This is a genomic window from Pseudomonas spirodelae, from assembly GCF_034653255.1.
Lineage (GTDB): Bacteria > Pseudomonadota > Gammaproteobacteria > Pseudomonadales > Pseudomonadaceae > Aquipseudomonas > Aquipseudomonas spirodelae.
In genome coordinates, this window is sequence record NZ_JAYEET010000035.1 from 1 (window position 1) to 57,671 (window position 57,671).

A 57,671-nucleotide genomic window follows, 5' to 3' on the forward strand; every position below is an offset into this window, starting at 1 on the left:
TCTCTCTACCGCTCGACTTGCATGTGTTAGGCCTGCCGCCAGCGTTCAATCTGAGCCATGATCAAACTCTTCAGTTCAATACTGCTTGGGTTTTGAGAAAACCCTAAACTTAGCTCAGCAATCGTTGGTTACATCTTTGATTTCTCGCGGAGTAACTTGTGATGCTGATAATCTTGCGACTAGCAGTCTTACCTCACAAGCACCCACACGAATTGCTTGATTCAGTTGTTAAAGAGCGGGTGGTTAAGTCTTTCGTCTCAACCGAGGCGCGAATTCTACAGCAGCCTCATCTTACGTCAAGTGATTTCGAAAATTTCTTTTCAATCTCAACCACTTGCGCCTTCGATCAACACCTAGCTTCTCGTCAGCGGGAGGCGAATTCTACAGCGTTTCAAACCACTGCCAACCGCCTCTTTTACCGCTTTCGATCATCTCGATCGAACCACCAACAGAATCAAACCACCACCCCGCCAGCACGGCGCATTCTACGCAGCTTTTGCTGCTTTGCAACCCCTTCTTATAAATCAACCCATTGTTTTATAAGAAGTTTAAGGAACCGCATACACCTGAGGAGCAGCGCAGCATAAAAGAGAGCACGATAAAGGCGAGGCGATTGCCAAGCCTTTGCCTCAATGCCCGCCGTAAGCTCCCGACCCAGCGACCAATGTGCGCCGCCCGCAGAAACGACAAAGCCGTTGAAGCTGACGCTTCAACGGCTTTATCGATCTTACCCCGCAGCTGCTAAGCGCTTTTAGCGCGACGCAAGCGAAGCAGGTACTGGATTGGCCCAGAAGCCGCGTAAGCCAGGAAGATGATCAGCAGAATTCGCGGTGGATCGCTGAACACAACCGCAAACAACAACACTACGGCCAAGATGGCCACAAAAGGCACTCGACCTTTCAAGTCGAGATCCTTAAAGCTGTTGTACTTGATATTGCTGACCATCAGCATGCCTGCAGCAGCTACCAGAATCGCAACGGCAAAGGCCATATTTGAGCCCTTGATGCCGAAATCACTGAACGCCCACACTGTACCCGCTACCACACCCGCAGCAGCCGGGCTGGCCAAGCCAATAAAGTAACGCTTATCGGTACTGCCAATCTGCGTATTGAAGCGCGCTAGACGCAAGGCAGCGCCAGCTACATAAATGAAGGCGACCATCCAGCCAACCTTACCCATACTGCCCAGCGCCCATTCAAAGGCGAGCAGTGCCGGAGCCACACCAAAGGCAACCATGTCGGACAGCGAATCATACTCTGCACCAAAGGCACTCTGAGTATTGGTCAGGCGCGCCACCCGCCCATCAAGCCCATCGAGCACCATAGCGACAAACACTGCAGCGGCCGCTACATAAAAGTTACCGTTCATGGCATTGATGATGGCGTAGAAACCGGCAAACAAATTAGCTGTGGTAAACAGGTTAGGCAGTAGATAAATGCCGCGGTGACGGACCTTACGCCCCTCAGCGTCATGCCCCTCCTCTATATGCTCATCGATTGGCAGCAGACTTTCTGCATCGCCGGAAGATTGGGGCTCATCTGGACGCTCATTCATGAACAACACCTTGCAACGTATTTGGAGAATTTCGACAAGCACTACCGTTTAGAATTCATCGTAGAGCCCATCAACACCCAGGCTTTATACCAGAAGCCTTACCGCACAATGAAAAAACGCGGCCTTGGCCGCGTTTTTTCTCACATCAACAGTGCTTAGTTCTTAGCTTTGTCGACGATTTTGTTGGCGCCGATCCACGGCATCATGGAGCGCAGTTGCTCACCAATGATCTCGATACCGTGGGCAGCGTTGTTACGACGTTTGGCAGTCATCGAAGGATAGTTGGTGGCACCTTCACTGATGAACATCTTCGCGTATTCGCCGTCCTGAATCCGCTTCAGCGCGTTGCGCATAGCCTGGCGGGATTCGGCGTTGATAACCTCAGGACCAGTTACGTACTCACCGTATTCGGCGTTGTTGGAGATCGAGTAGTTCATGTTGGCGATACCGCCTTCGTACATGAGATCCACGATCAGCTTCAGTTCATGCAAGCACTCGAAGTAAGCCATCTCAGGTGCATAGCCGGCTTCAACCAAGGTTTCAAAGCCCGCTTTAACCAGCTCAACGGTACCGCCACACAGTACGGCCTGCTCACCGAACAGATCGGTTTCGGTCTCGTCTTTGAAAGTAGTTTCGATGATACCGGTACGACCACCGCCAACGCCCGAGGCGTAAGACAGCGCAACGTTTTTAGCGTTGCCGGAAGCATCCTGGTAAACAGCGATCAGGTCAGGGATACCGCCGCCTTTGACAAACTCGGTACGCACGGTGTGACCTGGTGCTTTCGGCGCGATCATGATTACGTCGAGGTCGGCGCGCGGCACAACCTGGTTGTAGTGGATCGCAAAACCGTGGGAGAAGGCCAAGGTAGCGCCTTTCTTGATGTTCGGCTCAACTTCGTTCTTGTACAGCTGCGACTGAAACTCGTCCGGGGTCAGGATCATGACCAGGTCAGCTGCAGCAACAGCGCTGGCTACGTCGGTCACTTTCAGGCCGTGGGCCTCAGCCTTGGCAACGGTGGCCGAGCCTTTACGCAGACCAACAGTCACGTCAACGCCGGAATCTTTCAGGTTGCACGCTTGAGCATGGCCCTGGGAACCGTAGCCGATGATGGCAACTTTCTTGCCCTGGATGATCGAAAGGTCACAGTCTTTGTCGTAATAAACTTTCATGTTCTTAGCTCTTCTAATCGAAAGGGATGGGTGCAAGCACCGCGACAGAGCCACCTTAAGTGATCAGCCAAATTGCGTAAAATGATATATTCGCAATACAACATGCCGAAAATTGAAATATCCATGGATAGCCACGCCCTAAGACTGTTCCTCTCCCTAGCCGACAACCTGCATTTCGGCAAGACGAGCCGCGAACAGCATGTCAGCCCTTCCGCCCTCAGCCGCAGTATCAAGCAGCTTGAGGATGAGCTTGGTGCGCCGCTGTTTCTGAGAGACAACCGCTCAGTCAGCCTGACCCGCGAGGGCAACCAATTTCGTGAATACGCCAAAGAGGTCATAAGCGGTTTGCAGGCTATGCGCCAGACCTTCAAACAGGATCAACTGATCTTGCATGGTGAACTCTCGCTGTATTGCTCAGTAACGGCCAGCTACAGCTTCCTTTACGACATCCTGAGCAGCTTTCGCCAGGACTACCCACGCATTGAGATGAAGCTGCACACAGGCGACGCCGCCAAAGCGGTGCAACGCGTACAAGAAGGCCTTGAAGACCTCGCAATCGGCGCACGCCCCGACAGCCTGCCGGCCGGTATTGAGTTCCAGCCAATTGCCCGCTCTGCGCTGTGCTTTATCGGCCCACTGTCACCCCAACTATTAACTGATGAGCAATTGAAAAACCCTAACGCCGCGAACTGGCGGGAAGTGCCGATGATTCTTTCAGAGGAAGGCCTTGCCCGAACACGCACAGACCGCTGGCTGAAAAACCACAGCATCAAACCGCGAATTTATGCACAGGTCAGCGGTAACGAAGCCATTGTCAGCATGGTCAGCCTAGGCTTTGGTATTGGAGTGGTTCCGCAAATCGTGCTCGACAATAGCCCATTGACCGCTCGCATCCGCACTTATGACATTCAGCCACCGCTGACCGCCTACGACATTGGCCTGTTTGCGCTGGAGAAACGCCTCAAAGAACCACTTATCAACGCCTTCTGGAACAGACAGACTTAGCAATCAGAAACGAAAAAGCCCTGCATATGCAGGGCTTTTTTGTACAACAAGGATCAGATGCTCAGCACTTTATCGCCACGCGCAATGCCCGTTACACCACTGCGAACGGTTTCCAGGATCGACGCGGTGCCGACGGCCTGAATAAAGCTGTCCAGCTTGTCACTCGTGCCAGCCAACTGAATGGTGTACACGCTACTGGTTACATCAACGATCTGTCCGCGGAAGATATCGGTGGTGCGCTTGACCTCGGCACGCTGAGCGCCAGTGGCCTTAACCTTAACCAACATCAGCTCGCGCTCAACGTGAGCGCTCTCCGACAAGTCGACCAGCTTGACCACTTCAACCAGCTTGTTGAGGTTCTTAGTGATCTGCTCAATGACTTCATCGTGCCCCACAGTGGTCAACGTCAGACGCGACAGGGTCGGGTCTTCGGTCGGCGCCACAGTCAGGCTTTCGATGTTGTAGTTGCGCTGCGAGAAGAGACCCACAACACGTGACAGTGCGCCGGGCTCGTTTTCCAGCAGCAAAGAAATAATGTGTCGCATGATTAGGTCCGCTCCGTCTTGCTCAGCCACATGTCGCGCATTGCACCGTCTTTGATTTGCATCGGGTAGACGTGCTCACTGGTATCAACCTGAATATCGAGGAACACCAGGCGATCTTTCATCGCGAAGGCCTCTTCCATCATCGGCTTAAGATCTTTCAGATCAGTGATACGCATGCCGACATGGCCATAGGCCTCAGCCAGTTTGACGAAGTCCGGCAACGATTCCATATAGGAATGCGAGTGACGGCTGTTGTAGTTCATGTCCTGCCATTGACGCACCATACCCAGCGCGCCGTTGTTCAGGTTGACGATCTTCACCGGCAAACCGTACTGCAGGCAGGTCGAGAGCTCTTGGATATTCATCTGGATGCTGCCCTCACCCGTTACACAGGCAACGTCATCATCCGGAAAGCTCAGCTTCACACCCATGGCTGCAGGGAAACCAAAGCCCATGGTGCCCAGGCCGCCCGAGTTGATCCAGCGGTTCGGCTTGTTGAAACGGTAGTACTGCGCGGCAAACATTTGGTGCTGGCCAACGTCGGAGGTCACGAACGCGTCGCCACCGGTGACTTCGGACAGCGTCTCGATCACGGTTTGCGGCTTGATGATGCTGCCGTCACCCTTGTCGTAAGGGAACATGATGCGGCCGCCGCGCCACTCTTCAATCTGCTTCCACCAGCTCGACAACGCATCTTTGTTCAGTTGCTCGCCGATCTCTTTGAGGATGGCGACCATTTCGGTCATCACGCTATCAACCGGCCCCACAATTGGGATGTCGGCCTTGATGGTTTTGGAGATTGAGGCCGGATCGATATCGACGTGAATGATCTTGGCATGCGGGCAGAATTTGCTCGCGCCATTGATCACGCGGTCATCGAAGCGCGCGCCCACAGCGACAATCACATCAGCATGGTGCATAGCCAGGTTAGCGGTGTAGCTACCGTGCATACCGAGCATGCCAAGGAACTGGCGATCGGTTCCTGGATAGCCGCCCAAGCCCATCAGGGTGTTGGTGACTGGCAGGTTGAGCATTTGCGCGAGTTCAGTCAGCGGCGCTGCAGCACCCCCCATGATCACGCCACCACCGGAATAGATAATCGGACGTTTGGCCGTCAGCAGTAATTCGGCTGCCTTGCGAATCTGCCCAGAGTGGCCACGCAATGCGGGGCTGTAGGAGCGCAGCTTGACCTTCTTCGGATAGACGTATTCGAACTTCTCAGCTGGGTTGGTCATATCCTTCGGGATATCTACAACCACTGGACCAGGACGACCGGACTCCGCCAGATAGAAGGCTTTTTTCATGACTTCCGGGATTTCCGAGGCGTGCTTGATCATAAAGCTGTGCTTCACGATCGGCCGGGAGATACCGATCATATCGGTTTCCTGGAACGCATCAGTGCCGACCATATTGCTAGGCACTTGGCCAGACAACACCACCATCGGAATGGAGTCCATGTAGGCCGTCGCAATACCGGTAATGGCATTGGTTGCGCCAGGGCCAGAGGTTACCAGCACTACACCGGCTTTACCGGTAGCACGGGCATAACCGTCAGCCATATGGGTTGCAGCTTGCTCGTGACGAACCAGGATGTGATTCACTTCCGGCTCTTTGAACAAGGCATCGTAGATATGCAGAAGAGCACCGCCTGGGTACCCATAAATGTTCTTAACGCCTTCGTCACGCAAAAAGCGGACGACCATTTCAGCGCCGGATAAAAGCTCCACGTTGTTCACCTCTAAAACGCCAGAAAACCGCCCAACAAGGAGGACGGCCTAAGATAGGTTTACTGCCAGCAGAGCATGAGCGACGGTGGTCGCCGACTACGTCAGCTACTACTGAGCAAGCATTGGGAAAGCCCCAAGGTGTTGCGGGGTTCTCCCACCCAGCGCGAGGTAACGCGTTGCGGGTGTAACAGGTCGGCGCGGGTGTGCGCCTCATGTCTACTGAGCTAAAGCCTGCTTGCGGCAAACTCCACTACAGCGAGCGTGGAATTGTTGGGATTCGGCGCAGCCAAGTCAAGCAATCAGTTATTCAATCTGCAATCTTCTGCTGTGACGCAACGCAGGATGAAGACGCGATCATTTTGGTTATAGTACTCAGCAGGCACCGCAGCTCAACATAAGGAAACCGCATGCGCCGCATGATTATCACCAGCAGCTTGCTGCTCGCCATGAGCGCCACCGCCATGGCCAGCCAGGTTTACAAGTGGGTCGACGCCCAAGGCGTGACGCATTTCGGTGCACAGCCGCCGCAAGGCCAAGAAGCCACCAGCATCAACACAGCGACACCCCAACCAAAGCCAGTGGCAAGCGAAGAGAAGAAGGCCGCGCCGACCTTCGAGAGCATCGCCGACCCTGAGCAGGCCGCGATTGATAAGAAGGTCAAACAGGAAATAGCCGCCAAAGAAGCCGAGCGTAAGAAGTACTGCACAGATATGCGTACCAATTTGGCTCAGCTGCAGAACAATCCGCGTGTTCGCGTGGAAGTCGACGGCGAGTTGCGGCGCCTAAACGAAGAAGAACGCCAGGCACGCATCAGCGAAACGCAAAAATCGATTACGGATAACTGCAAGTAAGCGAAGTGGCGCGACTCAGGTCGCGCCAACGATCAGCTGATCAAACTCACCCAATAGTTTGATTAGCCCTCTGGCCTTATCAGGCTGCCCGTCGTACACCTGCTCCGCCATAGACTGGATGCCAGAAACACTGGGCAATTGCGCTCCAGCCTCAAGCAACTGCTTCATCCGCGGTAAAAATATCCATTGCAGCCACTGTTCGAACGCCAGCGTATCGACACTGAACGGCAGCTGGCTGGACAACGCCTGCGCATCAGGCGCTTGCGCATCCCACCAGCCCTGCAGTCGCAACTCACGCTCAATCAGCAGTAACTGTTCTGCCACCACAGGCGTACGCGCATCCATCAGAGGCTCACTCGCGCCTGCTCACGCGCCTGCGCGGCACCCGCTGCATCACCTTGACGCTCTCGGGCCTGGGCGATGAGGTTCCATAGACTGGCCTGCAGTGCAGGACGGCCACTGGCGTAACTCAAACCACGCCGGGCGAACTGCTCGGCCTGTGACGCATCCCCCTGAGCCAGCCGCACTTCCGCCAGGCGATAGAGCACCTGAGGCTCACGCGGCGCAATCCGCTGAGCACGCTCCAGGCTAGAAGCGGCGCCATTCAGATCACCACCACCCTGTTGCTGCTGAGCTGTCGTCAACAAGGCCAGTACCGGTCCATCCAGCTGCTCATCCATTGCCAACCCACCGCTTGGAATACCACTCGGTGTCGGTTCCACATAGCCGCTTTGCGGGGCCGCAGGTGGGGTGGCACTCCATGGCTGGGTGCTAATAGTCGTCTCCAACGGAGCGTTGCCGGCAGGGAACGACTGAATCGGCATAGAGCTGCCACCACCGCCCGGCACCATCACCACCACACCGGAATCTTCAGGCAGCGCCTGTGGCTGAGAGCTCTGATTGCCATAACCACCGGGCGTGCCTGACTGCGCGCTACCGATCGACGAACCGCCATCGACAACTGGAATCGAGCCACGTGGCACAGTGCTGCAACCTGCCAGCATCAGCGAAGCCGTTACAGCTGGAATCAACCACTTATTCACGTCAAACCCTCTCACTTAATCCAACCAGCCGCGCACCCAATCCATCACTTCGTTGACCGGTGCCTGAATACCGCAGGCCGGACCCGCGACGGGCTGGCTGCCGCGAATATACGGCATCTGTACTGCATTCGGGCAACTCGGATCAGTGCCCTGCCCGCTACTGGCATCGACCCAAGCAAGCACCACGTTATCCGGTACTGGCATGTCCAGCGGTAGCGGGTCAGCCTTGCGCATAAAGTCTGCCCACACCTGCAGCGCACCCGTAGCACCGGTCAGCGGAGTTGGGCCATTGTCATCACGCCCCAACCAGACTACAGCCAAGACATCCTGACTAAATCCGGCAAACCAGCTATCACGCGAGTCGTTACTGGTCCCGGTCTTGCCTGCTAATGCCAGAGAGCGCGGCAGCTGGTTATACACCGAGCGCCCTGTACCCTCAGACATCGTGCGCTGCATGGCGTTCTGCAGCAGATAAATCGCGCCGCTGTCAAAACGTTGCTGTATCTGGAACGGGTAGCGCTTGAGCGGCTCACCCTCGGCCGTTAATACGTTACGAATACCGCGCAATGGCGTATTGAAGCCACCATTGGCCAACGTCTGGTACATGTTCGCCACGCTCAACGGGCTCAGGCCACCGGCCCCCAGCAGCATCGACGGATAGGCGGGCCACTTCTGTTCAACGCCCAAACGGTCCAGCGTCTTCAAGACCTCCGGCACACCGAGTTCCAGGCCAAGTTTGGCGGTCGATAGGTTGTAGGAATTAACCAAGCCCTGATACAGGTAAATCGTGCCATGGGCCTTACGGTCATAGTTCTGCGGCTTCCAGACCTGACCATCCTGCCCCTTGATAGAGAACGGCTGATCTTCGATCAAGCTGGTCAAGGTGTATTGGCTGGGCCGCTCCAATGCCGTCAGGTAAATCGCCGGCTTGATCAACGAACCAATCGGCCGCACCGCATCCAGCGCCCGGTTGAACCCGGCGAAACGCGGCTGGCGACTGCCAATAATGGCCTGCACCTCACCACTTTCCGGGCTGGTCACGACCACTCCGGCCTCGACTTGGTCCACACCCTTACGCCCGGACAGCCGTTTTAAGGTGTCAGCCAAGGCGCTTTCTGCCTTGAGCTGCATAATCGGGTCGAAGCTGGTGAAGATACGCAGGCCTTCTTCAGTCAGATCCTGCTCCTGATAATCCTCACGTAGCTGGCGCTTGACCAGATCAAGGAAGGCCGGGAACGAGCTGTCCGCCAGAGTGCCGCGCTGGGTTATACCCAATGGCTTCTGTTTCGCTGCAGCCACCTCGGCCGCGCTCGCCACGCCCTGCTCGGCCAGCACATCGAGCACCAGATTACGCCGCTCCAATGCGCGCTCAGGGTTGCGCCGCGGGTTGTAATACGTCGGCCCTTTGACCATACCCACCAGCAGCGCTACCTGATCAAGCTTTAACTCAGACAGCGGCTGACTGAAGAAGTACTGGCTGGCCAGGCCAAAGCCGTGCACGGCACGCTGGCCGTCTTGCCCCAAGAAAACCTCATTGAGGTACGCCTCGAGAATGTCCTTCTTGTCGTAATGCAGCTCCAGCAACACCGCCATCATGGCTTCAGTCGCCTTGCGCGACAGGCTGCGTTCGTTGGTCAGGTAGAAGTTTTTAACCAACTGCTGGGTCAGGGTACTGCCGCCCTGACGCAGTTGTCCGGCGGTCGCGTTGATCCACACGGCGCGAGCAATGCCCTTGGGCGACACGCCAAAGTGGTTGAAGAACTCACGGTCTTCAATCGCAACAAGAGTTTCAACCAGATAAGGCGGTACCTGATCGATCTTGATCAGCACACGGTCTTCCTGGTGCGCAGGATAAAGACCACCAATTAAAAGCGGTTCGAGGCGCGCCACCGCCAGGTTGCCGCCGCCTGCTTGAGTCAGGCCGGCGACGTAGTCACCCGAAAAACGCACACGGACACGCTGCGAGGGTTCGTTGCTTTCATAAAACTGGAAGCCACGCGAAAACAGCTCAATGTTGTTGCCCGCCACAGAAACGCCACCAGGGCCACTTACCGCGCCTTCACGGCGATACCCGAGAGCATCCAGCTCCTTAAGAAAGTCAGTCTTGGCCAACTTCTGCCCAACGAACAACTCCAGTGGCCTGGCATAGACTTTGGCGGGCACAGTCCAGCGCTTACCGGAGAATTTCTCCTGCACCACAGCATCGAGATAAACCGCAAACACGGCGAGCACCACCAGGCCAACCAGACTGAGCTTGATAGCCCAGCCCAACCAAGGGCGCATACCGCTAGAACGGCGTTTAGAACGGGGACGGGAAGATCGGGTACGAGTCATGGCGCGGCATTATACGCACTTTGCCTACTTGCCAGCAGGCCAGCGCAGCGGTTTGCAGACGGACGTTGAGCGTCCATAATGGCCGCCTCTTATTCAGTACAACGCCAAGGATCGCCCGTGAGCCAAGCTCTGATCGCCGCACTGCAGAACCCGGCCCTCTACCCTCACCCTGTAGAGCAGTTCCAGGTCATCGAAACCCATATTTCCTGGGTGGTGCTTACCGGCCCCTTTGCCTACAAAATCAAAAAACCGATGAATTTCGGCTTTCTCGACTTCACCGACCTCAGCTCCCGTGAGCATTTCTGCAAGGAAGAGCTGCGCCTCAACCAACGCCTAACCCAAGGCCTTTATCTGGAGGTGTTACCGATCAGCGGCAGCGCCGAAGCACCGCAACTCGGCGGCAGCGGCCCGGCCATCGAGTACGCCCTGAAAATGCGTCAATTCCCGCAGAGCCAGTTGCTCAGCGATGTTCAGGCGCGTGGCGAACTGAGCGAAGCACATATCGACGCGCTGGCCAAACAGATTGCCGAGTTCCATGCGGCAACGCCTGCGGTAGCAGCCGATCATGCGCTCTGTGCGCCTGAGGCGATCGTCGCGCCGATGCGGCAGAACTTTGAACAAATCCGCCCCATGCTCAAGGACGCAGCCGACCTGCAGCAACTCGAAGCCTTGGAGGCCTGGACCGAAGCTAACTACGAGCGCCTTGAGCCGCTGCTGGCCACACGTGCGGCAAACGGTTCGATCCGCGAATGCCATGGCGATATCCACCTGGGCAACGCCACCCTGCTGGACGATCAGGTGGTGCTGTTCGACTGCATCGAATTCAATGAGCCGTTCCGCCTGATTGATATTGCCCTGGACGCCGCCTTCCTGGCGATGGACCTTGAAGACCGCGGCCTCAAGGCGCATGCCTGGCGCTTTATCAATGCCTGGCTGGAGCACACCGGTGACTACCAAGCGTTGGAACTGCTGAATTTCTACAAAGCTTACCGTGCGCTGGTGCGCGCCAAGGTTGCACTGTTCAGCCTGGCCCATCAGAGCGACGCCGTACAAAGGGCCGTCACCCTGCGCCAATACCGCAACTATGCCAACCTGGCGGAAAGCTACAGCGCCATCCCGTCCAGCTTCCTGGCCATCACCCACGGGGTTTCAGCGGTTGGCAAAAGCCATGTGGCCATGCGCCTGGTCGAAGCGCTCGGGGCTATTCGCCTGCGCTCGGATGTGGAACGTAAACGCCTGTTCGGCGAACAACAGGATGCCGACCTCGGCAAGCTCAGTGCCGGCATCTACACCCAGGACGCCAGTGCCGCCACCTATCAACGCCTGCACCAACTGGCCGAAGCGGCGCTGCATGCTGGCTTCCCCGTTGTGATTGACGCCACCTACCTCAAACAAGCTCAACGTGAGGCTGCCAGCCAGGTTGCCGAAGCGTGCGGTGCGCCTTTCGTGATTCTGGAATGCTGCGCACCCGACGAAACAATCGCCAGCTGGCTGGAGCAACGCAAGGCCGCGGGCACTGACCAGTCCGACGCCAGCATGGAGGTCGTACGGGCCCAGCAAGCCAGTCGCGAACCGCTCAGCGCAGAAGAGCTACTGCAGAGCAAGCGTGTCGACACCCACCAAAGCGCAAGCTTGGACACCCTGATTGCGCGTATCCGCCAGCGCCTGCCCAACCTGTAAAGATCTGCCGGGGCGATTTAGTTGCGGCGCGAGCAGAGCGCGCCGTGGCTTCTATACTGGGGATACCCGACATGGAGACACCCCATGAGTCAGCCCAGGCAATTGGACAACCAGCTGTATGCCCTGATCCACAATGAAAATATCTCTGCCTTTAATGCCCAGAAGCCCAAAGACACGGTCGTTGATCTGAGCGACGGTGATTTTCGCGGGCTCGACCTACGTGCGCTGGATGCACACGGTATCAACTTTACCAACGCCTACTTCCGCGGCACCGACTTACGCGGCCTAGACTTGCGTGAGGCGCAACTTGAGGGAGCCAGCCTGGCTCATGCGCAGATATCCGGCGCCTACTTCCCCGCCACGCTGACGGCTGACGAGATTCTTATGTCGGTCAATTTTGGCACTCGCCTGCGCTACAACACCCGCTGAGTCACGCGGGCAATCCGGAATAGCCTCAGCTAATGCCAAACGGCCACACTTTTAATGCCAAACGGCCACACTTTACCGGCTGACCGCTACACTTTCCGGCAGGCATTCCACTCTGACGCCATCCGCACAACTGCCTAGCAGCGCAAGGAGGCTTGATGAACGATGAACTGCAACATTTGAAAAATCTAGGCAAAACGTCTGCCCAGTGGCTGCACGCAGTTGGCATTCACAACGCCAACGACCTGCGCCGGCTGGGCGCAGTCAGCGCCTATCGAGCCGTACGCGCACGGGGGTTCAGGGCCTCTAAAGTGCTGCTCTACGCAATAGAGGGCGCACTGTTGGATGTACACTGGAACGAGCTGCCGCCTGGCCATAAGGCCGAACTAAATGACCAGCTCGATGAAACTGCACATAACAACAAGAGCTAGCTCACAACCTCTCAGGCTTTTGATTTACCTGAGGCGCGCTGGGCACTATTGTTTTAGGGACGTTCGTGCGGTTTAGTATGCCCAGCCAGTTCAAGGAAATTCGCTCATGTACTTACTCGGGGAGCAACCGGCCTACGCCGATCAGCTGATCAACCGACTACAAAGCATCCCCACTCAATTGCTCGATGGGCTTGCACCTGCTGGGCCGCCTTTGCGACTGGAACAAGCGGAAGACCTCGCCAAGGCCCTGCCTGGCAATCAACTTTTTATCATCGAAAATGGCCTGTTACATGCGGTCGTCGATGAGCGCCCATTGTTTTACCTGCAAGAAGGTGACTTGGTTGGTCTGCGCCAGGGGCTAGATATGCCCAGCTGTCGTTACAGCAGCGAAGAACAACTGAGCCTGATTCCTTACTCGCGCAGTGAGGTGTTCAAACACATTTATGCAGACGAACAACGCCAGGAACTGTTTCTTCAATACCTGATCGGCCATACCGCACTGCTGTCTGATGCGTTGGCGCGCCTGAAGCAACCTGAAATCCGCCCCTCCACTGGCTTCCAGCACTTTGCCGCAGGTGAAGAGCTGATCCATCAGGGCGATATCGCTGATAACGTATTCATCATTATCGAGGGCCATGCCGAAGCCTATGTCGACGGGCATAGAGTCGGTGATGTGCAGAAAGATGAAATCTTCGGCGCCATGGCGGTGTTCACACGCGAAAGGCGCAGCGCCACCGTCTTGGCCAGCGAGCCCTGCACGGTCATGGTGATCCCCAAAGAGCAGTTCCTCAGCCTCATGCAGAGCAACCCGAGGATTGCCCACAGCCTGATCGAGAGCATGGCCAAGCGTATCGACCTGCTCAACAAGGAAGTCACCCAACTGCGCTTACCAGCCGATACGCCTTAATACTTGCCAGCCACACAAACAACCCGACCTCGTGTCGGGTTGTTTTTTATGGGGCGAACGCGCAGGCCGAAGCCGAAGAGAAAGTTTGCATGAAGATGTTGACTTGAAAATGAGAATTGTTATTATTATTACAACTGGTCGCGAGATCAGCCGATAAGCTTAAGAGACCTTCAGTCGGCCTCTTCAGATTATCTCCTCATCAGGCTAATCACGGTTATTGACCCGGCTCTTGCCGGGTCTTTTTTTGCCGACAGAAAAGTATCACGCAACACGTGACGACCTAGAACCTCGCTCTAGGCCAGTCACACAGCAGTATCAGGTCGAGGGGACGCAGGCGTCGCACCACGCATGCTATTAACACGCCGAGCTAACGACGCAGTTGGGCACAGTGGTCCTGCTCAAGTTGCGCCGGGGTGTACCAGACAAAATCAGCCGATTCAGCGCTAAGCTGGCTACCGACTTCCGCCAGAATCAACACCTGCACACCCTTGCCAGCGCCTAAATCCTGCAGATGCAGTGGCACGCCAAGGTCGCGGCGTGCATGGAATGCGCCGGTAAACAGCAGGCTCGGCGCAGGTGCCGCGATCAACACTTCAGCCATGCGTCGGTCACGTTGCTGCTGCACAGCCAGCATGGCAGGTAGCTGGCTTTCCGGCAGCAGGTTGCAGTGCGACTGACGAATCTGCTTGAGCAACGCCTCGCGCACCGGTTGAGCGGTAGAAGCCTGACCTTGCAGCTGCGGCACCTGGGTATAAATCTGCATGATCTCGCGTCGTTCGAGGTTGGCCGCCAGCAGCGGATGAGGCTGACGCAGCGCATGCTGCACCAGCGGCCCGTACAACGACCAGGGCCAGCCCGACTGCCAGTTCAAAGCACCCAAGATGTCCTGCGGCGCTAGCCCAGCAGCGATGGCAGCGCGCGTCTGATCGACCTTGGCCTGCTGATACGGCGTCAGCATCTCCAGTAGCAGACTGCCCTGCGGCCGTTGCGCGGCCAAGGCGCGCAACAACCAGAGCTGCAGCGCGTGGTGATCAGGGTTGTCATGCCGCTCGCCGACCAACACCTTCGGTGCCGCAGCCAAGCGTTCCAGAAGTTGCTCAGGCGTCAGCTGCGCGCCAGTGCGCAACTCGACAATCCGCCCCAGCTCAGCATGCTGCAAACCTTCCGGGCTTCGCCAGGCGGGTAACGCCGGTAACGAAGCCTGGCAAGCACTCAATAGCGCGGCAACCAGCAATAAAATAATGCGCATAACGATGACCTTAGCGGGCAATGATTAACGGATGACCACGCTCTGGATGCTGCTGTATCAGCACCTCTAGCCCGAACACAGCCTGCAACGGCTCGGGGCGAAGCACTTCCTCAGGGCTACCGAGCGCATGAGGGCGACCGCGCTCCAGCAGCAACAGGCGGTCGCAATAACGCGCAGCTAGATTCAGATCATGCAGGATTACCAGCACTGCCGCCCCTTGTTCAACAAAAGCGCGCATGGCCTGCAGCGTGGTGTGCTGATGCAGCGGGTCAAGCATTGAGGTCGGCTCATCGAGCAGCAGCATCTGCCCCTCACCACCGGGCCAGAGCTGCGCCAGCACCCGCGCCAGGTGCACGCGCTGACGCTCACCGCCGGATAATGCCAGGTAACTGCGCCCGGCCAGGTGCAACGCATCAGCCGCCTCCAGCGCCTGCTTGATGATTTGCGCATCTTTTAGCTGGCCGCTGGCATGGGGCAAACGGCCCATGGCCACCACTTCCTCTACACGAAAGGCAAAGTTCAACGTCGAGGTTTGCGGTAACACTGCCAGGCGTTGCGCGCGCTCGCTGCCCGGCCAGTCCTGCAAGCGCCGCTGATCCAGCCAGACATCGCCGTGACTCGACTGCAGCTCACCACACAACGCACCGAGCAAGGTGCTCTTGCCGGCGCCATTGGGGCCCAGCACGCCGAGCACCTCGCCAGGGCGCAGCTCCAGGTTGATATCCGCCAACACCGTGCACGGGCCGCGCTGTACAGCCAGATTTTCCGCGCGCAGCATCAGGTACGCCCTCGCAATAACAGATAGAGGAAGAACGGCGCGCCAATCAGCGCCGTGACAATACCAATCGGCAATTCGGCCGGAGCCAGCACCAGTCGCGCCGCCAGATCGGCCAGCAGTAACAGGCTGGCACCCGCCAGAGCCGAGGCCGGCAACAGCACGCGATGATCCGGCCCGACCAGCAGACGCACCAGATGCGGCACCACCAAACCGATAAAGCCGATCATCCCCGCCGCCGCCACCGCCGCACCAACGCCAAGTGCGGTGCAAAACACCAGCTCGGCCTTGACCCGCTCGACGGCAAACCCCAGGTGGCGGGCCTCGGACTCGCCCAGCAGTAAGGCATTCAGCGCCTTGGCCCGTCGTGGTAACCACAGCGCCACCGCGGCCGTGACCAGCAGCAACGGCCACAAGCGCGCGTAACTGGCGCCATTGAGACTGCCCAGGTTCCAGAACGTCAGGGTACGCAAGGTGGCGTCATCGGCCAGGTAGGTAAACAGACCGATGGCCGCGCCGGCCAGTGCCGTCAGCGCAATACCGGCCAAGAGCATGGTCGCCACATTGGTTTCGCCATCACGCCGGCCCAGGCGATAGACCAGCGCCGTCACGCCCAATCCACCGAGAAAGGCGAACAAGGACAATAGATAAGGTGCAAAGGCGTCCGGTAAACCACCGAGCGCAGCGCCACCCACAATGGCAATCGCCGCCCCCAGGGCCGCGCCGCTGGATACGCCGATCAAGCCGGGGTCAGCCAGCGGGTTGCGAAACAGCCCCTGCATTGCTACCCCGCACAGCGCCAGCACCGCGCCGACCAACAACCCCAGCAGCGTGCGCGGCAGGCGGATCTGCCCGAGGATCAGCTCGGCCTGGGCCAAATCATCACCCGGTTGCGCCAGGCCGAGCAGCCCCAGCGCCGCCTTGAGGGTATCCAGCAGCGGCAGACTGACCGGCCCCAAGGCCAGCGATAACCAGAGCGCGAGCGCCAAGAGTAGGCTCAGTGCGATAAACAGTGAGCGCGGTCGAATAACAGGATTCATGGCGTGGGCTTAGCTTCGGCGATCAGAGGTTGGCTGGCAGGATAAAAGGCTGCGGACAAGGCCGCCAGCCCATCCGGCAAACGCGGGCCGAGGCCACCGACTAGGAGCGTCGGGTCGAGCATCAGCAAACTTTGATTACGCGCCGCCCGGGTCGCCGCCAGCGCCGGGTTCTGCTGCAACAGCGCTTCACGCGCGGCAGCACCGGACAGGCTGCGATCGGCAATGATCACCACTTCAGGGTCAAGCGCCAGCAGGGCTTCGGTGGACAGCGCCTTGAAGCCACTATGACTGGCCAGATTGCGCCCACCGGCATGCTCGATCAACCAGTCGGCCGAGGTGTCCTTACCGCCCACCATCGGGCTAGCGCCGGCATGGCCGAGCAACAGCAGCACGCCAGGCGCCGCCTGCTGACGCTGTGCAATCACCAGCCAGTCGGCCTGCTGCTGCAAACGCTGCTGATAGGCCGCAAAGGCCTGATCGGCACGCTGCGGCTCACCCAGCAGGATGCCTATGCGCTGAAGGCTCGCCTGTAAACTGCTCAGATCGGCCTTGGACGAGAGCATTTCCACCCGCACACCGGCGCCACGCAACTGCGCCAGCACGGGTGGCGGGCCCATCTCCTCACTGCCGATCAACATATCCGGGCGCAGCGTCAACATGCCCTCGGCGGCCAGCTGGCGCTGATAACCGATGCTCGGCAAGGCGCGCAGCGATTGCGGGTGCTGACTGGTGCTGTCCACCCCGACCAGACGGCTTTCACCGCCCAGCGCCACCACCCACTCACTGAGCGAGCCGCCGGAACTGATCCAACGTTGCGGCAACGGTTCGGCGGCTAGCGCCGAATAACAGAACAAGGCACTCGCGCAGAGGGCGAACAAAGAATTAAGGCGTTTCATGAATGGCCTCTAGAAGAATGCGACTGTCCTGAATGCCCTGCTGTTGCAGCAGCGCCATCAGGTCGAGAAATGCCGACAGCGGTGCCTGACGATCCAGCGCCAGATCTAGACCTGCCGTGTTGTCGGCGGCAAAGGCTGCGGTCAGTTCGGTGCGCAGTGCGCTGAAATCCGCCTGCTGCATGCCGTTAAAGCGCCAATTACCTTCGGCGGAGAGCTGTATTTGCAGGCGCTCGCCACTGCCGGCACTCGCCGTGGGCAACGCCTCGCGGCTCTGCGGCAACTGCAAGGGCAGCTCCAGCAGTGGCGTTTGCGCAGTAAGCAGAAAGAACACCAGCACGATAAAAATCACATCGAGCAGCGGCGTCAGATCGGGCAACAGATTGCTCTGGGAGCTGCTGGCGGCGGGCAGACGAATCACGGCAACACCCACTGGTTAGCCAGTGGGCTACTGGTCAGTTCCAGCTCCAGTCCGTCTAACGCCAGTTGGCAGCGATTAAGCAGCGCCTGCACGCCTTCCAGGTAGCGCTCAGCCCACAAGGCAAAGCCCTGCCCCGCCGCCAGCGCCGGGATTGCAATCAGCAAGCCCCAGACCGTGGTATACAGCGCCTGCCACAAGCCATCAGCGAGCAACGCGGGGGTTACCGGGCTGTTCTGCACGGCGATATTGGCAAACATTTCCAGCATGCCCAGCACCGTACCGAGCAAACCCAGCATCGGTGCCAACATGCCGATCAGCTGCAGCAAGCGCAGCTGGCGATTGAGGCGCTGACGCTCCTCCAGCAGCCAGCAACCCAATAGCTCTTCACGCTGCACGGCCGGCAGAGCGCTGTGTTTAAGCAACAACGCCAGGCCATAGCGCCAGCCCTGGGCGCGGCCTTTACAGTGCTGACGATCGCAGGGGCGACAGGCACTGACAGCGGCCCGAGCGGCGGCTTGGCTCAGCGGCTGCAAGCTGATAAATAGCCAGAGCCGCTCCATAATCAGCGCCAAGGCCAGCAGCGAACACAGCGCCAGCGGCCAGCCCAAAGGCCCCATCGCACTCCACCACTGGCTCATCTCAGCACTCCAGCGCTTGCGCGCTTTCGGCCAGGGCGCGCCAGTCTTCACGTTCGGCAATGCCTGGCTTACGGGCGCCAAACAGCTGCACTACCAGCTCGCCATGGACATCGAAGGCTTCCCAGCTGGTGATCACGCCATCGCTGCTCGGCTTGCGCACCCGCCACAGCTCGGTCACGCCCTTGGTCTGCAGATGCAGATTGAACGCGGGGTCGAGCACGTTGAACCAGGCATCCATCCAGCGCAGGTTGCGCACCGGGCCGGAGTGAATCTGGATGCAGTGGCGATTGCCGACAAACACCATGATCGGCACTTCGCGCGCACCGGCCTGCTCCAGCAGTTTCGGCAACTCGCACACGTCCAGCGGCTCGGCCCATTCACGACCGGCCAGGCGTAGCGCCTGGGTGCGTGTGGTGCCGTGCTTTTTCAGCAGGGCGAAGAAATGGTGAGTGTCCTTAAGAGTCGACCAACCAACGCGCAGGGCGTTTACATCCACCAAGGTATCGACTTGCGCGGGCTGCACCTGGGATAAGGGTAATAGATCCAGCTCGACACGCTGCTGTTCCATGCGAAAACGCTGTAGCAACGGTGCCCAGGCACTTAGCTGGCTGTCATCGGTTAGAAAGACCTTGTGCACCGCGGTGCCTTGGCGATCGAACACCTGAATGCTGCGCTGGGTGCCTTTACTGGCCTGTTCCTCGATGGCAAACACGCTGGACCAGCCGCCAAGGAACAGGCGCAGGTCGATATCGGCCGAGACCACCAGGCCCATCTGTCCGTTACCGGTCACCGTCACTTCACGGTAATAACCTTTGCGCTCATGCACGCAATGCTCGTTACGGGTCAGCGCCATCACATAGCCCAGCTCGCCGAGCGCTGGCAGCAGCTGTGCCCAGTCAGGCTGCAAGCGCACAGCGTCGACATCGAGACGGCTGGCCACCAGTTCGGCTTCACTGACCGCCAGACGCTCGGCGGCATCGCGGGCACGCAGGCGCGGCTGCTCGCTGCGCAGCACCTGCCAGGCCAGATACAGGTCATTGCTGGGTGCGACGGATTGGGCGTGTGTGCTCATGGAAAACTCCTTGGTGATTAATCAACGGCTCGCCGTCAAAGCGAACTGAATAGGGATCTGTACGCGACTCGGCACGGCCTGGCCGCCTGTTCTTTCAGGGTTAAAACGCCACTTGGCAACCGCCTCCAGGGCAGCGCGATCGAGGCTGTCCACCCCCGAGGAACGCAGCACATTCAGGCTGCGCTGCTGACCGTGCTCATCCAGGCGCACCTCGACCAGCACCACGCCCTGCTGGTTACGCCGCCGCGCCTGGGACGGGTAATTCGGCTGGCGTGGCGGCTCACGAAAACTCGGTTTAGTGCTGAGCACTTCAGCGGTCGGTTGCGCGGCAACCGGCTTGGCAATCGGCTTGGCGGGCGCAGCCGGAGCAGCACCCACATGCGCAGGAGTCTCGTTGGGTAACTTGCTTGCCAACACCGGCGCGGGTTGGCGCTTGGCCGGCGCAGCCGCTTTCACCGCTGCTGGCTTGGCGACTGGCACCTGCGCTACGGGCTTGGCTGGCGGGACCTTGCTCGGCACCACGACCTGGCGTTGCTGTTGCGGTTGCGGTTGCGGTTGCGGCGGCTTGGTCGCTGCCGGCGGAGCCTGTTGCAACACGGCTGCCAGGCGTAACACCTGAGGCGCATCAAGGGTTTGCGCCGTACTCAAGGCTGGCGGCTGCATATCGCCATGCAGCCGCCAGCCGGCGACATGCAGCGCCAATGACAGCAACAAAAACAACGACAAACGCAGCATGCGGACACTCGGTTAGTTCGAATCAAATCTATTTGATAATTATTTGCATTCGCATGTCAATGTCGTTTAGGTTTGCCGCCGATGCCAACCCGGTGGTCAGAGAAACCACCCGTACGATCCTGGAGCCCCCATGCACAGAAGTCCTCCATTCGCGCACCGCCCATGGCTTGCCCTGCTGTTACTCAGCCCATCGTTGGCCCTTGCCGCCGAGAAAGCGCCCAACCAGTTCGATACGGTGACCGTTACGGCCACCCGCACCGAGCAGACCCTCGATCAGGTGCCGAGTACCGTATCGGTACAAACCGAACGCGATATCGATCAGAAGAACGTGAAGAACATCCAGGATCTGGTGCGCTATGAGCCTGGCGTGTCCGTGAGCGGTGCTGGCAGCCGCTTCGGCCTGGCGGGCTTCACCATCCGTGGTATTGGCGGTAACCGCGTGCTGACCCAAGTGGATGGTGTGCCGACCCCAGATGCCTTCACCTTCGGTCCCTTCCTCGATGCGCGGCGCAATTACGTCGACCCGGACACCGTGAAGCAAGTGGAAATCATCCGCGGCCCGGCCAGTTCGCTGTATGGCAGCGACGCGATTGGCGGCGCGGTGAGCTTCCTGACCAAGGATGCAGGCGACTATCTGGATGAGGGTGACGACGTCTACGCGCGCCTCAAGACCGGTTACAACGGCGCCGACGACAGCTGGATGCGCAGCACTACCCTGGCCGCACGCAAAGGTCAGCTCGATGGCCTGCTGCACCTCGGCCGTCGCGACGGCCAGGCTCAGGACACCTTTGGTGGCCGTGGCGGCATCGGCGCGGCGCGTGAACAAGCCAACCCGCAGGACTATCGTGCGGACAATCTGCTGGCCAAGCTCGGTTGGAGCTACAACGACAACGACCGTCTGCAGCTGACCTATGAGACGTTGGAAGACAGCGCCAACACCAACGTGCTCAACGAGTACAGCACGACTGCTACCGTGCGTACCTCCGACGCCACGGATGACACTGACCGCCAGCGCGTCAGCCTGCAACACCAGTTCGACCTGGGCAGCGTGATCGCCGATCGCGCCGAATGGCAGCTGAGTTATCAGGACAGCCAGATCCGCCAGCGCACCGAGCAGACCCGTTTCAGCGGCGGTACCCTGCGTGAACGTAGCCGCGATTCCACTTATGAGGAGAAGCTGTGGGCATTCAATGCCAAGTTCGACAAGTTGTTCGAAATCGGCATCGCCAAGCACCAGCTGATCTACGGCTTCGACGTCAAACGCCTGGACAGCAGCGACCTGCGTCGCGGCCGCGAAGTCTTCGCCAGCAATGGTTTGCCGGTGCCTGCCATCCCAGGCGATGAAACCTTTCCACTGAGCGACTTCCCCGACCCGACGTCCACCGAGTACGCGCTGTTTGCCCAGGACAATATCGAGATTGGTCGCTGGACCCTGTTGCCGGGCTTGCGCTACGACCACTACGAGATGAAGCCGGACGTGACTCCGGAATACCTCAACAGTAAGCCAGTCAACAACAACCCTGCCGATTACAACGACGACGCGATCTCGCCCAAGTTTGGCGTGACCTACCAGCTCGATGACGCCCACAGCGTTTACGGCCAGTACGCCGCTGGCTTCCGCGCGCCCAATGCGGTGGATATCTTCGGTGAGTTCATCAACTTTGCCCGCGGCTACCAGACCATCGCCAACCCCGACCTCAAGGCCGAAACCAGCGACAGCTACGAGCTCGGCCTGCGTGGTAAATACAGCGCGGGCAGCTTCGGCCTGGCGCTGTTCTACAACCGCTACGACGACTTTATTGAGCAGGTCACCCTGGCCAATGATCCGACTGGCAACGGCCGTATGACCTTCCAGTACCAGAACCTGGATCGCGTCACCATCCGCGGCGCCGAAGCCAAGGGCGAGTTGTTCCTTAACAGCGTTGGCCTGCCGGACGGCACCCGCCTGCGCGGCTCGATTGCGTATGCACGTGGCAAAGATGAAGCCAGCGGCCAGCCGATCAATAGTGTCGATCCACTGAAAGCAGTATTCGGTCTCGGCTATAACGCGCCAAGCGGGCGGTTCGGCGGCGAGCTAGCCTGGACCCTGGTGGCAGCCAAGGAGCGTGTCGACGAAACCCAGATCGCCAACCAGTACGAACCATCGGGCTACGGCCTGCTCGACCTGACAGGCTACTGGCAGGCGACTGAGCAGTTCTCGGTCAACGCCGGCCTGTACAACCTGGGCGACAAGCAATACTGGCAGTGGGGTGATGTGCGCAGCCTCACCGAAAACAGCGCCAGCCTGGGCCGCTTCAGCCAGCCGGGCCGCCACGCCGCCGTCAATCTGGTCTGGGAGATCTGAGCCGCAACACCTCTAGTGCGCGATTAACCCGCCGCGATAAAGCGTTCCATTTGGCGCACGGATGCGCCCTGCTCTTTCACTTCCGCGCCAGGGCGGCATAATGCCGGCCTGTCGGGGAGGTTCCTATGTTGCGTTTATGTGCACCGGATGAGTTGGCTGAAGGCCAGAGCCGGGGCTTCGAGTTAGCTGAAGAGAAGCTGCTTGCCGTGCGCAAGGACGGTCAACTGTATGCCTATCGCAATCGCTGCCCGCACCGTGGCATCTCCCTGGAATGGCTGCCCGACCAGTTTCTCGACGCCAGCGCCAGCCTGATCCAGTGCGCCACCCACGGCGCACTGTTTCTGATCGAATCCGGCGAATGCGTCGCTGGCCCCTGCGCCGGGCAAGCACTGCAAGCACTGGCCATCCGCGAGGATGATCAGGGCATCTGGGTCGACCTGCCTGCATAAGCCTTTGTTGGGAGCGGAAGGCCGCGCAGGTTGAGCGCAGCGCTGCCCATCAATCAGCCGCTGTATCAAACCGACTGCATGGGTAGCGCAAGCTCAACCCATCCTAAGGGCGGGCGTTTAATCCTACTGGAGTACAGAGACGTTAGAGCCCGGCAGCGTGCAAGCGCTGTGCATGCTCAACAAACAGCTTTACCGGCTCAGCGCCTTTGCCGACCAGGCCGAAGGTTTGATTGATAATGTCGAAGTGATCCAGCGGGTACTGATCACCGATCACCGTGCCCAGGTGCGAGCTGTAGCGCCCGACCATGCCATCGCACTGCCCCACCTCACGCTTAAAGGTGCGCGCAAAAAGCCGGCAGGCAACATTCGGCCCATCGAAACGGTTGCCACCTTTGTTGGTGATGCCTAGCTGCAACGTGCCGGACCAGGAGTAGTAGCGCACGCCATTGACCTCGGCTGCGCCCTCACCGCCCCAGGTGTCAGGCAGGCCTTGCGGGTACTGCACGTTGAAAGCGGCCACACCTTCCTGAGTTAACGACTGCTGCGCCGCGCTGACATCCATCGGCAGCGGCTCGCCCTTATAGCCGCGCTCCAGCCAGGCCATGCAACGCGCTACACCACGTAACACGGCACTCAACACACGCTCACGCAGGCTGCCATGTGGCGCTTTGCGCGTAAGAAAATCCGCCAGTTCCGAGCCATGGTTGGGGCCAGCTACCGATGTGACAGAAGCCACCCACTCAGGCTTCACCGCGGCGGCATAACGCGCCGTCAGCGCGCCCTGGCTGTGGCCGATCAGATGGACCTTTTCGGCGCCGGTCTGCTGCAAGACATCGGCAATGCGCAGCAGCAATTGCTCACCGCGCACCTCGGTGGAATGCACCGAAGACACCAGCACCGGGAACACCTGCGCGCCAAGCCGGCGCAACGCCGAGACGATGCCGTACCAGTAGGGGTAGCCGAGCAGGCTGACAAAACCAAGCAAGCCGGGCACCAACACCAGCGGGTAACGGGGAGCGGATGATGACGTCATGGCTAACCTTCCTGGTAATTGAAGCCTTGAGCATCCACTAACCAGGCTACAAATAGCCAGCGCATGGAAATTGAGCGGTAACAACCGCTCAATTTCACAGCACTGTGGTCACGGTTTAAACCTGTGCAGACAGGGCCTTAGCTGGCGGACAGCGGTACACCCAGATCCGCTTGAGCACCGTGGCGAACTGCCGCCACAAGCTGCCGTTGTTGTAGACCTGGCCATAACGCTCGGCAATCTCGCGGACCTCCACGGCCAACGCCGCATAGCGCCGCGCCGGCAAGTCGGGGAATAGGTGGTGCTCGATCTGGTGGCTGAGATTGCCGGTGAGGATATGAAACAGCGGCCCGCCGTTGAGGTTGCTGGAGCCGCGTAATTGGCGCAGGTACCAGTGGCCACGGCTCTCGCCGACTACCGACTCCTTGCTGAATACCGCCGCCTGCTCGGTAAAGTGACCGCAGAAGATCACCGTAAAGGTCCACAAATTACGAATCAGGTTGGCCACAACGTTACCGGCCAATACCGCCAGGGCATTGGCCCCGAGCAGCAGCGCCAGCAGCGGGAAGAACAGGTAATCCTTGCCCCACTGCCGCAATACCTTGGCGTTGAATTGCTTGATCAGCGGGCGCACCTCCTCCTTGCTCATCTTGCCTTTATAGACCTTGTCCAAGCGCAAATGCTGGATCGCCACCGAGTACTGAAACAGCACGGCCTGAATCGTCACCCACAGCGGCTGCCAGCGGTAGAACGGCTTCCAGCGTTGCTCGGGAAACAGCCGCACCACGCCATAGCCCACGTCATCATCCATGCCCAACACATTGGTCCAGGTGTGGTGCACATGGTTGTGGGTGTGCCGCCAGAAATCACTGGGCCCGGCGATATCCCACTCATAGCTGCGCCCTGAGAGATCGGGGTCATTCATCCAGTCGTACTGACCGTGCATGACGTTATGGCCCAGTTCCATGTTCTCCAGAATCTTGCCCAGTCCCAGCAAGGCCGTACCCAGCAGCCAGGTTGGCGGAAACCAGCCCAGCATCAGCAGGCCGCGCCCACTCCAGCAACAGAAGCGCACCGCAGCACGAATCCGCCGGATATAACGCGCATCCACCTCGCCCAGATCAGCCAGGGTGCGTTGACGCAAGGCGTCCAGCTCCTGGCCGAACGCATTCATTTCATCCACAGAAAGCTCGCGATCACCACGCATGGGCCTCTCCTTTAAAGATCAATTTCAACATCGCTATGCGCTGCGCTGACACACAGGCGAATGGGTTGTCCCGGCTCACTGAATAACGCGTCACTGCGCAAATCGCGCACCGTGCCACTGACCAAGGTGCAGGTGCAGCTGGCGCAGATGCCCTGACGACAGCCATACGCCGGCTTCAACCCCTGCGCCTCCGCGTGTTCCAGCAAACTGCGCTGGTTATTGGCAAGCGCCTGCTGGTGGCTGCGGGCAAAACCCAGGCGCACCTGGCGCTCACTGATGTCGCGGCTAAGCGCGGGCGGCGTGAAGGCTTCGACCTGCAGCGCACCGGGTAACCCGGCGGCCTGCCACCACTGCTGCACCTGGGCAACAAACCCCGCCGGGCCACAGGCCAGTACACGGCGTTGCTCCAGCTCCGTTACGGCGGCCAGATGCGCTGAGGTGAATCGTCCTGCCAAGTCGCCCGCTTCAGCTCTGGCAGCCGTTAGCGACCAGCGCACCTGCAGATTGCTGTGTTGCGCCTGCAAGGCCTGCAACTCGGCAACAAAACCGCGCTGACCCTGCTCACGCACGTAATGCAGCAAGGTGATTGGCGCACTGAAGCCTTGCGCCAGAGCGGTGCGCAACAGACCCAGCAGCGGCGTGATGCCACTGCCGGCGGCCAGCAGCAACACACCTTGTTGCGCAGCGGGCCAGCTCAGTTCGCCATAAGCCTGCCCCAGCTCCAGCACATCGCCCACCGCCAAACGCTCAAGTAGAAAGGGCGATACCCGACCACCGGCCTGATGCTTGATGGCGACCTGCACGCTGCAGTCCGCTTGCACTGCCGTCAGGCTGTAACTGCGGCTCAGGCGTACACCGTCACGTTCAAGATAAAGCTGCAAATGCTGCCCCGGCTGCGCGCCGCGCCAGTTGCCATTGGCGCGCAGGGTCAGTTCGAGCATGTCGTCGGCCACCCATTGGCGTTGCGTAACGCGTGCAAATACGCGATTCAGACGCAGCGCCGGGTGCAGCAGCGCCAGCCCAGCGTCAACATCGCTCTCACGTAACCAGCCACGGGCAACCAACAAGCGCAGCGGATACAACAGGCTGGCGAGCCCACGCACCCAGGCAAAAGGAAAAAGGGCCATGCCAATACTCCAGTGAACAATTGTGCACTAGGCTGGCAGAGCCACTTTATTCAGTCAACACTTGTGCACTCAACACACAGAACCCAACGCCGACTCGACGCAACCAATGACTATTCATCAGCACCGGTTAGCGTTTGATCGCAGCTACACCCCGCCTGCCCCCATTTTGTGCAGCAACACGGCTTGCACTGAAACGGCAACAGCCCCTAGAGTGCTGCGCTGATTTCGCCATGCAGAGCCAGGCAGCTTGAAACCACTCCAACCGCGCGCCGAACAAAAACTGCAAACCCGCCACGCCCTGATGGACGCAGCGCGGAGCCTGATGGACAGCGGCCGCGGCTTTGGCAGCCTGAGCCTGCGCGAGGTGGCGCGCTGCGCCGGCATCGTGCCGACCGGCTTCTACCGGCACTTCGAGGACATGGACGCTCTGGGCTTGGCGCTCGTGGCCGAAGTGGGCGAAACCTTTCGCGAAACCATCCGCCAGGTTCGCCACCACGAATTTGAAGTGGGCGGCGTGATCGACGCCTCGGTGCGCATCTTCCTCGACGCGGTGGCGGCCAACCGTTCGCAGTTCCTGTTTCTCGCCCGCGAGCAGTACGGTGGCTCGCTACTAGTCCGCCAGGCCGTTGGCGCACTGCGCGAACGCATTACAGCCGACTTGGTGGCAGATCTAGCCGCCATGCCGAAACTGCAGCACTTCGATGCCCCCGCGCAGAATGTAATCGCCGACCTGGTGGTGAAAACCGTGTTCGCCACCCTGCCCGAGCTGATCGACCCACCCGCAGCGCCCCTGCCGACGCACGCCTCGCCCGAGGTCAAGATGATCGAGCAGCTGCGCTTTATCTTTATCGGCGCCAAACACTGGCAAGGGCTGGGCCAGTCGACCCGCTAACACGCACCAAAACGACTCACCCGCACCCGCAGCGCACCAAAGCAGCCCCAAGCAGTGCACGGTAAACTGGCACGCAGTGCCCGCAAAGCCTCGTTGCGCCTGGGCTCAACACGGATTGGCAAGCCCCTTGCTCTGTAACCGGCATTGACCTGCCGGAAGCTGCCCCATGTTGGTGATCCACCGCCGTATTGCCGCCCAGCCGCGCTGGGACGCCGAACTCGAACTGAGCTTCGAGGCCCGCAGCAAAAGCCGCCTGCGCTGCTTCAGCCGCACCGGTGAAGACGTCGGTCTGTTCCTCGAACGCGGCCAACCCGCCCTGCATGACGGCGAATGCCTACAGGCCGAAGATGGCCGCATCGTGCGCGTCATTGCCCGGGCCGAGCCGTTGCTGCACGTGACCTGCGCCAACCCTTTCGAACTGATGCGCGCCGCCTATCACCTGGGCAACCGCCACGTCGCCCTGCAACTCGGTGATGGCTGGCTGCGCCTGCCGGATGACTACGTGCTCAAGGCCATGCTCGAACAGCTTGGCGCCACAGTGGAAAACGTCGAGGCGCCCTACCAACCCGAACAAGGTGCCTATGGCGGCGGTCACCACCACTCGCATGCCGGCGATGCCGAATTCAGCTACGCACCGCGCTTGCATCAGTTCGGTGCGCGCAAGTGAATAAAGCCTGGCAGCTGCTCCGGCTCGCCAGCCCGCAGTTGCCGATTGGCGGGTACAGCTATTCCCAAGGCCTGGAAATGGCGGTCGAACAAGGCTTGGTCAGCGACTCGGAAAGCGCCCAGCGCTGGATTGCCGATCAACTGCTACTGAATCTCGCGCGCTTTGAGGCGCCCTTGCTGCTCGCCCATTGCCAAGCCGCCGCCAGCGAAGACTGGGCGCAACTGCGCAACCTGGCCGAACAACAACGCGCCAGCCGCGAAACCCGCGAACTGCGCCTGGAAAGCCGGCAGATGGGTTACTCCCTACAACAACTGCTGAGCGGCCTGCCGGAACTCGACGAGCCGGCGCAGCAGCTATTCAGTGATTTGGACGAACCGGGCCTGGCCGTGGGCTGGGCCCTGGCCGCCCGCGCCTGGCAGATCAGTCCTGAGGATGCCCTCGCCGCCTGGCTGTGGGGCTGGCTGGAAAACCAGCTGGCGGTGCTGATGAAAACCCTGCCGCTGGGCCAGCAAGCCGCCCAGCGTCTGACCTCGCAACTGCTGCCGCTGCTCGATCAGGCGCAGCGCCAAGCCAGTGAGCTGCAACCGCAACACTGGGGCAGCGCCGCCTTCGGCCTGGCCCTGGCGAGCATGGCGCACGAGCGCCAGTACAGCCGTTTATTCCGTTCTTGATGATAAGGAAGCCTTAAAGATGAACAGCCAACCCCTGCGTATCGGCATCGGTGGCCCGGTCGGTTCCGGCAAGACGGCCCTGACCCTGGCCCTGTGCCTGGCCCTGCGCGAGCGTTACAACCTGGCGGTGGTGACCAATGACATCTACACACAGGAGGACGCGCAGTTTCTAGTGCGCAACGAGGCCCTGGCCCCAGAACGGATTATCGGCGTGGAAACCGGCGGCTGCCCGCATACGGCGATTCGCGAGGACGCCTCGATCAACCTGGAAGCGGTCGATCAACTCAATCGGCGTTTCCCAGGCCTTGACCTGATCATCGTCGAATCCGGCGGTGACAACCTCTCGGCCACCTTCAGCCCGGAACTGTCGGACCTGACCATCTATGTGATCGACGTATCTGCCGGCGACAAGCTGCCGCGCAAGGGCGGCCCGGGCATCTGCAAGTCCGACCTGCTGGTGATCAACAAGGTCGACCTGGCCCCGCTGGTCGGCGCCTCGCTTGAAGTGATGGAGCGCGACACCCTGAAGATGCGCGGCGACAAGCCGTTTGTGTTCAGCAACCAGAAAATCGGCCAGGGACTCGATCAGATCATCGCCTTTATAGAACGACACGGCATGCTCACCGCAGCCTGATTACGCCCAACACTCAGTCAAGGAGACACCCCATGAACCTGCGCAAAACCATGTTCGCCATTGCCCTGTTTCTCAGCCCAGCAGTGGCGTTCGCCCATGCCGGCCACGACCACTCAGGGCTCACGGCCGGTCTAGCCCACCCGGTATTCGGCCTCGACCACCTGCTGGCGATGCTCGCCGTAGGCCTGTGGGCCGCGCAGCAATCCGGCGCGGCGCGCTGGGCGTTACCGCTGACTTTTGTTGGCAGCATGCTGATCGGCGGTCTGCTCGGTTTTAACGGCCTGCAGATTCCGCTGATGGAAACCGGTATCGCTGCCTCCGTATTGGCTTTCGGCCTGCTGGTGGCCGTGGCCATCCGCCTACCGATGCTGATTGCCGTCGCCCTGACCGCCGTATTTGCCCTGACCCACGGTGTCGCCCACGGCCTTGAGCTGCCCGCACTGGCCAGCCCATGGGGCTATGCCGCAGGTTTTGTCGTCGCCACCGCTGCCCTGCATGCCAGCGGCTACGCCCTGGTGCGCCTGTTACCACACGCGGCTGCGCCTATAGTGCGAGTGCTTGGCGCGGCATCGGCACTGACCGGCGCATGGTTGTTGGCCGGCTAATCAGATTGACTGGGTGGGTGCTGCTGGCGCCCACCCACTCCTCGCCAGCCGGCCCTGACCGCAAAGGTCGCTAGGCTGGCGTATTTCGCCTCTCGCTCAGGCGCCGTGTCTTTGTCATAGTCGAGGCGTATCCACAATCCCTTATTCGATTGCTACGGACTCTCCTCATGCTGCGCGTCGCTCGCTTTCTAGTTGCCCCGCTCCTGCTGCTGGCCGTCGCCCTCGGTGTACTGGCCCTGACCAGCAAGCCGGCCCAATCGATGGCAGTACTCAGTCGCTTTGCCGAGCAACCGCTGGTCATCGCTCACCGTGGCGGCAAAGGTCTGTGGCCGGAGAACAGCCTGTTTGCCTTCCAGCGTGCCAGCGCCCTGGGCGTGGACATGCTGGAGATGGACCTGCACCTGTCCAGTGACGGCGAGCTGGTGGTGATTCATGACCACACCCTAGAGCGCACCACCGACGGCGAAGGCCCGGTTGCCGCGCTCAGCCTGGAGCAGTTACAAGCGCTGGACGCTGGCTACAACTGGAGCGCCGATGGTGGCCAGAGCTACCCCTATCGCGGCCAAGGCATCCGCATCCCAAGCTTTACCGAAGTGCTCGACAGCCTTCCGGGTACGCCCAAAGTGATTGAGATCAAGGTGCCGGACGTCGGTATGGAAGCGCAGCTGTGTGAGGCCCTTGAGGCGCACAAGCAACGTGATCAGGTCATCGTCGGCAGTTTTTATGACCGCAGCCTGCAGTTGTTCCGCGAACACTGCCCCGGCGTTGCCACCTCCGCCGGCCCTGGTTCAGTGCGCTTACTGGTGGCGCTCAACTGGCTGGGCCAGGGCCGCTTGCTGTCACCCTCCTACCAGGCACTGCAAATTCCTGAGGCCCATGGCGACCTTGTTGTGGCCAGCACCAGCCTGTTACGGACCGCCGCACAGCGCGGGCTGAACGTGCAGCTGTGGACCATCAACGAACAGCCGGATATGCGCCGCCTGCTCGACCAAGGCGCACGCGCCCTAATCACTGATTACCCGGACCGCGCCCTGCAGGTACTGGGGCGCTCGACCCGGATCAGCGCCCTGGAAAACTAAGCGCCGCCTGATAAGCGGCGACGCATCAGCCCTGCGCGGCTAATACCACCACACCCAAGCTGTACAAAAAACAACCTACAGCGTCCAGCGCCCGCCCGCTGTGGCCTGGACGCAAGCGTGCGCAGCTTATCCACAGATCGCTCCACAGTAACTTGGGATAAGTTATCCACCGCACCCCTTAAGCGTGTGGAAAAGCCTGCAAATAACGCGATTATTGCTTGACGCAGCAGGCTTAAAATGACGCTTTTCAACACCACAACAGACTGATCAAAAAACAAACAACCTTCGTAAAGCCTCGCCTTACATGGCCTACAGACAGACATACCAGAGTTATCAACAGCTCTACCCACAGTAGCCGTGGACAACTTCAGCGCTACCCCATCACAACCTGAATAACCAGACTAATTTGTGCTTTAGACGATAATCCGCACGCTGATCAAAAAACATACAACTCGCGCAAAGCCACGCACAACAAGGCTTACAAGCAGGCATACCAGAGTTATAAACAACTCTACCCACAGTAGTCGTGGACAACTTTAGCGCCGCGCCCTGAAATTCGCCTGTACAACCCAGCCAAGCTGTTGTTTATGCAGCAAATTATCGACTGATCAAAAAACATACAGCAGCCGCTAACAGCCACACCACTAGGCCTTCACGCGTATACGCCCACCTTATCCACAACTCGACCCACAGTCTTTGTGCACAACTACCCGCACGTGGCAGCAGTGCTGTGTATAAAAGCGCATCGGCTTTTACCTATGGACCTTATCGAGACAATCAACAGCCCCACGCCGGGGCTCAGGCGTAAGGTAAATGCTCCCCATCAAGGAGCTTTCCCATGCGATTTAATGACCTGTTACGCAGCCTGCTCGCCACCTACGCCAGCGGGGCCAGTGGCAGCAGCGGCGAGTAAACCACTCAGCCATCTCACTGCGCAGCGGCAAACCTCGGCTGGCCAGCGCTGGCTGATGCGGGCTGACTCACGTATAAATCTGCGGATTGTCGTCGACCGCGCTGTCAGGCGATTGGCCTCTCAGAAACCGTAGAAAGGAATCCGCCCTATGGCCGGCGCCAGCCTGTTAACCCTGCTCGATGACATCGCCAGCGTGCTCGACGACGTCGCCCTGATGACCAAAGTCGCGGCGAAGAAAACCGCAGGCGTACTGGGTGACGATTTGGCACTAAATGCCCAACAAGTCACCGGCGTGCGCGCCGAGCGTGAACTGCCGGTGGTGTGGGCAGTGGCCAAAGGCTCCTTTCGCAACAAACTGATCCTGGTACCGGCCGCCTTATTGATCAGCGCCTTTGCACCGTGGGCGGTCACACCGCTGTTGATGCTCGGTGGCGCATTCCTCTGCTACGAGGGCTTTGAGAAGCTCGCGCACAAGGTTCTGCACAGCCAGGCTGAGAGCCAGAGCAAGCATGACGAACGGCGCACGGCCGTGGCTGACCCAGCAGTGGATTTGGTGGCGTTCGAGCAAGACAAGATCAAAGGTGCAATCCGCACCGATTTTATTCTCTCGGCGGAAATTATCGCCATCACCCTTGGCACCGTGGCCATGGCCAGCTTCGGCAAGCAAGTTGTGGTGCTGTCCGGTATCGCCATTTTGATGACGGCTGGGGTGTATGGCCTGGTGGCAGGCATCGTCAAACTCGATGATGCCGGGCTGTTTCTCAGCCAGCGCAGCGGCGAAGGCTTGGGCGCGCGCCTGCAACGCAGCCTGGGCAGAGGCCTGCTACTGACAGCGCCGTACTTGATGAAAGGGCTGTCAGTCGTGGGTACAGCGGCAATGTTTATGGTCGGCGGCGGCATCCTTACCCACGGCGTACATGCCGCGCAGGTGTGGATCGAGCAGTTGGCGCAGAGCGTGGCCGCTAGCAGCGGCCTACTGGCAGCGCTGCTGCCCACCCTGCTGAATGCTGGGATAGGGGTCATTGCCGGGGCCGTCGCGCTGCTGCTGGTAAGCCTGGCAACGCGCCTGTGGCACAAGCTGAAACCGGCTAAACCCTCGGCATAAACCGCAACCGCTGTTCAGGCTTAAGCACAACGCTAGCCAACAACAGAGGCCGTGCTGCGGATGTACGGCGCTGAATGCCGGCGGCAGGGCTTTAGCGGCGACAGCCTCCCCCCACCCAATAGCCAGCCTACGCAGAGCGCCACGCATCCGTTACCATCGCCAGCAATTAAGTGAAGAGATGCAGCATGTATATCTATCGACTGGTGCTGATCCTGGTAGTGGGGATCTATCTGTTTTCCCCCGCCATCATGGACTGGTGGATCGACCCCAACGGGGCCTGGTACCGCCCCTACCTGCTGTGGCTGATTCTGATCGTGGTGACCTTTATTCTGCAGAGCCAGCAAGATGCCGATGAACTCTGACCCTCTACGCCGCGCCGCCCTCCCTCTATTCGCCGAGCCAACCTGATGCTGACAAGCTTTAGCCTGAGCCAGCTGATCCTGATCAGTGCGGCCTACCTTCTTATTTTGTTCGGCGTGGCCTGGATCAGTGAACACGGCCTGATTCCGCGCTGGGTGATCCGTCACCCGCTGACCTACATCCTGTCGCTTGGCGTGTATGCCAGCGCCTGGGCGTTTTATGGCACGGTGGGCCTGGCCTACCAATACGGTTATGGCTTTTTGGCCAGTTACCTCGGCGTATCCGGGGCATTTCTACTGGCACCGGTGCTGCTTTACCCGATCCTGAAGATAACCCGCACCTACCAACTGTCATCCCTGGCTGACCTCTTCGCCTTCCGTTTCCGCAGCACCTGGGCCGGCGCCCTTACCACGGTATTTATGCTGGTCGGCGTACTGCCGTTGCTGGCCCTGCAGATTCAGGCGGTGGCGGACTCCATCGGCATCCTCACCCGCGAGCCGGTGCAGGAGCGCGTCGCCCTGGCCTATTGCGGGCTGATCATTCTGTTCACCATCCTGTTCGGCGCACGGCATATCGCCACCCGCGAGAAACATGAAGGCCTGGTGTTCGCCATCGCTTTTGAGTCAGTGGTCAAGCTGGTAGCGATCAGCATCATCGGCCTGTATGCCTTGTATGGCGTGTTCGACGGCCCGCAGGACCTGCAATCCTGGCTGGTACAGAATCAAGCGTCGCTGTCGAACCTGCACACCCCTCTGCAAGAAGGCCCCTGGCGCACGCTGTTGCTGGTGTTCTTTGCCTCGGCCATCGTCATGCCGCACATGTATCACATGACCTTTACCGAGAACCTCAACCCGCGCGCTATGGTCAGCGCCAGCTGGGGCCTGCCGCTGTTCCTGCTGCTGATGAGCCTAGCCGTACCACTGATTCTCTGGGCCGGGCTGAAACTGGGCGCAACTACCAACCCGGAATACTTCACCCTCGGCGTCGGCATTGCGGTCAACAGCCAGACCCTGGCATTGATTGCCTATGTCGGCGGGCTGTCGGCCTCCAGCGGGCTGATCATCGTCACCACCCTGGCGCTGTCGGGCATGGTACTTAACCATGTGGTGCTGCCGCTGTACCAGCCACCGTCGGAAGGCAATATCTACCGTTGGCTGAAGTGGACACGCCGCGCGCTGATCCTGCTGGTGATCATGGCCGGCTACGGCTTCTATCTATTACTGGGGGCTGAGCAAGACCTGGCCAACCTCGGCATCGTCGCCTTCGTCGCCACCCTGCAGTTCCTCCCCGGCGTACTCTCGGTGCTGTACTGGCCGGCGGCTAACCGCAAAGGTTTTATCGCTGGGCTGCTAGCAGGTATCGGCGTGTGGGTGGTGAGCATGCTGTTACCAATGCTCGGCAACCTGCAGGGTTTATACCTGCCCTGGTTCAACGTCATCTATGTGCTGGATGACAGCAGTTGGCACATGGCGGCGATCGCTTCGCTGGCCGCTAACGTGCTGGTGTTCACCCTGGTGTCGCTGTTCACCGAAGCCAGCGCGGAGGAGAAAAGTGCCGCAGAAGCCTGCGCCGTGGATAACGTCCGCCGCCCACAACGGCGTGAGCTGCTGGCCAATTCACCGCAGGAGTTCGCCGCGCAACTGGCCAAACCCCTGGGCGCAAAAACGGCTCAGCACGAGGTCGAACAAGCGCTGCGCGACCTCCATCTGCCGTTCGATGAAGGCCGCCCCTACGCCCTGCGCCGCCTGCGTGATCGCATCGAGGCCAACCTCTCCGGATTGATGGGCCCCAGCGTGGCCCAGGATATCGTCGAGACGTTCCTGCCGTATAAAGCCGGCAGCGAAACCTACGTCAGCGAAGACATTCACTTTATCGAGAACCGCCTCGAGGACTACCACTCACGCCTCACCGGGCTGGCGGCGGAACTCGACACCCTGCGCCGCTACCACCGCCAGACTCTGCAGGAACTGCCCATGGGCGTCTGCTCGCTGGCCAAGGATCAAGAAATCCTGATGTGGAACAAGGCCATGGAAGAACTCACTGAAATACCGGCGCAGCGCGTTGTCGGTTCGCGCCTGAGCACCCTGGGTGAGCCGTGGCGTAGCCTGCTGCAGAACTTTATCGAGCTGCCCGACGAACACCTGCACAAACAAAGCCTGGCCCTCGACGGCCAGACCCGCTGGCTCAACCTGCACAAAGCGGCCATCGACGAACCGCTGGCACCCGGTAACAGCGGCCTGGTGCTGCTGGTTGAAGACCTTACCGAAACCCAGATGCTCGAAGACAAGCTGGTGCACTCCGAACGCCTAGCCAGCATCGGCCGCCTGGCCGCCGGAGTGGCCCACGAAATCGGCAACCCGATCACCGGCATCGCTTGCCTGGCGCAGAACCTGCGTGAAGAGCGCGAAGGTGATAGCGAGCTGACTGAGATCAGTGAGCAGATCATCGAGCAGACCAAACGCGTGTCGCGCATCGTCCAATCGCTGATGAGCTTTGCCCATTCCGGCAGCCACCAGAACAGTGAAGAGCCGGTGTGCCTGGCCCAGGTCGCGCAAGACGCAATTGCCCTGCTGGCGCTCAATCGACAGAGTGTCGACGTGCAGTTCTTCAACCTCTGCGAAGCTGACCAGCGGGTGGTGGGCGACCCGCAGCGTTTGGCCCAGGTGCTGATCAACCTGCTGTCCAACGCCCGTGACGCCTCACCGCCAGGCAGCGCGATTCGGGTCAAGAGTGAAACCTTCGAACACACCATCGACCTGATCGTCGAAGACGAAGGCACAGGTATTCCCAAGGCCATCATCGACCGTTTGTTCGAGCCCTTTTTCACCACCAAGGAGGTGGGCAAAGGCACCGGACTGGGCCTCGCTCTGGTCTATTCGATCGTGGAAGAGCATTATGGACAAATAACAATCGACAGCCCGGCCGATCTAGAACTGCAGCGTGGCACCCGCATTCGGGTCAGCTTGCCGAGGCATGTCGAGGCGACGTCCCTAGCGACTCAAACCAGCTAATTGAGAGCATGCCTGCAAGGCTTTTCGCCCCGCGGCATGCCCCGAGACCGTCGAGAGACCAAATTAATGCCTCATATTTTGATCGTCGAAGACGAAACCATTATCCGCTCTGCCCTGCGCCGCCTGCTGGAGCGCAACCAATATGAAGTCAGCGAAGCCGGCTCGGTACAGGAAGCTCAAGAGCGTTTCAGCATCCCCAGCTTCGACCTGATCGTCAGCGACCTGCGCCTGCCGGGCGCACCCGGTACCGAAATGATCAAGCTCGGCCAGGGCACCCCGGTGCTGATCATGACCAGCTACGCCAGCCTGCGCTCGGCCGTCGACTCGATGAAAATGGGGGCGGTGGACTACATCGCCAAACCCTTCGACCACGACGAAATGCTCCAAGCGGTAGCGCGCATCCTGCGTGATTTCCAACAGACTAAAAGCGCGCCTGCAGCCGCTGCGGCCAACGCAAAAGCCGGCACCGACAAGGTGGTGGATAACAGCAACGGCGAAATCGGCATCATTGGCTCCTGCGCCGCGATGCAGGAGATGTACAGCAAGATCCGCAAAGTGGCGCCCACCGACTCCAATGTGCTGATCCAGGGCGAATCAGGCACCGGTAAAGAACTGGTGGCTCGCGCCCTGCACAACCTTTCACGCCGTGCCAAAGCGCCGCTGATTTCAGTCAACTGCGCGGCCATCCCGGAATCACTGATCGAGTCCGAACTGTTCGGCCACGAGAAAGGCGCCTTTACCGGCGCCAGCGCTGGCCGTGCCGGCCTGGTCGAAGCCGCCGATGGTGGCACCCTGTTTCTCGATGAAATTGGCGAGCTGCCTTTAGAGGCCCAGGCACGCCTGCTGCGAGTGCTGCAGGAAGGCGAAATCCGCCGAGTGGGCTCGGTGCAGTCGCAGAAGGTCGACGTGCGCTTGATCGCCGCGACCCACCGCGACCTGAAAACCCTGTCGAAAATCGGCCAGTTCCGCGAAGACCTGTATTACCGCCTGCACGTAATCGCCCTCAAGCTTCCCCCGCTACGCGAGCGCGGGGCTGACGTGAGCGAGATCGCCCGCGCCTTCCTGTTACGTCAGTGCACTCGCCAGGGTCGCCTCGACCTGAGTTTTGCGGCGGACGCCGAACAGGCCATCAGTCATTACCCCTGGCCGGGTAACGTGCGCGAGCTGGAGAACGCCATCGAGCGTGCGGTGATTCTCTGCGAGGGCAACAGCATCTCCGCCGAGCTGCTGGGTATTGATATCGAACTGGATGACCTTGAGGACGACTTCACCCTGCCCAGCCAAAATGGCGGCCCGGGACATGAACCCAGCGAGCCAACCGAAGATCTGTCACTGGAAGACTACTTCCAGCACTTCGTCTTAGAGCATCAAGACCACATGACCGAGACCGAACTGGCACGCAAACTCGGCATCAGCCGCAAATGCCTGTGGGAACGCCGCCAGCGTCTGGGCATCCCACGCCGCAAATCATCGGGTGCTACCGCAGACTAAGGCACCCGCGGTGACAGATGCGTGGGCCAGAGGTTCCACCATCTGTTACCCATTCAACACTTAGTAACAAAGGCCGGGTCTTATGGTAACGAAGGCCCGGCTTTTTTATGCCATCCGGCCACCCTCAACAGCACTCAAAGCCTTGAATATAAAGGGATTGTAAAAGATGGCACGGGTCCTGCTTTATTACTGGCACAAGAACAATAACAAGCATGCTCCAAACCTTATAAAAATAAGACGTACCGACTCCAGCACAATAAAAATAACGACGCGGAGGCGCAGCTAACTGATTCTTTTGGAAAGGATTTGCCTTTGGGGTTCGCCCCAAAACCAGGCCGAGAACAATAAAACTGCTCCAAGGCAGTGCCTGAACTGGTTGGATCACTGTGTGATCATGGCAGCGTCAGTATCCAAAGCAATACGTTTGCTCTTGATTCCCAACTTGGGAAATTTTCCAAAAGTCCCTGACTGGATGGAACGGGTAAATAAACAAAAACAACAAGCCCGCCATAATAATAAAAATAGAGCACGCACCAATTTGGGGGGGAGCTTCGGCTCCCCCAGTAGCTTCAAACTCCCCGCCTGCTGCAGTCTCCCTTCGTTTCCTGCACCAAACCCCAACTCAATGCTAAAATCCGCGCCATTCCTGCGGCCGACATATACTCTGGCCAGTCATTTCGTCAAACAGTGCCTCCCATGCTGAAAAAGCTGTTCAAGTCCTTTCGCACCCCCGCCCTCCGTGGCAAACATTCGCACAGCACGCCTGAAGTGCTGGGCAGCAGCCAACACCCGATCGAGCGCGGCGAAATCAGCCGCTATGCCATCAGCGTGGTTGAGCGCCTGCAGCAAGCCGGCTACCAGGCGTACCTGGTCGGTGGCTGTGTACGCGACCTGTTGCTGGACATCGAGCCCAAAGATTTCGACGTAGCCACCAGCGCCACCCCGGAGCAGGTGCGAGCCGAATTCCGTAATGCCCGGGTAATCGGTCGGCGCTTCAAGTTGGTTCACGTGCATTTCGGCCGTGAAATCATCGAAGTCGCGACCTTCCGCGCCAACCACCCCGAAGGCGATGAGGAAGAGAACAGCAACCTGTCTTCACGCAATGAGAGTGGCCGGATTCTGCGTGATAACGTGTACGGCAGCCTGGAAGACGATGCCCAGCGCCGCGACTTCACTATCAATGCGCTGTATTACGACCCGAGCACCGAGCGCATCCTCGATTACGCCAACGGCGTGCACGACATCCGCAATCATCTGATCCGCCTGATCGGCGATCCGACCCAGCGCTACCAGGAAGACCCGGTACGCATGCTGCGTGCGGTGCGTTTCGCTGCCAAGCTGGATTTCGACATCGAGAAGCACAGCGCCGCACCGATCTACAAACTGGCGCCACTGCTTGGTGGAATCCCCGCCGCGCGCCTGTTCGATGAAGTGCTCAAGCTGTTTCTGGCCGGTTATGCGGTCTACACCTATGAGCTACTGGTCGATTACGGCTTGTTCGGCCAACTGTTCCCGGCCAGTGCTGAAGCACTGAAACTCAACCCGGACTACACCGACCAGCTGATCCGCAATGCACTGGACAGCACTGACCAGCGCATTCAACAAGGCAAATCGGTCACCCCCGCCTTCCTCCTTGCGGCGCTGCTCTGGCCAGCTCTGCCGGCACGTGTCATTAAGCTGCAGAATCGCGGCATGCCGCCGATTCCGGCGATGCAGGAAGCGGCCCATGAACTGATCAGCGAGCAGTGCCAGCGGATTGCTGTGCCCAAGCGCTTCACCATGCCGATCCGCGAAATCTGGGACATGCAGGAACGCCTGCCACGTCGCAGCGGCAAACGCGCCGATACGTTGCTGGAAAACCCACGCTTCCGCGCCGGTTACGATTTCCTCCTGCTACGCGAGAGCGCAGGCGAAGAAACTGGCGGGCTTGGCGACTGGTGGACGCGCTATCAGGAAGTCAGCGATAGCGAGCGGCGCAACATGATCCGCGACCTCAGCAACAAAGATGACACTGCCGGCGCACCGCGCAAACGCAAACGCAGCAACAACAAGCGCAAGCGCGGCCCCGCAACTGATAGCAGCAATGCCCCAGCGGGTGAATGATGGAGCGCGTGTATATCGGCTTGGGTAGCAACCTGGCGACCCCACACGCGCAATTACGCAGCGCCCTGGCCGCCCTGGCCGCGCTGCCGCAGACCCATCTAGCTGCACAATCATCGCTCTACGCCAGCGACCCTCTAGGCCCGCCGGACCAGCCGCGCTACGTCAATGCCGTAGCTGCACTGGACACCGACCTCAGCCCACTGGCGCTGCTCGATGCGCTGCAAACCATCGAACTGGAGCAGGGCCGCACACGTAAGGCAGAGCGCTGGGGGCCGCGCACCCTCGATCTGGACATCCTGCTGTTCGGCGAACGCCAACTGGATGAGCCCCGCCTAACCGTGCCGCACTACCACATGCATGCCCGCGCGTTTGTCCTCTACCCACTGGCCGAGATCGCCCCAGCGCTGCATCTGCCAGATGGTCGCGCACTGTCTGAACTGCTCGATGCCTGCCCTTTTGTAGGGCTGGAGCGACTGGGCGAAGCCGCGTCGACCTAAGAAGCAGATATCCCGCGACAGCAGCCCCCGTGCCTATGCCCGGAGCAAAGCTACGAAGATTGGTGGTAACGCCAGTAACAAACCGGTAACACCTGCAATTGACTTCGAGTCTTCCCATCAGGACTATAGGCGTCCCGTTGCCCCGCACCGGTGCAATTTGCGGCCAATGCAGGCCAACTTGAAGCAGCACAACTGCTGACTGAACGCCTGAGCGAGGACAGTTTTCATGCCTGATGTAACCCTGACTACCCTGCAAAGCCTCAAGCAGAGCGGCGAGAAAATCGCCATGCTGACCTGCTATGACGCCACGTTCGCCCAAACGGCCTGCCAGGCCGGTGTCGATGTGCTGCTGGTAGGTGATTCCCTCGGCATGGTCTTACAAGGCCATGACAGCACACTGCCCGTCACCGTGGCCGATATGGCGTACCACACCGCCTGCGTCAAACGCGGCAACCAGGGCGCGCTGATCCTCGCCGACCTGCCGTTTATGGCCTATGCCACGCTGGAGCAGGCGTTGAACAACAGCGCGGCACTGATGCAAGCCGGTGCGCACATGGTCAAGCTGGAAGGTGCAGCCTGGCTGGCTGAGCCGATTCGCCAACTGGCCGAGCGCGGTGTGCCGGTGTGCGCGCACCTAGGGTTGACCCCACAAGCGGTGAACATCCTCGGTGGCTACAAGGTCCAAGGCCGCCAAGAGGCCTCTGCACGGCAGATGCGCGCTGACGCCATGGCCTTGGAACAGGCCGGTGCAGCGATGCTGCTGCTTGAGTGCGTGCCCAGCGGACTGGCTGCGGAAATTAGCCAGGCGGTGAAGATTCCGGTGATTGGTATCGGTGCAGGTTCGGCCACTGACGGCCAGGTATTGGTCATGCACGACATGCTTGGGCTGTCCCTGAGCGGCCGTGTGCCAAAGTTTGTGAAGAACTTTATGGCCGGCCAGAGCAGCATCCAGAATGCCATCAGCGCCTATGTCAAAGCGGTCAAAGACCAAAGCTTCCCAGCAGCCGAGCACGGATTTTCTGCATGAACACAGTTAAGAGCGTGCGCGAGTTACGCGCCGCTGTCGCCCAAGCCCGCTCCGAAGGTAAACAAATCGCCCTGGTGCCGACCATGGGCAACTTGCATGCCGGCCACGCCGCGCTGGTGGAAAAAGCCGCGCAGCGGGCGGACTTCGTGGTTGCCAGCATTTTCGTCAACCCGTTGCAGTTCGGCCCCAACGAAGACCTCGCGAGCTACCCACGGACCCTGCTTGCCGATCAGGAAAAACTGGTCGCAGCCGGCTGCCACCTGCTGTTCGCCCCGGATGTTACCGAGATGTACCCGCAAGGGACTGACGGCCAGACCCGCGTCAGCGTGACGGGCGTCTCCGAAGGCCTGTGCGGCGCCAGCCGGCCGGGGCACTTCGACGGCGTTGCGACTGTAGTCAGCAAGCTGTTCAACATGGTGCAGCCTGACTTGGCCATTTTCGGCCAGAAGGACTTCCAGCAACTGGCGGTAATCCGCACCCTGGTGCGTGACCTGAATATGCCGATCCAGATCATCGGCGAGCCCACCGTGCGCGCCGAAGATGGCCTGGCGCTGTCTTCGCGTAACGGTTACCTGAATGCCGAGCAACGCGAAGTGGCGCCAGTACTGTACCGCAGCCTGCAGGAAATGGCCGCGGCGATAAAGGCCGGTGAGCGTGATTACGCCAAACTGATCAACGCAGCGCAGGCACAACATAGCGCCGCGGGTTTCCGCCCGGACTACCTCGAAGTGCGCGAATCCAGCAGCCTACGCCCGGCATCACAGGATGATCGTCAGCTGGTAATTCTGTTGGCCGCCTCCATTGGTAACACCCGACTCATCGACAACCTGGCGCTCGACCTCGATGCGCCTGCTTGATTAGCCGGTTACCGGCTCGCGCACCTGCCAGTTACACTCAAGGCCCGGATCACTCCGGGCTTTTTTGCATAATTCGTCGCACCCAGCACAAGGAACACGCACCTATGGCCTATTACCAACAGCCGCATGACGTCACCTCTCTGCCTGCCTGGCAGGCGCTGCGCGAACACCGCGAGCAGATGAATGACTTCAGCATGCGCGAGGCCTTTGCCAGTGACCCGGAGCGCTTCAAGCGTTTCTCCCTGAGCAGTAGCGGCTTGATGCTGGACTATTCGAAGAACCTGATCGACGAAAAAACCCTAGCACTGCTGGTACAACTGGCCGAGCAAAGCCAGCTTGGTGAATCCATCCAGGCACTGTTCTGCGGTGATCAGGTCAATGCCTCAGAAGGCCGCGCTGCCCTGCACACCGCACTGCGCAGTCCGATTGGGCGCAGCGTCAAGCTGGATGGCGTCGACCTGATCCCCCAGGTGCACCGCGTACTGCATCAAATGACCGAACTGGTCAGCCGCGTACACAGCGGCCTGTGGCGCGGCTACAGCGACAAGCCGATCACCGAGGTCGTCAATATCGGCATCGGCGGTTCGTTCCTCGGCCCGCAGCTGGTTTCCGAAGCACTGCGGCCGTTTACCCAGCGTGGCGTGCGCTGCCATTACCTGGCCAACATCGACGGCAGCGAGTTCCGTGAACTCACCGCGCGCCTGAACCCTGAAACCACCCTGTTTATCGTCTCTTCCAAATCCTTCAGCACCCTGGAAACCCTTAAAAACGCCCTGGCAGCACGCGACTGGTACCTGGCCCTGGGTGGCCCGGAAGCCGAACTGCACAAGCACTTCATTGCGGTCACCAGTAACACCAAGGCCGCGATCGAGTTCGGCATCAAGGCGGAAAACATCTTCCCGATGTGGGATTGGGTCGGCGGCCGTTATTCGCTGTGGTCGGCCATCGGCTTACCCATCGCGCTGGCCATCGGTATCTCCAACTTCAAGGAGCTGCTAGCCGGCGCTTACGCCATGGACCAGCACTTCACCCAGGCGCCGCTGGCGGAAAATATGCCGGTACTGATGGCCTTGCTGGGCATCTGGTATGGCAATTTTTGGGGGGCGAAAAGCCAGGCGATCCTGCCCTACGACCACTACCTACGTAACTTCACCAAGCACTTGCAGCAGCTGGACATGGAGTCCAACGGCAAATCCGTACGCCAAGACGGCAGCCCGGTGGACTTCAGCACCGGCCCGGTGATCTGGGGCGGTGTCGGCTGCAACGGCCAGCATGCCTACCACCAGTTACTGCACCAGGGCACTGAGCTGATCCCGGCGGACTTTATCGTCCCGGTCAACAGCTTCAGCCCACTGGCCGACCATCACCAGTGGCTGTTTGCCAACTGCCTGTCGCAAAGCCAGGCGCTGATGCACGGTAAGACTCAAGCCGAAGCCGAAGCCGAATTGCGCGGCAAAGGCCTCAACGAAGCTGACGTGCAACGCCTTGCGCCGCACAAGATGGTGCCCGGTAACCGCCCAAGCAATATTCTCGCGCTCAACCGGATCGACCCGTTCGGTCTCGGTGCGCTGGTCGCGTTGTATGAGCACAAAGTCTTTGTACAAAGCGCGATCTGGGGCATCAACGCCTTCGACCAATGGGGCGTTGAACTGGGCAAAGAGCTCGGCCTGGGCGTGTATCAGCGCCTGACCGGCCAGCTCGATACGCCAGCCAGTGATGCCTCGACCCAAGGCCTAATTCAGCACTTCCGCGAGCGCCATCGCGGCTGATCGGCCCACCACGCAAGGCCCGGCCCAGCTGCACCGGGCCAGCACTTGAACCCAGCCTTCACTGGGTGCACCCTTGTTGTGATCGCGGACACACAACAACAAGGACCCGCCATGTTCGAAATTACCCGTCACCCGGTTGCCGACTCGGTGCGCCAGCGCGCGCACATCGACAACGACGACTACCTGCGCCTCTACCAACAATCGGTCGAGCAACCTGATACGTTCTGGGCCGAGCAGGCCAAACAGTTTCTCGACTGGTCCAAACCCTGGGACAGCGTGCAGCAGGGCGACCTACTCAGCGGCCAGGGTTCGTGGTTCAAGGGCGGCCAGCTAAACGTCAGCTACAACTGCATCGACCGCCACCTGGCCACACGCGGCGAGCAAATCGCACTGATCTGGGAAGGTGACAACCCCAGCGAATCGGCACATATCACTTACAAAAAACTGCACCACAATGTCAGTCGTCTGGCCAATGTGCTGAAAAGCCGTGGCGTAAAGAAGGGTGACCGGGTGTGCATCTACATGCCGATGATCCCCGAGGCGACCTACGCCATGCTCGCCTGCACGCGTATCGGTGCGGTGCATTCTGTGGTGTTCGGCGGCTTCTCCCCGGATGCGCTGCGTGACCGCATTATTGACTCCGATTGCCGCGCGGTGATCACGGCCGATGAAGGCGTGCGCGCTGGCAAATACGTAGCGCTCAAGGCCAACGTCGACAAAGCCCTGCAGAGCTGCCCGGCGGTCTCCACGGTGGTAGTGGTCGAACGTACCCAAGGTGAAATCGACTGGGTTGAAGGGCGCGACATTTGGTACCACAAGGCCCTGAGCGAAGCAGACGGCGATTGCCCACCCGAGCCGATGGACGCCGAAGACCCGCTGTTTATCCTCTACACCTCCGGCTCCACCGGTAAGCCCAAGGGGGTGTTGCACAGCACCGGCGGCTACCTGCTGATGGCCGCGATGACCCACAAGTACGTATTCGACTACCACGAAGGTGACGTTTACTGGTGCACCGCCGACGTTGGCTGGGTCACCGGGCACAGCTATATCGTTTACGGGCCGCTGGCCAATGGCGCCACCAGCCTGATCTTCGAAGGCGTGCCGAACTACCCGGATGCCTCGCGTTTTTGGCAAGTTATCGACAAACATCAGGTGAACATCTTCTACACCGCGCCTACCGCCCTGCGCGCACTGATGCGTGAAGGCGAAGGCCCGGTAAGGAAAACTGACCGTTCCAGCCTGCGCCTACTCGGCTCGGTCGGCGAACCGATCAACCCGGAAGCCTGGGAGTGGTATTACAACGTGGTCGGCGAACGCCGCTGCCCGATCGTCGACACCTGGTGGCAGACCGAAACCGGCGCCATTTTGATCACCCCGCTGCCTGGCGCCACCGACCTCAAACCCGGCTCCGCCACCCGCCCCTTCTTCGGCGTACAACCGGTGCTGCTGGATGAACAGGGCAAGGAAATCGACGGCCCGGGTTCAGGTGTACTGGCGATCAAAGAAAGCTGGCCGAGCCAGATCCGCAGCGTTTACGGCGACCATCAGCGCATGATCGACACCTATCTGAAGCCCTACCCCGGTTACTACTTCAGCGGTGACGGCGCGCGCCGCGATGAAGACGGCTACTACTGGATCACCGGGCGGGTGGATGACGTGATCAACGTCTCCGGCCACCGCATCGGCACCGCCGAGGTGGAAAGCGCCCTGGTGCTGCACGACGCCGTCGCCGAAGCGGCCGTGGTCGGCTACCCACATGACCTCAAGGGCCAGGGCATTTATGCCTTCGTCACGCCCATGAACGGCATCGACCTCAGCGACGCACTGAAGACCGAACTGCTGGCCCTGGTCGGCAAAGAGATAGGTGGTTTCGCCAAACCCGAACTGATCCAGTGGGCGCCGGGCCTGCCGAAGACCCGCTCAGGCAAGATCATGCGGCGCATCCTGCGCAAGATCGCCTGTAACGAGCTGGACAACATGGGCGACACCTCTACCCTAGCCGACCCCAGTGTGGTGGACGGGCTGATCGAGCAACGCCTAAACCGCTAACCCGATGTAGGACGGCCATGCCACACCTCGGCATGGCTGTCTTGTAGAGACCCTATGGAATTCCTGCGCCGCCGTATCGAAAGCCAAGTCCTCAGCCTCAGCGGTATCGCCCTCGGCCAGATCGACTTCGAGAACCCCAAGGGCGACCCCGGCCTGTTCGGCCCGGACTCGGTGAGTTGGCAGGTACATGGCGACTTCACCAGCATGTTGATCGGCGGCATCAGCGCCCTGCTTCTGCAGGCCTTGCACCCACTGGCGCTGGCCGGCGTGTGGGATCACTCAAATTTTCGTCAGGACCTGCTTGGTCGGCTGCGCCGCACCGGGCAGTTCATCTCCGGCACCACCTACGGTTCGCGCGCCGACGCCGACTGGCTGATCGACAAGGTCAAAACCATTCACCTCAAGGTTACGGGCACCGCCCCGGATGGCCGCACCTACGCCGCCAGTGACCCCGCGCTGCTGACCTGGGTGCATGTCGGCGAAGTGCACAGCTTCCTTCAGGCGCACCTGCGCTACCGCAACCCAGAGCTGAGTGAGGCCGATCAAGACCGCTACTACGCGGAAATCGCCCTGATCGCCGAACGCCTGGGCGCTACCCAGGTGCCGTGTTCGCGCGCCGAAGTGGCGGCCTATTTGGCCGCCGTTCGCCCCGAGCTGTGTTGCGATGCGCGCTCGCTGGAGATTCTGCGCATCCTGCTGGACGCTCCCGCCCCCAGCGCCCTCGCCGCACCGGCGGCCAAACTGCTGATGCAGGCCGGTATCGATCTACTGCCCACCTGGGCGCAAGAGATGCTTGGCCAGCAGATCAGTCCAGCACGCAGCCGCGTGATCCAGACCGGCGTCCACAGCCTGGCACCGGTACTGCGCTGGGCGGTGCGCGGCGGCGCCATTCACTGCGCGCGCAAGCGCTTACAGCTACCGCCGCGCGGCTGACTGGTCAGTTCGCAGGCTGGCCGCGAGCAAAGCCGCTGTGCCACCATAGCGACCTTTCGCGGCCTGCCGCGCCTGTCACTTGTGAGGATCGCGTTATGCAAGATGTCGTCATCGTTGCCGCCACCCGCACTGCCATCGGCAGCTTCCAGGGTTCACTGGCGAATATCCCGGCCCCCGAGTTGGGCGCTGCCGTGATCCGCCAGTTGCTTGCGCAAACCGGTTTGGACGGCGCGCAGGTCGACGAAGTGATCCTCGGCCAGGTACTCACGGCAGGCAGCGGGCAGAACCCGGCCCGCCAGGCGGCGATTCTCGCGGGCCTGCCCCACGCCGTACCGGCAATGACCTTAAACAAGGTCTGCGGCTCGGGCCTGAAAGCCCTGCACCTGGCTGCCCAGGCTATTCGCTGCGGCGATGCCGAAGTAATGATTGCCGGTGGCATGGAGAACATGAGCCTGTCTCCTTACGTCATGCCCGGCGCCCGCACCGGCCTGCGCATGGGCCACGCCAAACTGGTCGACACGATGATCACCGACGGCCTGTGGGACGCCTTCAACGACTATCACATGGGCATCACCGCCGAGAACCTGGTGGACAAGTACGGCATCAGCCGTGAAGCGCAGGATGCCTTCGCCGCGGCCTCGCAGCAGAAGGCCGTGGCCGCCATCGAAGCCGGTCGTTTTGTCGACGAAATTACCCCGATCCTGATTCCTCAGCGCAAAGGCGAGCCCGTAGCCTTCGCCACGGATGAACAACCGCGCGCCGGCACCACCGCCGAATCCCTGGACAAACTCAAGCCGGCGTTCAAGAAAGACGGCAGCGTCACCGCCGGCAACGCCTCCAGCCTCAACGACGGCGCCGCGGCGGTGCTACTGATGAGTGCTGAAAAAGCCAAAGCCCTGGGCCTGCCAGTACTGGCGAAGATCACCAGCTACGCCAATGCCGGTGTCGACCCGGCGATCATGGGCATTGGCCCGGTCAGCGCCACCCAGCGCTGCTTGGCTAAAGCCGGCTGGACGCTGGGGGACCTGGACCTGATCGAAGCCAACGAAGCCTTTGCCGCGCAAGCGCTGGCGGTCGGTCAAGAACTCGACTGGGACGCCAGTAAGGTCAACGTCAACGGCGGCGCCATCGCCCTCGGCCACCCAATTGGAGGCTCCGGTTGCCGGATTCTCGTCACTTTGCTGCACGAGATGATCAAACGTGACGCCAAGAAAGGCCTGGCCACCCTGTGCATCGGTGGCGGTCAAGGTGTAGCGCTGGCGATTGAGCGCGCCTGATAACAGCGCGGCCAACCGCACAACTGAACGCCGGCACCCGGATTAGCGGGCGCCGGCGTTTTTCTTGGTAAACTGCGCGCCCTCCTTTTTTAGAGTCGCCGCGCATGCCCGCTCTCGATCAGGCGCTGCGCGCCGCCCTGAATAATCGCCACGACCTGCTGGCTGAGCTGCATCAGCAAGGCACCGACTGCTATCGCCTGTTTCATGGCAGCCAGGAAGGCGCCGGCGGTCTGACCATCGACCGTTACGGCCCACAGTTACTGGTACAGAGCTTTCATCAGCGCCTTAGCCGCGACGAACTGCTGCAACTGGCCGAGCAATGCCAGAGCAGAATCGGCGAAGACCTGCTGCTGGTGTACAACGACCGCTCCCAAGGCAATTCGCGCATCGACCGCAGCGACCCGGTCTACCAGGCCGAGCCCGCCGCACTGGAAGACTTGGTCGGCCATGAGTGGGGCCTCAACTACCGCGTACGCGGCCGTCATGCCGGGCAAGACCCGCTGCTATTTCTTGACCTGCGCAACGCCCGCGGCTGGGTCAAACAGTACAGCGCCGGCAAATCGGTGCTCAATCTGTTTGCCTACACCTGCGGGGTTGGCTTGAGCGCTGCGGCAGGCGGCGCACGCGAAGTGCTCAACCTCGACTTTGCCGAAGGCAACCTGGCAGTTGGCCGCGAGAATGGCGCGCTCAACCCAGTGCTGGCGCCCATGCAGTTTATGCAGTCGGATTACTTCCCGGCGATTCGCCAACTGGCGGGCCTGCCGATTAGCGCGCGCCGTGGCCACAAACTGCCGGACTATCCGCGTTTAGCGCAACGCCAGTTCGACCTAGTGCTGCTCGACCCGCCAGCATGGGCCAAGAGCGCCTTCGGTACCGTCGACTTGCTGCGTGACTACCAAAGCCTGCTCAAACCGGCAATTCTCGCCACGGCTGATGATGGCGTACTGATCTGCTGCAATAACCTAGCAAAAGTCAGCCTGGCGGACTGGCGCGAGCAGGTACTGCGCTGTGCGGAAAAACTCGGCCGCCCGGTACGTGAGTGGCAGGTATTGCCTCCAGCGAGTGACTTCCCCTCACTGGATGGCCAGCCACCACTGAAAACCCTGATCTTGCAGTTCTGATTTACCCCCAAGCGTTCAGAGAATCACCCGCAGCGGCTCTGCGGAACTGTGTACGCGTGCCATACTCCAAGGCACTTCTTCGTCGGGATAGATGACGTTTTTATGCTTAAAGGAATAAAGCGCGCCGCCAGCGCCATTGCTATCGCTGTTGCCCTCTACAGCCTGCTGGGCTTTTTGATTCTGCCCGGCATCGGCCTGCGCATCGCCAATCAACAACTGGCCCAATACGCCACCGTGCCCGCCTCCTTGCAACGTCTGCAGCTCAACCCCTTCAGCCTGGAGCTCAGCCTCTGGGGGCTGCAAATTGGTGAAGCTGAACAGCAGCAGATCGCCTTCGAACGCCTGTATGCCAACCTGCAACTCGACAGCCTATGGGGCGGTGTGTTGCACCTGGCCGACATCGAGTTGGACAAACCGCACAGTGAAGTGCTGTTCGGCAAGGATGGCAGGCTTAACCTGACGCAACTGTTTAACGTCCCGCCTAGCACCGAGCCAGCGGTCGAGGAGCCCGCTGGCGAGCCGTTTCCGCTGCGCATTTCGCGGATCAAGCTGAGCGGCGGCAACGTACATTTTCAGGACCTGCGCCCCAGCGAGCAGATCGAGTTTATTTACGACGATCTCAATTTCGAATTGCACAACCTCAGTACCCTGCCTGACGACAATGCCGACATGAGCCTGGTCGCCACGGGCCCTACCGGCGGACGGATCGACTGGACCGGGCGTATCAGCCTGGTACCGATCAGCTCCAGCGGCAGCCTTAAAGTGACTGACGGCAAGCTGAAAGCCATCTGGCCCTACGTGCGCGATGCGGTGCCACTGGTCTTAGAGGACGGCACCGTCAACCTGAGCAGCGACTACAGCCTGAACCTGGCTGAAGGCACCGAACTGCTGTTGAGCAACACCCAGCTCAGCGTCAACAGCTTTGCTATCAAAAGCCCGGCAGACAAAGCGTTGCTGCGCCTGCAAAGCCTGGATATCAGCGAAACCAGCGTAGACCTGGCCAAGCAACAGGTCATCGTCGGCAAGATTCGTAGCCAACAGCTGGAAACCTGGGCCGCACGCGAGGCCGATGGCCAACTCGACTGGCAGAAGCTGCTGGCCAGCCAACCCGCCAAACAGGCTCCAGCTCCAGCTCCAGCTCCAGCTCCAAATAAAGGTGGCGCCGGCTCTGCGGCAACAGTAGCCGAGCCGCTAAAAGAGCCAACCGAACCGACCACCGCAGAGCAATCCGCCGACCTGGAAACCGCCACTGCAGGCCAACCGGAAGAGCCCAGCAAACCCTGGCAAGTGATCCTGCGTGACGTGCAATTGCGCGACTATCAGGTGCATCTGGCGGACCGCGCCGGCGGTGCTGAAGTCAAAATCGACCTCGCCCCGCTTAATCTCGACCTGAACGACTTCGACAACCTGGGCACTTCCCCCTTCACTCTCAAGCTCGACACCGGGGTGAACAAAACCGGGCTGATCAAGGCCAACGGTCAGGTGCAACTGAGCCCGACCACTGCCAATCTAAACGTGCTTACCCAGGACATTGATCTGCGCCTGGCGCAAACCTACCTGAGCCCTTTTGTGCACCTGGAGCTGCGTAGCGGCAAACTAGGCAGCGAACTGGCCGTTGACCTGCAGAGTGTCGAGCCACTGGCCTTCAGCATTACTGGGCATGCCGAGATCAAACAACTGCACACCCTCGACACCCTGAAAAATCGCGACTTCCTCAAATGGCAGCAGGTACAGGTCGAAGGGCTCGATTACCAGCATGGCCAAGGTTTGGCGATCAGCCAGATCAAACTGCAGCAGCCCTATGTACGCTTTATCATTAACGAAGACCTGACCACCAATATTAATGACCTCATGGTGCCCCAACCCGCCAGCGCCGAACCGCGCAAAGCCCCGACGGAAAAGCCGCTGCCTATCCGCATTGGCGGCATCAGCATCAAGGAGGGTTCGGCCAACTTTGCCGACTTTAGCCTGCGCCCGAACTTCGCCACGGCGATTGGCCAACTTAACGGCCAGATCGGCACGCTGGATAACCAAAGCGCGAAATCCGCCAGCGTCGACATCAAGGGCAAGGTCGATAAGTACGCCCCTGTCAGCATCAAAGGCAAGCTGACCCCGTTCGACCCGCTGAACAGCCTGGATATTGCCACCAGCTTCAAAAACGTCGAGCTCACTACCTTGACGCCCTACTCCGGTAAATTCGCCGGCTACCGCATCCGCAAGGGCCGTCTTAACCTTGACCTGCACTACCAGATCGAAAAGGGTCAGCTCAACGCCGAGAACAAGCTGCTGCTGGAAGACCTGCAACTGGGCGAGAAAGTCGACAGCAAGGACGCCACGGACCTACCGATTCGCCTGGCTGTGGCTCTGCTCAAGGACACCCAGGGCAATATCGAGATCCAGCTGCCCGTTCAAGGCAACCTCAACAGTCCCGAATTCAGCGTGATGCCAATCGTCTGGCAAACACTGCGTAATCTGGTGCTGCGTGCAGCGCAGGCTCCGTTCAAGTTTATTGGCGGGCTGGTCAGCGGCGGCAGCGAGGTCGACCTCAGCACCGTGCGCTTCAATGCAGGGGAAAGCCAACTCGACAGCACGGCACAGAACGCACTAGACACCCTGGCCAGCGCCCTGAAAGAGCGCCCCACCCTGCGCCTGGAGGTCGAAGGCATGAGCGCCCAGAGCAGCGATGGCCCACCGCTTGCGGTTGCACGCCTGGAGCGCGAATACCAGAGCACTTGGTACAAGATACTGCAGCGCCGTGGCGATAATGTACCCGCCGATGCCAGCGAGCTGGTAGTCGATGAAGACGACAAGGCGGTGCTGCTCGAAGGCATCTACCGTGCGCGCCTCAAGCAGCAGCCACCGGCAGAATGGGCCAAGCTGAGTGACGAAGAACGCACCGCGCAGATGCGCGCCGGCGTACTGCAATCTTGGGCACAGAGCTCGCTGCTACTGCGCCAGTTGGCCCAAGCCCGCGCGGCAGAAATAAAAAACTATCTGGTTGAGCGTGGCGGCCTGAGCGCTGAACGCATTTACCTGCTGGATGTCAGTATTACCCAGGCCAATGCCGATGGCAGTGTGGCCAGCGCTCTGCACCTCGGCAGCGAATAGGCCTGTTGTCTATGCGCACACTGACGTCAACGCTGTTACTTGCCCTGCTGGGCGCTGCGTTTATGGCCCAGGCCGAAACCCTGCGCTGCGGTAGCCAGTTGGTGAGCCTGGGTGATCGCCGCTTTGAAGTGCTGCAGAAATGCGGCGAGCCGGCGTTCCGTGACCTAGTGGGCTATTCCCTCGGCCCAAACGAGCGCCGCGAGTACCCGATCGAGGAATGGGTCTACGGCCCGAGTAACGGCATGCTTAGCATTCTTACTTTCGAGGGCACGCGCCTGCGCGCCATCGAACGCCGTCGAAGCCGCTAATAGATGAAACCCCTGATCAGCGCCCTGCTATTACTTGTGTCCATCTGTGCACAGGCCTCATCGACCCTGCGTTGCGATAACGGGCTGGTCAGCCTCGATGACACCACCAGCGAAGTCAGCAGTAAATGCGGCGAACCACTGAGCCGTGACTTTCTCGGCTACCGTGAAGTGCTGGATGAATACGGTTTCTACAATGAAGTCGCGGTCGAAGAGTGGTCATACGGGCCACGCAACGGCATGTACCAATTTCTGCGTTTTCAAGGGAATCGATTGATCAAGATCGACAGCAAACGCCGTAACTAGCAACACCCTACCCTCCCACACCCACGATAAGGACATTGCGCCATGCAACGGATAGCACTCAGCCTCACCCTGCTCGCTCTAGCAACCGGCGCCCAGGCCAGCACCCTGCGCTGTGAGAAGGGCATCGCCAGTACCGGCGACCGCACCACAGAGGTCGCTAGCAAATGTGGCGAGCCGATTGCCCGCGACATGCTGGGTTACACCCTGGATGCCCACGGCAATAACGAGTTTCTCGTCGAGGAGTGGGTCTATGGCCCACGTAACGGCATGAACTACTACCTGCGATTCGAAGGCGGACGACTGAAGAGCGTGGAGAGCAAACGCGGCAGCTAAGCCCTGCCACGCAGCCACTAAAAAGCCCCGCTGGTTGCGCCAGCGGGGCTTTTTTACGCCTTATTACAGCTTACTGCTGAAGTCGCGCAGCTCATCCTGAGCCTTTTCCTTGCTCCAGCCGTAGCGCTCTTGCAGCTTGCCGGCCAGGTACTCGCTATGACCTTCGGCTACATCCAGATCATCATCGGTCAGGTTGCCCCAACGCTCCTTCATGCGGCCATTGAGTTGCTTCCACTTACCTTTAATCACGTCAGAATTCATTGCTCAATCCTCGATGGTTTTAACGGGGTTATTGCACCAGCCCACGCGAAGCTTGGGGTTTAATCGGCCGTTTTTAAGGCTTCGGCTGCCACAGCGGTTACACCCTTGATTTCTTTAGCCTTGGCCACGGCAAGGTCGCGCTCAGCATCACTGGCAACAACACCCGACAGGGTGACCACACCTTTGTTGGTTTCAACGCTGATATCGATGCCACTCAGCTCATTGTCCGCCAGAAAGGTCGACTTCACTTTGCTGGTGATCCAGGTATCGGTAACGGCATCTTCAGTGGCGTTCATGGCCTCGCTCGCGGCCAGCATGGTCGGCTGCACCGCCGTGCGGGTGTCAGCAAGAACCGGCCCGGCCAATAACAGGCTCAGGGCAGTGGCGGTCATAGTGGCGCTGGCGACGTGCTTGATTGGCTGCTTCATGGATAGTGCTCCTGCATAAGTAAAAAGACCTGCAACCTTCATTGGTTGCGGTTACATAAGTACTGTTGCAGGCGGCATGCCAGCTTTTAAAATATTATTTTAACTATATATATCAATAGCTTAGATATAGTTAAAGCCATCCCTTGTCGTGCATTTTGCATGCCCAGGCGTATGACCCCATGCACTGTGCATGACCTGCCCTGAAGTTTTTCATAGGCGAAAAAAAGGACCCCGAAGGGTCCTTTTTAAACAGCGCGGGAGCGATTAAGCCTCCGACACCTTGGCAGCAGCAACGTCCTTGATGGACAGCTTGATGCGGCCGCGGTTGTCGACGTCCAGTACCAGCACTTCGACTTCCTGACCTTCTTTAAGAATGTCGGTCACTTTCTCTACACGCGCATCGCTGAGCATGGAGATATGCACCAGACCGTCTTTACCCGGCAGGATGTTAACAAAGGCACCGAAGTCGACGATGCGCTCAACCTTACCGATGTAGATCTTGCCGATTTCAGCCTCAGCGGTGATACCCAGAACGCGCTGACGTGCAGCTTCTGCAGCTTCCTTGGTTTCGCCGAAGATTTTGATCGAGCCGTCGTCTTCGATATCGATCGAGGCCTTGGTCTCTTCGCAGATGGCACGGATGGTCGCGCCACCTTTGCCGATCACGTCGCGAATCTTGTCTTGGTCAATCTTCATCGCGATCATGGTCGGTGCATTAGCCGACAGCTCAGTACGCGACTGGGCAATGACCTGGTTCATCTGGCCGAGGATATTCAGGCGCGCTTCCAGGGCTTGGCCCAGAGCGATTTCCATGATTTCTTCGGTGATGCCCTGGATCTTGATGTCCATCTGCAGTGCAGTAACGCCATTGGCGGTACCGGCAACCTTGAAGTCCATGTCGCCCAGGTGATCTTCGTCACCGAGGATGTCGGTCAGAACGGCGAACTTCTCGCCTTCCTTAACCAGACCCATGGCGATACCAGCAACCGGCGCTTTCATCGGTACACCAGCGTCCATCAGGGCCAGGGAAGCGCCGCAGACGGAAGCCATCGAGGAAGAACCGTTCGACTCGGTGATTTCCGAGACCACGCGAATGGTGTACGGGAATACGTCAGCAGCCGGCAGCATAGCCGCGATAGAGCGACGAGCCAGACGACCGTGACCGATTTCGCGGCGGCCAGTGGCGCCCATGCGACCACACTCACCGACCGAGTACGGCGGGAAGTTGTAGTGCAGCATGAAGGGGTCTTTACGCTCGCCTTCGAGGGTATCGAGCAGCTGTGCGTCACGAGCGGTACCGAGGGTGGCAACCACCAGAGCCTGGGTTTCGCCACGGGTGAACAGTGCCGAACCGTGGGTTTTGTCCAGAACACCCACTTCGATGTTCAGACCACGCACAGTGCGGGTGTCACGACCGTCGATACGCGGCTTACCGTTAACGATGTTCTCGCGCACGGTGCGGTATTCGATTTCGCCAAAGATTTCTTTAACTTCACCGGCAGTCGGCTGACCTTCAACACCTGCGAACTTGGCAACGATTTCATTGCGCAGTTCACCCAGACGGGCATAACGCTCGTGCTTGACGGTGATGGTGTAAGCCTGGGAGATCGCCTCGCCAAACTCGCCGCGAATCGCGTTGAGCAGTGCGGTATTCTCAGCCTTTGGCTGCCAGTCCCAAGTCGGCTTGGCGGCTTCGGCGGCCAGCTCGGCAACGGCGTCGATGACGACCTGGAATTCGTCGTGGGCGAACAGTACAGCGCCCAGCATCTGGTCTTCGGTCAGCTCTTTAGCTTCCGATTCAACCATCAGTACGGCGTCTTTGGTACCGGCTACGACCATGTCCAAGCTCGAGGCCTTAAGCTGCTCGTAGTTCGGGTTAAGCAGGTAGCCGGTTTCCGGGTGGAAAGCTACGCGCGCAGCACCGATTGGGCCGTTGAACGGGATGCCGGAGATGGCCAACGCAGCCGAAGTACCGATCATCGCAGCGATGTCCGGATCGGTCTTTTTGCTGGTGGAGATCACGGTGCAGATAACCTGCACTTCATTCTGGAAACCTTCTGGGAACAGCGGACGGATCGGACGGTCGATCAGACGCGAGGTCAGGGTCTCTTTCTCGGAAGGACGGGCTTCACGCTTGAAGAAACCGCCTGGAATTTTGCCGGCTGCGTAGGTTTTTTCCTGGTAGTGCACGGACAGCGGGAAAAAGCCTTTGCTCGGGTCAGCGGTCTTGGCGCCAGTTACGGCAACCAGTACGGCAACGTCGTCGTCAACGGTGACCAGCACAGCGCCGGAGGCTTGACGGGCGATACGACCAGTCTCGAGGGTAACGGTCGATTGACCGAACTGGAATTTCTTGATTACCGGGTTCACGGTGTTTTCCTTCTCTTTATTGCCCTTGGGGAAAGCGGTTCTTGCCACCGAGTGTGCGTCTTAATGAAGCACACACGGGTATTGCAGAATGAGTGGGCGGTGACGGGAATCGGACCCGTTGGCGTCCAAAAACAACTAATGCACAAACGCAAAAGCTGGAAGCAGGGGTAAACCCCACTTCCAGCTTCGGCAGTCAGCTACGCATAAGCATTGCTTAGCGACGCAGACCCAGGCGACCGATCAAAGCGGTGTAACGAGAAACTTCCTTACCTTTGAGGTAATCCAGCAGCTTACGACGCTGGTTTACCATGCGGATCAGGCCACGACGCGAGTGGTGGTCTTTACCGTTGGCTTTGAAGTGACCCTGCAGCTTGTTGATGTTGACGGTCAGCAGTGCAACTTGCACTTCTGGGCTACCAGTATCGCCTTCAGCTTGCTTGTAGTCGGCAACGATTTGAGCTTTTTCTTCAACGCTGAGTGCCATGTGGGCAATCCTCTCAGTTAGGCAACTGCCGAAACAGTCGCAATAGGCCAGGAATTACTTCCTGTGTTTTAAAGTGAGGTATGACCGCGCCTATTAACAGCCACCCTCAAAGCACGCAGACCCGAGCCGAAACCCTTGCTTGCGCTACGGCCATGCTGACCGAATCCTACGCCACAGGCCTGAGGCCCGGGCCTGCAACCAAGGCTAGGCCTTGTTTGCAATCAATCGACGCGGCGCAATACGCCCGTCTTCGCTCACTTCACCGATACCGATAAAGCGACCATTGTGATCTTGCACCCGCACCATGCCGAACTTCGGCGCTTCCGGGGCGCGTACCGGCTGCCCTTGCAGCCAGTAGAA

General features: G+C 59.8%; 54 protein-coding genes and 1 rRNA gene (1 of these 55 running past the window's edge). 31 read left to right on the forward strand and 24 right to left on the reverse strand.

All coding sequences use genetic code 11. The features are described from left to right. The 3 genes from SOP97_RS10135 to ilvC form a co-directional block, all read right to left on the reverse strand. Positions 1-77, reverse strand: a 16S ribosomal RNA gene (locus tag SOP97_RS10135); the annotation flags it as partial. A gap of 664 nt (positions 78-741) precedes the next feature. After that, positions 742-1,554, reverse strand: coding sequence for a CDP-diacylglycerol--serine O-phosphatidyltransferase (gene pssA, locus SOP97_RS10140; RefSeq protein WP_322949146.1), 813 nt, complete (start codon positions 1,552-1,554; stop codon positions 742-744). Positions 1,555-1,709: 155 nt separating this feature from the next. Beyond that, positions 1,710-2,744: a ketol-acid reductoisomerase gene (gene ilvC / locus SOP97_RS10145; RefSeq protein ID WP_322949205.1), complete on the reverse strand. Its 1,035-nt coding sequence runs from the start codon at positions 2,742-2,744 to the stop codon at positions 1,710-1,712. 105 nt (positions 2,745-2,849) lie between these two features. On the opposite strand from ilvC, the gene ilvY reads away from it, so the two are divergent. Continuing rightward, positions 2,850-3,731 carry an HTH-type transcriptional activator IlvY gene (gene ilvY, locus SOP97_RS10150; protein WP_322949147.1) on the forward strand — a complete coding sequence of 294 codons (882 nt, stop codon included), beginning with the start codon at positions 2,850-2,852 and terminating at the stop codon, positions 3,729-3,731. Positions 3,732-3,784: 53 nt separating this feature from the next. On the opposite strand, the gene ilvN is transcribed toward ilvY, so the two are convergent. Both ilvN and SOP97_RS10160 read right to left on the reverse strand, forming a co-directional pair. Continuing rightward, a complete protein-coding gene (gene ilvN, locus SOP97_RS10155; RefSeq protein ID WP_274086156.1) occupies positions 3,785-4,276 on the reverse strand; it encodes an acetolactate synthase small subunit in 492 nt (163 codons plus the stop codon). Between the two features lie 2 nt (positions 4,277-4,278). Continuing rightward, a complete protein-coding gene (locus SOP97_RS10160) occupies positions 4,279-6,003 on the reverse strand; it encodes an acetolactate synthase 3 large subunit (RefSeq protein WP_322949148.1) in 1,725 nt (574 codons plus the stop codon). A gap of 407 nt (positions 6,004-6,410) precedes the next feature. On the opposite strand from SOP97_RS10160, the gene SOP97_RS10165 reads away from it, so the two are divergent. Beyond that, a complete protein-coding gene (locus SOP97_RS10165) occupies positions 6,411-6,854 on the forward strand; it encodes a DUF4124 domain-containing protein (RefSeq protein ID WP_322949149.1) in 444 nt (147 codons plus the stop codon). Between the two features lie 15 nt (positions 6,855-6,869). Here the strand turns inward: SOP97_RS10165 and SOP97_RS10170 are convergent, their stop codons facing one another. The 3 genes from SOP97_RS10170 to mrcB are packed head-to-tail and all read right to left on the reverse strand — an operon-like array spanning position 6,870 to position 10,231. After that, on the reverse strand, positions 6,870-7,199 hold the full coding sequence (locus tag SOP97_RS10170; RefSeq protein WP_322949150.1) for a YqcC family protein: 330 nt from the start codon (positions 7,197-7,199) through the stop codon (positions 6,870-6,872). Further along, positions 7,199-7,897, reverse strand: coding sequence for a tetratricopeptide repeat protein (locus SOP97_RS10175; protein ID WP_322949151.1), 699 nt, complete (start codon positions 7,895-7,897; stop codon positions 7,199-7,201). The genes SOP97_RS10170 and SOP97_RS10175 overlap by 1 nt, the downstream gene beginning before the upstream one ends. Positions 7,898-7,912: 15 nt before the next feature. After that, positions 7,913-10,231: a penicillin-binding protein 1B gene (gene mrcB / locus SOP97_RS10180; protein WP_322949152.1), complete on the reverse strand. Its 2,319-nt coding sequence runs from the start codon at positions 10,229-10,231 to the stop codon at positions 7,913-7,915. A gap of 117 nt (positions 10,232-10,348) precedes the next feature. Here mrcB and SOP97_RS10185 point away from each other — a divergent pair, with 117 nt between their 5' ends. The 4 genes from SOP97_RS10185 (at position 10,349) to SOP97_RS10200 (ending at position 13,675) form a co-directional block, all read left to right on the forward strand. Then, a complete protein-coding gene (locus SOP97_RS10185) occupies positions 10,349-11,911 on the forward strand; it encodes a bifunctional aminoglycoside phosphotransferase/ATP-binding protein (RefSeq protein ID WP_322949153.1) in 1,563 nt (520 codons plus the stop codon). Between the two features lie 84 nt (positions 11,912-11,995). Further along, complete coding sequence (locus SOP97_RS10190; RefSeq protein ID WP_322949154.1) at positions 11,996-12,340, forward strand: pentapeptide repeat-containing protein; 345 nt, start codon at positions 11,996-11,998, stop codon at positions 12,338-12,340. A 155-nt stretch (positions 12,341-12,495) separates the two neighbouring features. Continuing rightward, the gene (locus SOP97_RS10195) at positions 12,496-12,768 is read left to right on the forward strand and encodes a TfoX/Sxy family protein (RefSeq protein ID WP_322949155.1); all 273 of its coding nucleotides are present in this window, start codon (positions 12,496-12,498) and stop codon (positions 12,766-12,768) included. Between the two features lie 106 nt (positions 12,769-12,874). Continuing rightward, positions 12,875-13,675, forward strand: a complete 801-nt coding sequence (locus tag SOP97_RS10200) for a Crp/Fnr family transcriptional regulator (RefSeq protein ID WP_274086165.1) — start codon at positions 12,875-12,877, stop codon at positions 13,673-13,675. A 367-nt stretch (positions 13,676-14,042) separates the two neighbouring features. Here SOP97_RS10200 and SOP97_RS10205 read toward each other — a convergent pair whose 3' ends face one another. From SOP97_RS10205 to SOP97_RS10240, 8 genes are read right to left on the reverse strand one after another with little or no spacing between them, the layout of a single operon-like run. Beyond that, on the reverse strand, positions 14,043-14,924 hold the full coding sequence (locus SOP97_RS10205) for a ChaN family lipoprotein (protein ID WP_322949156.1): 882 nt from the start codon (positions 14,922-14,924) through the stop codon (positions 14,043-14,045). Positions 14,925-14,934: 10 nt separating this feature from the next. Further along, positions 14,935-15,702 carry a heme ABC transporter ATP-binding protein gene (locus tag SOP97_RS10210; RefSeq protein ID WP_322949157.1) on the reverse strand — a complete coding sequence of 256 codons (768 nt, stop codon included), beginning with the start codon at positions 15,700-15,702 and terminating at the stop codon, positions 14,935-14,937. After that, entirely contained in the window at positions 15,702-16,739 is a 1,038-nt protein-coding gene (locus SOP97_RS10215) for a FecCD family ABC transporter permease (protein WP_322949158.1), read from the reverse strand. Before SOP97_RS10215 ends, SOP97_RS10210 begins: the two co-directional genes overlap by 1 nt. Further along, positions 16,736-17,635: a heme/hemin ABC transporter substrate-binding protein gene (locus SOP97_RS10220; protein WP_322949159.1), complete on the reverse strand. Its 900-nt coding sequence runs from the start codon at positions 17,633-17,635 to the stop codon at positions 16,736-16,738. Before SOP97_RS10220 ends, SOP97_RS10215 begins: the two co-directional genes overlap by 4 nt. After that, the gene (locus SOP97_RS10225; RefSeq protein WP_322949160.1) at positions 17,622-18,053 is read right to left on the reverse strand and encodes an ExbD/TolR family protein; all 432 of its coding nucleotides are present in this window, start codon (positions 18,051-18,053) and stop codon (positions 17,622-17,624) included. The genes SOP97_RS10220 and SOP97_RS10225 overlap by 14 nt, the downstream gene beginning before the upstream one ends. Further along, on the reverse strand, positions 18,050-18,691 hold the full coding sequence (locus SOP97_RS10230; protein WP_322949161.1) for a MotA/TolQ/ExbB proton channel family protein: 642 nt from the start codon (positions 18,689-18,691) through the stop codon (positions 18,050-18,052). The genes SOP97_RS10225 and SOP97_RS10230 overlap by 4 nt, the downstream gene beginning before the upstream one ends. Position 18,692: 1 nt before the next feature. Next, the gene (locus SOP97_RS10235) at positions 18,693-19,763 is read right to left on the reverse strand and encodes a hemin-degrading factor (RefSeq protein ID WP_322949162.1); all 1,071 of its coding nucleotides are present in this window, start codon (positions 19,761-19,763) and stop codon (positions 18,693-18,695) included. Between the two features lie 21 nt (positions 19,764-19,784). Beyond that, positions 19,785-20,498, reverse strand: a complete 714-nt coding sequence (locus SOP97_RS10240) for an energy transducer TonB (protein ID WP_322949163.1) — start codon at positions 20,496-20,498, stop codon at positions 19,785-19,787. A gap of 130 nt (positions 20,499-20,628) precedes the next feature. Here SOP97_RS10240 and SOP97_RS10245 point away from each other — a divergent pair, with 130 nt between their 5' ends. Both SOP97_RS10245 and SOP97_RS10250 read left to right on the forward strand, forming a co-directional pair. After that, positions 20,629-22,842 carry a TonB-dependent hemoglobin/transferrin/lactoferrin family receptor gene (locus SOP97_RS10245; protein ID WP_322949164.1) on the forward strand — a complete coding sequence of 738 codons (2,214 nt, stop codon included), beginning with the start codon at positions 20,629-20,631 and terminating at the stop codon, positions 22,840-22,842. Between the two features lie 125 nt (positions 22,843-22,967). Next, entirely contained in the window at positions 22,968-23,291 is a 324-nt protein-coding gene (locus SOP97_RS10250; protein ID WP_322949165.1) for a Rieske (2Fe-2S) protein, read from the forward strand. 142 nt (positions 23,292-23,433) lie between these two features. On the opposite strand, the gene SOP97_RS10255 is transcribed toward SOP97_RS10250, so the two are convergent. The 3 genes from SOP97_RS10255 to SOP97_RS10265 all read right to left on the reverse strand — a co-directional run bounded on the left by SOP97_RS10255 (position 23,434) and on the right by SOP97_RS10265 (position 26,655). Continuing rightward, on the reverse strand, positions 23,434-24,324 hold the full coding sequence (locus SOP97_RS10255) for an esterase/lipase family protein (protein WP_322949166.1): 891 nt from the start codon (positions 24,322-24,324) through the stop codon (positions 23,434-23,436). 115 nt (positions 24,325-24,439) lie between these two features. Then, positions 24,440-25,528, reverse strand: coding sequence for a fatty acid desaturase family protein (locus SOP97_RS10260; protein ID WP_274086176.1), 1,089 nt, complete (start codon positions 25,526-25,528; stop codon positions 24,440-24,442). An 11-nt stretch (positions 25,529-25,539) separates the two neighbouring features. Beyond that, on the reverse strand, positions 25,540-26,655 hold the full coding sequence (locus SOP97_RS10265; RefSeq protein WP_274086177.1) for a ferredoxin reductase: 1,116 nt from the start codon (positions 26,653-26,655) through the stop codon (positions 25,540-25,542). A 301-nt stretch (positions 26,656-26,956) separates the two neighbouring features. Here SOP97_RS10265 and SOP97_RS10270 point away from each other — a divergent pair, with 301 nt between their 5' ends. From SOP97_RS10270 to SOP97_RS10380, 23 genes are all read left to right on the forward strand, one after another. Continuing rightward, on the forward strand, positions 26,957-27,547 hold the full coding sequence (locus SOP97_RS10270) for a TetR family transcriptional regulator (RefSeq protein WP_274086503.1): 591 nt from the start codon (positions 26,957-26,959) through the stop codon (positions 27,545-27,547). Positions 27,548-27,713: 166 nt separating this feature from the next. After that, positions 27,714-28,214: an urease accessory protein UreE gene (gene ureE, locus SOP97_RS10275; RefSeq protein WP_274086178.1), complete on the forward strand. Its 501-nt coding sequence runs from the start codon at positions 27,714-27,716 to the stop codon at positions 28,212-28,214. Beyond that, a complete protein-coding gene (locus SOP97_RS10280; RefSeq protein WP_274086179.1) occupies positions 28,211-28,885 on the forward strand; it encodes an urease accessory protein UreF in 675 nt (224 codons plus the stop codon). The genes ureE and SOP97_RS10280 overlap by 4 nt, the downstream gene beginning before the upstream one ends. Positions 28,886-28,904: 19 nt before the next feature. Further along, positions 28,905-29,519, forward strand: coding sequence for an urease accessory protein UreG (ureG, locus tag SOP97_RS10285; protein ID WP_274086180.1), 615 nt, complete (start codon positions 28,905-28,907; stop codon positions 29,517-29,519). Positions 29,520-29,551: 32 nt separating this feature from the next. Continuing rightward, on the forward strand, positions 29,552-30,124 hold the full coding sequence (locus SOP97_RS10290) for a HupE/UreJ family protein (protein WP_274086181.1): 573 nt from the start codon (positions 29,552-29,554) through the stop codon (positions 30,122-30,124). Positions 30,125-30,291: 167 nt separating this feature from the next. After that, on the forward strand, positions 30,292-31,203 hold the full coding sequence (locus SOP97_RS10295) for a glycerophosphodiester phosphodiesterase (RefSeq protein WP_322949168.1): 912 nt from the start codon (positions 30,292-30,294) through the stop codon (positions 31,201-31,203). A gap of 1,061 nt (positions 31,204-32,264) precedes the next feature. Beyond that, positions 32,265-33,221, forward strand: a complete 957-nt coding sequence (locus tag SOP97_RS10300) for a DUF808 domain-containing protein (protein WP_274086183.1) — start codon at positions 32,265-32,267, stop codon at positions 33,219-33,221. A gap of 185 nt (positions 33,222-33,406) precedes the next feature. Next, the gene (locus SOP97_RS10305) at positions 33,407-33,583 is read left to right on the forward strand and encodes a hypothetical protein (RefSeq protein ID WP_090243806.1); all 177 of its coding nucleotides are present in this window, start codon (positions 33,407-33,409) and stop codon (positions 33,581-33,583) included. Between the two features lie 45 nt (positions 33,584-33,628). Next, complete coding sequence (locus SOP97_RS10310; RefSeq protein WP_274086184.1) at positions 33,629-36,592, forward strand: sensor histidine kinase; 2,964 nt, start codon at positions 33,629-33,631, stop codon at positions 36,590-36,592. Between the two features lie 66 nt (positions 36,593-36,658). Continuing rightward, positions 36,659-38,083, forward strand: coding sequence for a sigma-54-dependent transcriptional regulator (locus SOP97_RS10315; RefSeq protein ID WP_274086185.1), 1,425 nt, complete (start codon positions 36,659-36,661; stop codon positions 38,081-38,083). Between the two features lie 696 nt (positions 38,084-38,779). After that, complete coding sequence (locus tag SOP97_RS10320) at positions 38,780-40,186, forward strand: polynucleotide adenylyltransferase PcnB (protein ID WP_322949169.1); 1,407 nt, start codon at positions 38,780-38,782, stop codon at positions 40,184-40,186. Then, positions 40,183-40,683, forward strand: coding sequence for a 2-amino-4-hydroxy-6-hydroxymethyldihydropteridine diphosphokinase (gene folK, locus SOP97_RS10325; protein ID WP_274086187.1), 501 nt, complete (start codon positions 40,183-40,185; stop codon positions 40,681-40,683). Before SOP97_RS10320 ends, folK begins: the two co-directional genes overlap by 4 nt. A 226-nt stretch (positions 40,684-40,909) precedes the next feature. Beyond that, positions 40,910-41,710 carry a 3-methyl-2-oxobutanoate hydroxymethyltransferase gene (panB, locus tag SOP97_RS10330; RefSeq protein ID WP_274086188.1) on the forward strand — a complete coding sequence of 267 codons (801 nt, stop codon included), beginning with the start codon at positions 40,910-40,912 and terminating at the stop codon, positions 41,708-41,710. After that, on the forward strand, positions 41,707-42,567 hold the full coding sequence (gene panC, locus SOP97_RS10335) for a pantoate--beta-alanine ligase (protein ID WP_322949170.1): 861 nt from the start codon (positions 41,707-41,709) through the stop codon (positions 42,565-42,567). The genes panB and panC overlap by 4 nt, the downstream gene beginning before the upstream one ends. A 104-nt stretch (positions 42,568-42,671) precedes the next feature. Then, positions 42,672-44,336 carry a glucose-6-phosphate isomerase gene (gene pgi, locus SOP97_RS10340; RefSeq protein WP_322949171.1) on the forward strand — a complete coding sequence of 555 codons (1,665 nt, stop codon included), beginning with the start codon at positions 42,672-42,674 and terminating at the stop codon, positions 44,334-44,336. 111 nt (positions 44,337-44,447) lie between these two features. Next, a complete protein-coding gene (acs, locus tag SOP97_RS10345; RefSeq protein WP_274086191.1) occupies positions 44,448-46,385 on the forward strand; it encodes an acetate--CoA ligase in 1,938 nt (645 codons plus the stop codon). 54 nt (positions 46,386-46,439) lie between these two features. Next, positions 46,440-47,318: an oxygenase MpaB family protein gene (locus SOP97_RS10350; RefSeq protein ID WP_274086192.1), complete on the forward strand. Its 879-nt coding sequence runs from the start codon at positions 46,440-46,442 to the stop codon at positions 47,316-47,318. A 95-nt stretch (positions 47,319-47,413) separates the two neighbouring features. Beyond that, complete coding sequence (locus SOP97_RS10355; protein WP_322949172.1) at positions 47,414-48,595, forward strand: acetyl-CoA C-acetyltransferase; 1,182 nt, start codon at positions 47,414-47,416, stop codon at positions 48,593-48,595. A gap of 104 nt (positions 48,596-48,699) precedes the next feature. Beyond that, positions 48,700-49,716 (forward strand): class I SAM-dependent rRNA methyltransferase, encoded by a 1,017-nt coding sequence (locus SOP97_RS10360; RefSeq protein ID WP_274086194.1) that lies wholly within the window; start codon positions 48,700-48,702, stop codon positions 49,714-49,716. A 102-nt stretch (positions 49,717-49,818) separates the two neighbouring features. After that, positions 49,819-52,824, forward strand: coding sequence for a DUF748 domain-containing protein (locus SOP97_RS10365; protein WP_274086195.1), 3,006 nt, complete (start codon positions 49,819-49,821; stop codon positions 52,822-52,824). A gap of 11 nt (positions 52,825-52,835) precedes the next feature. Further along, the gene (locus SOP97_RS10370) at positions 52,836-53,132 is read left to right on the forward strand and encodes a DUF2845 domain-containing protein (protein ID WP_274086196.1); all 297 of its coding nucleotides are present in this window, start codon (positions 52,836-52,838) and stop codon (positions 53,130-53,132) included. Positions 53,133-53,135: 3 nt separating this feature from the next. Further along, complete coding sequence (locus SOP97_RS10375) at positions 53,136-53,435, forward strand: DUF2845 domain-containing protein (RefSeq protein WP_274086197.1); 300 nt, start codon at positions 53,136-53,138, stop codon at positions 53,433-53,435. A 42-nt stretch (positions 53,436-53,477) separates the two neighbouring features. After that, positions 53,478-53,768: a DUF2845 domain-containing protein gene (locus SOP97_RS10380; protein ID WP_274086198.1), complete on the forward strand. Its 291-nt coding sequence runs from the start codon at positions 53,478-53,480 to the stop codon at positions 53,766-53,768. Positions 53,769-53,831: 63 nt separating this feature from the next. On the opposite strand, the gene SOP97_RS10385 is transcribed toward SOP97_RS10380, so the two are convergent. The 5 genes from SOP97_RS10385 to truB all read right to left on the reverse strand — a co-directional run. Next, positions 53,832-54,029 (reverse strand): CsbD family protein, encoded by a 198-nt coding sequence (locus tag SOP97_RS10385; RefSeq protein ID WP_274086199.1) that lies wholly within the window; start codon positions 54,027-54,029, stop codon positions 53,832-53,834. A gap of 59 nt (positions 54,030-54,088) precedes the next feature. Next, positions 54,089-54,457, reverse strand: coding sequence for a BON domain-containing protein (locus tag SOP97_RS10390; RefSeq protein WP_274086200.1), 369 nt, complete (start codon positions 54,455-54,457; stop codon positions 54,089-54,091). Between the two features lie 264 nt (positions 54,458-54,721). Beyond that, a complete protein-coding gene (gene pnp, locus SOP97_RS10395; protein WP_274086201.1) occupies positions 54,722-56,827 on the reverse strand; it encodes a polyribonucleotide nucleotidyltransferase in 2,106 nt (701 codons plus the stop codon). Between the two features lie 214 nt (positions 56,828-57,041). Next, positions 57,042-57,311, reverse strand: coding sequence for a 30S ribosomal protein S15 (gene rpsO / locus SOP97_RS10400; RefSeq protein WP_322949173.1), 270 nt, complete (start codon positions 57,309-57,311; stop codon positions 57,042-57,044). 204 nt (positions 57,312-57,515) lie between these two features. Beyond that, a protein-coding gene (truB, locus tag SOP97_RS10405) for a tRNA pseudouridine(55) synthase TruB (RefSeq protein ID WP_322949174.1) crosses the window boundary here: on the reverse strand, positions 57,516-57,671 show its 3' end. The gene runs 765 nt beyond the window's last position; the window shows 156 of its 921 coding nt (coding positions 766-921); its start codon lies off the right edge, out of view; it ends in the stop codon at positions 57,516-57,518.

Coding starts and splice junctions, on each gene's coding strand:
- SOP97_RS10215 (WP_322949158.1), bottom strand. CDS start 16,739: ATGAATCCTGTTATTCGACCGCGCTCACTGTTTATCGCACTGAGCCTA.
- SOP97_RS10205 (WP_322949156.1), bottom strand. CDS start 14,924: ATGCGCATTATTTTATTGCTGGTTGCCGCGCTATTGAGTGCTTGCCAG.
- SOP97_RS10355 (WP_322949172.1), top strand. CDS start 47,414: ATGCAAGATGTCGTCATCGTTGCCGCCACCCGCACTGCCATCGGCAGC.
- ureE (WP_274086178.1), top strand. CDS start 27,714: ATGTTGGTGATCCACCGCCGTATTGCCGCCCAGCCGCGCTGGGACGCC.
- SOP97_RS10250 (WP_322949165.1), top strand. CDS start 22,968: ATGTTGCGTTTATGTGCACCGGATGAGTTGGCTGAAGGCCAGAGCCGG.
- SOP97_RS10315 (WP_274086185.1), top strand. CDS start 36,659: ATGCCTCATATTTTGATCGTCGAAGACGAAACCATTATCCGCTCTGCC.
- SOP97_RS10375 (WP_274086197.1), top strand. CDS start 53,136: ATGAAACCCCTGATCAGCGCCCTGCTATTACTTGTGTCCATCTGTGCA.
- ureG (WP_274086180.1), top strand. CDS start 28,905: ATGAACAGCCAACCCCTGCGTATCGGCATCGGTGGCCCGGTCGGTTCC.
- SOP97_RS10390 (WP_274086200.1), bottom strand. CDS start 54,457: ATGAAGCAGCCAATCAAGCACGTCGCCAGCGCCACTATGACCGCCACT.
- SOP97_RS10260 (WP_274086176.1), bottom strand. CDS start 25,528: ATGCGTGGTGATCGCGAGCTTTCTGTGGATGAAATGAATGCGTTCGGC.
- acs (WP_274086191.1), top strand. CDS start 44,448: ATGTTCGAAATTACCCGTCACCCGGTTGCCGACTCGGTGCGCCAGCGC.
- rpsO (WP_322949173.1), bottom strand. CDS start 57,311: ATGGCACTCAGCGTTGAAGAAAAAGCTCAAATCGTTGCCGACTACAAG.
- SOP97_RS10240 (WP_322949163.1), bottom strand. CDS start 20,498: ATGCTGCGTTTGTCGTTGTTTTTGTTGCTGTCATTGGCGCTGCATGTC.
- SOP97_RS10220 (WP_322949159.1), bottom strand. CDS start 17,635: ATGAAACGCCTTAATTCTTTGTTCGCCCTCTGCGCGAGTGCCTTGTTC.
- SOP97_RS10235 (WP_322949162.1), bottom strand. CDS start 19,763: ATGAGCACACACGCCCAATCCGTCGCACCCAGCAATGACCTGTATCTG.
- SOP97_RS10210 (WP_322949157.1), bottom strand. CDS start 15,702: ATGCTGCGCGCGGAAAATCTGGCTGTACAGCGCGGCCCGTGCACGGTG.
- SOP97_RS10310 (WP_274086184.1), top strand. CDS start 33,629: ATGCTGACAAGCTTTAGCCTGAGCCAGCTGATCCTGATCAGTGCGGCC.
- panC (WP_322949170.1), top strand. CDS start 41,707: ATGAACACAGTTAAGAGCGTGCGCGAGTTACGCGCCGCTGTCGCCCAA.
- mrcB (WP_322949152.1), bottom strand. CDS start 10,231: ATGACTCGTACCCGATCTTCCCGTCCCCGTTCTAAACGCCGTTCTAGC.
- SOP97_RS10295 (WP_322949168.1), top strand. CDS start 30,292: ATGCTGCGCGTCGCTCGCTTTCTAGTTGCCCCGCTCCTGCTGCTGGCC.
- pssA (WP_322949146.1), bottom strand. CDS start 1,554: ATGAATGAGCGTCCAGATGAGCCCCAATCTTCCGGCGATGCAGAAAGT.
- SOP97_RS10305 (WP_090243806.1), top strand. CDS start 33,407: ATGTATATCTATCGACTGGTGCTGATCCTGGTAGTGGGGATCTATCTG.
- SOP97_RS10190 (WP_322949154.1), top strand. CDS start 11,996: ATGAGTCAGCCCAGGCAATTGGACAACCAGCTGTATGCCCTGATCCAC.
- panB (WP_274086188.1), top strand. CDS start 40,910: ATGCCTGATGTAACCCTGACTACCCTGCAAAGCCTCAAGCAGAGCGGC.
- SOP97_RS10170 (WP_322949150.1), bottom strand. CDS start 7,199: ATGGATGCGCGTACGCCTGTGGTGGCAGAACAGTTACTGCTGATTGAG.
- SOP97_RS10265 (WP_274086177.1), bottom strand. CDS start 26,655: ATGGCCCTTTTTCCTTTTGCCTGGGTGCGTGGGCTCGCCAGCCTGTTG.
- SOP97_RS10370 (WP_274086196.1), top strand. CDS start 52,836: ATGCGCACACTGACGTCAACGCTGTTACTTGCCCTGCTGGGCGCTGCG.
- SOP97_RS10290 (WP_274086181.1), top strand. CDS start 29,552: ATGAACCTGCGCAAAACCATGTTCGCCATTGCCCTGTTTCTCAGCCCA.
- SOP97_RS10300 (WP_274086183.1), top strand. CDS start 32,265: ATGGCCGGCGCCAGCCTGTTAACCCTGCTCGATGACATCGCCAGCGTG.
- SOP97_RS10230 (WP_322949161.1), bottom strand. CDS start 18,691: ATGAGCCAGTGGTGGAGTGCGATGGGGCCTTTGGGCTGGCCGCTGGCG.
- SOP97_RS10385 (WP_274086199.1), bottom strand. CDS start 54,029: ATGAATTCTGACGTGATTAAAGGTAAGTGGAAGCAACTCAATGGCCGC.
- SOP97_RS10380 (WP_274086198.1), top strand. CDS start 53,478: ATGCAACGGATAGCACTCAGCCTCACCCTGCTCGCTCTAGCAACCGGC.
- SOP97_RS10365 (WP_274086195.1), top strand. CDS start 49,819: ATGCTTAAAGGAATAAAGCGCGCCGCCAGCGCCATTGCTATCGCTGTT.
- ilvY (WP_322949147.1), top strand. CDS start 2,850: ATGGATAGCCACGCCCTAAGACTGTTCCTCTCCCTAGCCGACAACCTG.
- folK (WP_274086187.1), top strand. CDS start 40,183: ATGATGGAGCGCGTGTATATCGGCTTGGGTAGCAACCTGGCGACCCCA.
- SOP97_RS10320 (WP_322949169.1), top strand. CDS start 38,780: ATGCTGAAAAAGCTGTTCAAGTCCTTTCGCACCCCCGCCCTCCGTGGC.
- SOP97_RS10350 (WP_274086192.1), top strand. CDS start 46,440: ATGGAATTCCTGCGCCGCCGTATCGAAAGCCAAGTCCTCAGCCTCAGC.
- SOP97_RS10165 (WP_322949149.1), top strand. CDS start 6,411: ATGCGCCGCATGATTATCACCAGCAGCTTGCTGCTCGCCATGAGCGCC.
- SOP97_RS10195 (WP_322949155.1), top strand. CDS start 12,496: ATGAACGATGAACTGCAACATTTGAAAAATCTAGGCAAAACGTCTGCC.
- SOP97_RS10270 (WP_274086503.1), top strand. CDS start 26,957: ATGGACGCAGCGCGGAGCCTGATGGACAGCGGCCGCGGCTTTGGCAGC.
- ilvN (WP_274086156.1), bottom strand. CDS start 4,276: ATGCGACACATTATTTCTTTGCTGCTGGAAAACGAGCCCGGCGCACTG.
- pgi (WP_322949171.1), top strand. CDS start 42,672: ATGGCCTATTACCAACAGCCGCATGACGTCACCTCTCTGCCTGCCTGG.
- SOP97_RS10200 (WP_274086165.1), top strand. CDS start 12,875: ATGTACTTACTCGGGGAGCAACCGGCCTACGCCGATCAGCTGATCAAC.
- SOP97_RS10245 (WP_322949164.1), top strand. CDS start 20,629: ATGCACAGAAGTCCTCCATTCGCGCACCGCCCATGGCTTGCCCTGCTG.
- SOP97_RS10360 (WP_274086194.1), top strand. CDS start 48,700: ATGCCCGCTCTCGATCAGGCGCTGCGCGCCGCCCTGAATAATCGCCAC.
- SOP97_RS10255 (WP_322949166.1), bottom strand. CDS start 24,324: ATGACGTCATCATCCGCTCCCCGTTACCCGCTGGTGTTGGTGCCCGGC.